Source organism: Labrenzia sp. R5_0, from assembly GCF_017743835.1.
GTDB lineage: Bacteria > Pseudomonadota > Alphaproteobacteria > Rhizobiales > Stappiaceae > Roseibium > Roseibium algicola.
Genome location: NZ_JAGHRK010000002.1, coordinates 1,083,801 through 1,141,471 on the forward strand (window position 1 = coordinate 1,083,801; position 57,671 = coordinate 1,141,471).

Below are 57,671 nucleotides of genomic sequence, written 5' to 3' on the forward strand. Positions count from 1 at the left end.
GCTGAAACAACAGCCAGCAGCCCGTAAAGCGGATGCAGGGCAAACAGCACAATCAGGAACAGCGGCACCCACATGGCTTCCAGCGGTGCGCTGATGGCGTTGCTGGTTATGAAGGTGCGGAGGTCGTTCAGGTCCCGCAGCACTTCGGAGGCCATACCGCCCCCCTTCTCCAGCGAGGATTTCACGCCCGCCTCGATTGCCGTCAGGTTGAGACGCCGAACCAGTTCGCTCCCCATCACCTGGAAAATCTGGCTGCGGATAAATTCCAGAATCGCAAAAAGCATCAGCCCGCCACAGGCGATGATCAGCAACATTGTCAGGGTATCGAGGCTCTGACTGTTCAGAACCCGGTCATGAACCTGCAGCATGAACAGCGGAACGATCATCTGCAGCAGCGTGATGAACCCACTCAGAAGCGCCGCTGCGGCGAGACCGGTTGCAAAGGTGACTCGAGCCTCTCTTATGAGACGGAACGGATCGATTGCGTCCGGTGTTGTCTTTTCAACCATTCAAGATTCTCCGAAGCCTCAACCGATAGGTGTGTTCGCACGTGCGAAAAAAAGAGCGATTGCCCAGAAAACGACACATCTTTTCCATAGGAATGACGAAAGCATATAGACTAACTTGGGGTATCTAGTGCCTTTAATTATGGCAATCGATTGGCAAAGAGAAGAAATGCAAAAACAAAACTAATAAATGCATCAATGTGCATAGACAGGGAGCAGAATAGCGATGAAATTATTTCGAATTTAGTTCGAATGTAGGTGGGAGTTTGGGGCAAATGCACAAAGTCTTAGAAGACGCAACAAGGGACATGAATGGGCACGTTTCGCGGACTGAACCTATGGTTGAAGAATCCATCAATCATTCAGCATACGGGGAAAGGGAAAGGATCGCGGCTCCGGCGTCGCAAGCGAACCATTTCGAACTCGTAAGAGTCATCGAACGAATGTATCGGCGCTACCTTGACCGCCTCCGCGTCGATCTGATCCGAATAGGCGCGGACGACATCTCTCCCGCCCATGCCATGTTGCTTTTCACCATCGGTGACGACGACCTGTCCGTGCGGGATCTGATGGACCGCGGTCACTATCTCGGATCGAATGCGTCCTACAGCCTCAAGCAACTTGTCCAGTCCGGCTACGTCGACCGAACGGCTTCGGCACGGGACCGGCGCTCAGCCCGTATCCGCTTGACCGACAAGGGAAAGATGCTTTGCAGAGCCGTGAAGGCAGCCGACGAGGTCAATCAGGACCAGATCGTGCGATCCGAGCAGGACCTGAAGGCTCTTGAGGAAACATTCGCACTGCTGCGCAAGCTTGAGGTCCTTTGGGCAACGGACCTTCAACAATCCCCCTTGCGTCTGGACGGCACCCGTTTCTGATCGAAGGTTTGGCACATGCATATCGTGTTCGTGCACCGGCATGGGCCCGGGCAGTTCGTTCATCTTGCCCGGCGTCTGATCGCCGATGGCTGGACTGCCACGCTCATATGCGAATCCCTGGACCGGCCGGTGCCGGGCCTGCGTGTGCTGCGCTATGCCGGTGACACCCGGCAGGCGGCCAGCGCAGGTGGACGGCCTTCCGTTCCCTACATCGAGGCAGGCCGCAAGGTTGCCGATATCCTGCACAAGCTGGACCTGAACGGCCACAAGCCCGACATTGTTATGGGACATATCGGTTGGGGCGGCATGATGTTCGTCAAGGATGCCCTGCCGGATGTACCTGCCATCGGTTTCTGCGAATATTACTTCCAGCCGCAGGGCGGAGATGTCGGGTTTGCACCTTCCGACGAGATGTCGCTGCAGCAGCGCCAGACCATGAGGCTCCGCAACGCCATCCAGCTGTCCACTCTGGACCAGCTCGATGCCGGCATCAGCCCGACGGCCTGGCAGAAGAGCCGCTATCCCGCAGAATACCGGTCAAAGATCCTCGTGCAGCATGAAGGTATCGACACGACCCGGGCTCGCCCCGACCCGATGGCCGGATTTCGCCTGCCGGACGGCAGACACCTGACCGCGGGCGATCCGGTGGTCACCTTCGCGGCACGTGACCTGGAACCCTACCGCGGCTTTCCGCAATTCATGCAGGCAGCAGCACTGGTCGCCCGCGAAAATCCGGAAGCCAGGTTCGTTGTTGCCGGTGGCGACGGCGTCAGCTACGGACGCGCACCGTCTCGTGGCGACACATGGCGCAACCGGCTTCTTCAGGAAACCGGCCTTCCACCTGATCGGATCCACTTTCTGGGACAGATCCCGCACAAGGATCTCCTGAGCCTGTTTCAGGTCTCTGCCGCCCATGTCTACCTGACCTACCCGTTCGTGCTGTCCTGGTCATTTCTCGAAGCCATGGCCTGCGAGGCACCTGTCATCGCGTCCAAAACCGCTCCGGTTCAGGAAGTCGTTCGAGACGGGGTCAACGGCAGGCTCGTCGATTTCTGGGACACGAAGGCAATCGCTGCCGAAGTTTGTTCGACGTTGCAGTCTCCGGCAGACCGGCAGGCCATGCGCCGGGCGGCACGCCGGACCGTTGTCGCCAGATACGAGTTGTCAGCCTGCGTCCTGCGCCTGCAGGCGCTCTTGAGCAAGCTGCCGAACCGTTCGGCGCAACGGCAGCCCCGCCTTGGACCAGTCGTCGAAAGGCGCAACGTGGTGACGGAGTGGAACCGGGTATGAAGGGAATTGTTCTTGCCGGCGGCGCCGGGTCCCGCCTGTTTCCCATGACGCTGGCAAGCTCGAAGCAGCTTCTGCCCGTCTACGACAAACCGATGATCTACTACCCGCTGACCACGCTGATGCTTGCCGGCATTCGAGACATTCTGATCATCTGCACACCGCGGGACCTGAGCGCGTTCCAGCGCGTCCTCGGCAAGGGAAACCGCTGGGGTTTGAACCTGTCCTACGCTGTCCAGAAGCACCCTGCAGGCATCGCCCAGGCATTCCTGATCGCGGAAGACTTTCTGGGCGGGGAACCGTCGGCCCTCATTCTGGGTGACAACATTTTCCATGGCACTGGCCTGTCGGAAAAAATGCTGGCGGCCCGGCGAAACGAGACCGGCGCAACCATATTCGCCTATCAGGTTCATGATCCCGAACGATATGGCGTTGTCGGCTTCGACAGCGCTGGCAAGGCTGCCTCAATCGTTGAAAAACCGGTTGCCCCGCAATCGGACTGGGCGGTGACCGGCCTCTATTTCTACGATGCCAGGGTTGTCGACATCGCCCGGACCCTCACCCCATCCGCCCGCGGCGAACTTGAAATCACCGACATCAACAGGGCCTATCTGGAAAGCGGTGACCTCAGCGTCCAGATGCTGGGCCGGGGCTATGCCTGGCTGGATGCAGGAACGCCGGAATCGCTCCTGGAAGCAGCCTGCTTCATCCAGACACTGGAATCCCGCCAACGCCTGAAGATTGCCTGTCCTGAAGAGGTCGCATTCTACCAGGGCTGGATCTCAAGAGGTGATCTCGAAGCCCTGGCGAGCGAAATTTCAGGCACGACCTACGGCCGTTACCTGAACTGGATCGCCAGGGAAGCGGCAAAAGCGCAATATGAACCGGCAAGCGCCCTGGCCTCGTGAGAAGCGTCAGAAGCGCGCCGTGATAGAGGCCTGCAGATTGAGGTCCCCGGCTTCCGTTTCTCCTGCGTCCTGCAGGGCAACGCCCGCGATCAGGTTTGCCGTCAGATTGTCTCCAAGAGCATAGTCGAAGCCGGCGCCGACACCGGACAGTGTCGCATTGTCGTCTGTGGCGTGATCGATCCCGAAGCCGATATCGGCAAACAGATAGGCCGACAGACTGTCGTTTGTCAGTGATTGCGGCCAGCTTTCAGGCAAGTTGCCGGCAAGCGGCGAGAAGGACGGCAGACGCAATTCGTTCCGCCAGATAACACCGCTGTCCACGCTGGCATCATCGTAGTTATACCCGCGCACAGCATACCGCCCACCAAGCGAGATCCGCTCCGTATCCGGCAGCACCTGCCCGGCGAGCGTACCCGAGAGGGCGCTTACCCAGAAGAACCTGTTCGGAAGAGACGTTGTCCGGCTGATGTCTGCCGCAAGATACGCATAGTCAACCGACTGAACACGCCCATTGGTAAAGGTCTGCCAGGTGGTTGCCGCATTTCCCTGAAGAACACCTCCCGGATTGGCCTTCACCCTGACATCCACTGCCGTGCGGCCAAGACGGTCATCGAACGAATTGCTCCAGCCTAGCACCATCTGGAACAGATCCGCGGCACCATCGGCAACCGCGACGCCATTGAAGAAGGTTGTCCGCTCCAGACGTTTCAGCTCGACGCCCGTGTAGATATCCCCCCAATAGCGCCCCGGCAGGAGATTCGAGACGGCAGACCTGTAGATGATCGGCAATTCATAGGTGGTGTTTTCAAAGTCGAAAAAACGGTTCGGCGTCTCGCGTGACGCAACCAATGCCGGTGCGATTTCAAGACTTTGCCGGGCCCACGTCGAAATGGTGAGCCTGCCTGCATGGGACACATAGGAGGGGTAGTCGCCTTCACGCGGAATGACAATTCCCGGATCGCTCCAGATGTCGTCGCTGGCGGTCATCTGGTAGGAAAGCCAGGGGCCGCCCGGAAAGGGAAGACGCGCATTGCCACCCAGAAAATACCGGTCGCGCCCTGTGTCCTGCGACCCGGAATTGGACCACCCCGCAAACACCTGCCAGGGCCTGCCTTCATCGATCGTGACTTCGAGGTCGCTAAGCGCAGCATCCTCGCCCGGGCGAAAGACCCCACTCGCCCGCCTGTAGGGGGAGCGGTTCAACCAGCCGAGATCCTCTTCCAGTGCGCGCGCATCAATGCGCCCACCGGGGTTGATCCGCAGCCTTGCGCGGATCTCCTCGGCGTCGCGCTCGTCGAGCCCCTGAACCGTCACGTTGCCCGACTTGAACTCGATCACCCTGACCTGCAGCACCCCGCCGGTTATTTCCTGCGGTGGCAGGGTCACGGATACGAACGGATAGCCCGCATCCTTGTAAACGCGGGCTATGGCAGCCTGGATTTCCCCCGCAAGGGCGAGGGAAAGCGGCTTGCCGAGATACTCCGACAGTACGGCATCCAGTGCGGCCTGATCGAAAGCAGCCGCCGGACCACCGATGCCCGTTGGAGCCCGGCCTGCCACATCGTCGGACTGGCCGATCAGATAAACGCCGGCCAGGTCAACGCCGAGTGGTGACCTGTCGGTGGCACCGAAGTCCTGGGGGGCGACGTCCAGCGAGACCGGCTCTCCGGGTTCGGCAGCAGGCAGGTTTCTCTCAAGAGCCTGCTGGGCGAATGAACCTTCGGAAACGAGCGCAAGACCGGCCACCAGGGCCGCAGTTATCGTATGTGTTGTCATGCCGGACTACTCTGCCGCCGCACTGAGCCAGCGACCGAACGAGCGGTTGCAGGGGTGAACGGCACCTTCGCCGCCGACGACGCCCGGCTCGCAGGCAGAGGGGTTGTTTTCAAGTGCCTCGTCGGCATCCGGGTTCTGCAACCGGTTGCGCTCCAGCACCTGCTGGCGGGGATCGGTGGAGGACTGTCCGCTGCCGGAAGAACCAGACGTTTCGGAAGGGCTTGTGATCGTCAACGTGCCATCGACGCTGACAATGTCGTAGCCGAACTGATGCGAATAGAAGCTGTTCCCAATGGCATAACTTCCGGCCGCGGTTGCCGTGACGGCGGCACCGCCATCGAAACTTCCGAGGAGGCTCGCTCCGGCAGACGACAAGGCATAGGTGAACCCGCCGGAATAGACCGTTCCGTCATATACTTTCGACTTGTCGTCACCCGTTACCGTAATTGCGGTCAGGAAACCTCGCAGGAGCGGAGTTGTCTGCCCCTCGTAGATGCGCCAGGTGTTCGCCGTGCCACCCTGGTCGTCAATTCCAAAACCGGCTGAAACGAACGTGTCGAGCTGCTGCATGGCACTGCTGGTCACACCGGAAGCATTGGTGACCGAACCGCCAAGCTGATTGCCGACTGCATTGTTCAGCCCGGTAGTCTGTGTATCCCAGACACTGTTGGTGAGCGTGATCGTCCCTGCGTCCATTGTGCCGACCAGGCCGCCGCCGTTCACGCTTGCGGAGACGGCACCGGTTGCGTAGGAACGGGTAACGGACGCCCCGTCAAGCATCCGCCCGACAAGGCCGCCGATCTCATTGCTGCCAGACACGTCCCCGGTGGCGTAGCTGTCGGAAATGCTGCTGACCGTCAGGCCAACGAGCCCGCCGGCAGTGCTGCCGGTGTGGATCACGTCGCCAGTCGCAAAGGACCTTGTGATTGGCGCTCCGAGGGAGTGGGCAACCAGCCCACCGAGACGCGTCGCGATGCTGTCGGAACTTTGCACCGTTCCGGTCGCATAGGAGAGATCGACCGAACCCGAATCAATGGAGCCGATGAGACCGCCTGCGCCATATGGTGTGGTGGTACCACCCGTGTTATCGGCAAGGAGCGTGACAGTTCCGCTGGCATGAGATCTGGAAACGTCAACATTCGACGCCCGGCCCATCAGTCCACCGATGTCATAACGGCCACTGACGTTGCCGGAAGCGGACGAACGGGTAACCTGCGATGCATCAGAAGTCTGGCCATCACCGATAAGGCCACCGGCAGCATAGGCCGTGGTGGTGACATCCGCCGAGGAATGTGTGTCGGTAACGGAATACTCCGACGCCATTCGTCCGGCAACGCCGCCGACATTACCTGCACCTGTCACCGTGCCGCCAACCGAAACATCCGATACAGAGACCTTGCCACCAACGGCGTTGCCGATCAGCCCGCCAACACCGATCCCTCCCGCGATGTTGACGTTCGTCAGTTTGAGATCATGAATGGAGATATCCTGACCATCGGCTCTAACGACGCCAAACAACCCGATCGTGTTGAAGTTACCTGTCGAGGTCAGGCCATCGATCGTATGGCCGCCACCGTCGAAATTGCCGCGAAGGCTTGTCGACGCAAAGCCGGAACCACCGTTCCATGCCGCTGTTCCCGACGCGTCGATATCCCGGGTCAGCACATAGTTTACCGGTGTGGTTCCGGAACCCGACTGTATGCCCTGAAGACTGTAGACATCGAAGATCTGGTACGGGTTGGCCTGCGATCCATCACCACCAAGCGCACGCACAAAATGACCGCCCTGAATATCGAAATCCCGGGCATAAAAGTCCGGCAAACTGCTGCCGACCTGCAGCCAGGCGGTATCGGACTGGAAATCGTCGACATGGATATCACCCGTCGCCGTTGAAGTGACATTCGTTGCGCTGCTCGTCTGGTCCACACGCAGCTTGCCGTTCGCCGCGGTGACGGAGCCGTTGATCTTGATGGAGGCGCTGCTGGCGTCGGCGTAGAGAGAAAGCTGGTTGCTGTCAGACCACGCGACATCGCCGTTCACTGTCAGGTCACCGTCATGGGCCCACAGGATGGTGTTGCTGTCGCCGACCGAAAATGTACCATTCGTTGCAACAGTCAGGTTGCCACCGGCGTAAAGATTGTTGTCGAGATTGAAGTTGGACGTCGCATTCAAATTGAAGTCGAGACTGTTGCCATTCTGGTCGGTTCGCACAACCGCCGACGTGTTGCGCAGGAAGTTGAGATCGGTGTCGCTGAACGCGCCGATGGTCGTGTCCAGAGCGGTGACCACGTCCGTCGTGGCCGCTGCACCGGTATTGACGTTGAAGGCATTGCCCCAGATATCGGCTCCGGAGACGCCGGTCGACGTTACTGTGTCGGCGAAAGTCGCCGCTTTGGTGCTTTCACCGTCCAGATAGGCCAGTGCCCCGGCGGAATTGAGCGACCCGGCCGTGGTCAGGATGTAATAATACCCGTTTGCCCCGGTCACAGCACTGCCGACAAGATTGCCGCCGGAAAGCGCGCTGACATTTGCCCCGGATTGGGCTGTCGTGCCCGCATCACTGTAGACGATGCCTGAGACCGCCTCGGGTGTGGCGGCATACTCCCACTTGAAATAAGGAAAAAGTCCGCTGCCAGTGCCCCAGATGCTGCTGTCCAGCGTAAAGCTGCCCAGCGTCAGGGATCCCTGCATCTGAGAAGTCGTCAGGCCGCTCGTGTTGGTCACGGTAGCGGTATAGGGAGCCGAGTAACCGATCACCTCGGTTTGTCCGGTCGTTTCAGTATCCCAGGCCGAGTCGGTTATCGAAACGCTTGAGTCGGAGACTTCAGCGACCAATGCGGCTGCATACCCTTCAGCCTCTACAAGACCCGTAACAAAGGAGTTCTGAATAACCGTGTTCCTGTCGGCCGTACCGATGAGCCCTCCAGCCGCGGCACCGTTTGTGCCGAGCACTTGGCCCGCAAAATACGAGTTCGAGATCGTCAGATCTTCTGCGTACCCAACCAGTCCACCAGCCTCCCGAAAGCTCCCTGACGAGGTGACTGTCGCCGTCGAATAGGAATTTTCGATCCTGTTGTCGTTGTCGTCTGTGGTGCCGACAAGACCACCGACCTGCCCTCCGGTTATCGATCCTGTCGAGCTGGAATTCGAGATTGTCAGCCCTTCACCCATGATCGCGACGAGGCCGCCGGTGGCGCTGCCCCCATCCGTCGTCGTGACGGAAACATCCGCATGAACATTGGTCATGGTCGACTGGTCGATGTTGCCGAAATACCTGGCCACGACGCCTGCGCCCCAGGAATTCGTCTGAACGGTTCCACTGACAGTCACATTCGACATGTTGTGACCGTGATAGTTTCCACCACCTGTGTCGCCGACCAGAATTGCCGTCTGGTTGTCGCCGGTAACAGACGCGTTCGTGAGTGTAAGGTCCTTTATCTCAAGGTCACGTCCGGAAGTGAAATAGTTGTCTTGCCAATAGCTTATGAGTGCGACATTACCTTCGGAAGGCCGGTTGATATAGAGGCCGTCTATCGTATGTCCCTTGCCATCCAGGCTTCCGGAAAAGGAAACAGGGTCAAAGCCAGCACCGTTATTCCAAGATGATGTCGTCGACGCGTCGATATCGTTCGCAAGCTCATAGTAAAGGCTGATATCGCCGGACCCGCCACCACGCCTGTCATGGGTCGTTATCCCTTGCAGGCCATAAACGTCAAATAGCGCATAAGGGTTGGAAAAAGTGCCATCGCCACCCTGCGCCCGGATGAAAGTGCCGAATCCAACACTCAGTGCGTTCGTGGCAAAGTCTGGCAGGCCCGTGCCGACCTGATCCCAGACACCCCTTGTGAGAGCGAAATTGTCGACATCGACCGCGCCGGCCGCTCCCGTCGAGATCGTGCCGACAGCAGCCGTCCCGCTGTTACCGTAAGCCAGCAGGGTCAGCCCACCGTTCTGGCCGTCGATGGCCGCATTGATCGCGATGTCGTTATAGGCGTTGAGCGTGAGTGTGTTTGTGCTCGTCCAGGTGATGCCGGAATTGATGGTGATGTTGCCGTCGCCCGCACTCTGGTTGCCCGGACCGCTTGCCGACGAGTTGGTGGTCTGCAGGCTGACGTTGTTGCTGGCGAGGTTGGAAGAGATCGTTGCCGCCGCCGCCGCATCGACCGTCAGGTCAACCGGGTCGATCAGCCAGAGGCCGGTCTGACCGCCTTCAGCCGAGGTGTCGACCGCAATTCCGGAAAAATCGATCGTGTTTCGGGCAGACGTTTCGACAAAGCCGCCTTCGCCGCCCACGCCACCCCTGGCGCTCAACGATCCGGAAACACTTGCCGTGTCCTCGGCAAACACCACGATTTCACCACCCTTGACGCCGCTTTCTTCCGCCGAGGCGTCGAGCGTACCGGTGATCGTGATTTCTCCGCCCGTCACCGTGATGGCGCCACCCTCGGTCGCCGGCTTTACACCCGGAACCGGAACGTTCTCCGCCAGTCTGCGCGACTTGAGCTTGCCACTGACCTGGACCTTGCCCGTATTGCCCGCCGTCAGGAATATCCGGCCACCGGAAGTGCTGACACCGGTTGCCTTGACGACACCATCCGTGTTTCCAGCCAGCGCAAAGACATTGCCGCCATTCGCGCGGATTTCAGCGTTGGCTGCCGAGATGGTTCCGGAATTGAGTGCTTCGGTATCGGCTCCGCCAAGCTTGACCGACAACAGGCCGTCTGCATCGGCGACGTCTTTCATCAGGACTTCGTAGCCAGCGGCAAGGGCTGCGGTCCCGTTGGGCGCTTCAAGCGTGCCACTGTTTTCAACGCGGCGCGCAATCAGTGCAATGTCACCCTGCGCAGACCGGATAGTGCCCGCATTTACGACTTCGGCACCGCTCGTGCCGGAAAAGGTCAGGCCGCCACCATTCAGAAAATCGCTGTCGGTAACGTCCTGCGTCGAAGCGACAAACGAACCACCCGTCGACACAAGCCCGCCGCTGCCAACGGCAACTCCGGCGGGATTGACGAGAAACACGCTGCCCGTCGCGCTGAGGTTGCCATCGATACGGCTCGGCACATTGCCCGTGACCCGATTGAGCGTCGCACCGGCGCCATTGTCGAAATGAACCTGATTGCCGGACCCGATGGAAAAGCTGCCCCAGTTCACGATACCGGCATCGCTGGATTGCTTCACATCAACCCTTGAACCACCTTGCGTAATGGTTCCGTTGCCATGCGTGAAACTGCCCCCTTGCGGCAGGGCATCGCCTGAAAAGGCTGCGGTGGGGACAAGGGCTGTCGTCAGCAGCAGAAATGCGGCAAGGGAGGCTGTCCGGTTTGAGCCGGATGGAATGGCAGGCTCAACCGTTGCGCTTGAAACGCCGGTGCTTCGGGTCCTGGACGCCATTTGTATTAATACTCCCGCTGTTGCGTCGTCTTGTGCCCACGACGGTCAACATTGGTGTAAATACAGATGGCGAGTGATCGAATTCCACCTACCAATACTAATCAATTCTGACAGATTCTGACGAGACTTGCTTCCTTTGGGTGACACCTGCCTGAAATCGAAGCTGCCGCAATCAAGGCCTCGAAACTGTTACTTGAACAGGCAGGCCGCTTCCGTCATCACAAGCGCATGCTCGATCTCAAGACCATGTTGCTGCTGGAATTCGCGACAACCGCTTTCATGTCAGTTGCCTGGCTTCTCGTCTGGTTCGTCTGGCGCCAGATCTATGAACTGAAGGTCATCGCGGCCGGTTTCTTCGCCATCGCGATTGGATTGTTTCTCTATTTGCAGCGCGGTCCGGACCCATCGCTCATTCGCGTCGTAACGGACAACATGGTGATCAAGTTTGGCCTGGTCCTGTGGGCCGACGGCCTGGCGCGCTTCCTGGGACAACCCCGTTTTGTCGGTATCAGCGCGTTCTGTCTCGCGGCACAGCTCCTGTTCTGGATCTTCGCCGTTATCTATGACCCGACAGACCTCGGCCTGCGCATTCATGCCTCCACTGCCTTCACGGTGGTGATGATGGCACTGATGATCCGGACGCTTTACCGCGACCGCTCCCAACCCCCTTTCCTGCGCTGGATCATGATCTTCCTGCTTGGGGAATATTCCGCCGCAAGTCTGCTGCAGAGCGCACTCGTCTACATTCAGCCATCGACCGTTGCCAATCCGGTGATGACCAACATCAACACATGGTACTTCTTCCAGGGACACATCTTCATTGTCGGCTTTTTCTTCTGTCTGATCTTCATGGTGGGCATGCGCCTGTCCATGGATTTGCGCGACCGCAACGCCGCGCTTGCGCGCGAAGTAACATTGCGACGGCGTCTGGAGGGAGAACTGTCCGCCAGTCTGGAAGGGGAAAAGGCCGCCCGTCAGGACCAGCGCCAGTTGATGCGCATGGTCAGCCATGAGTTTCGCACTCCCCTGGCCGCAATCCGCTACGCTAGCGACATGCTCACCCTGATGCTGGAACGACCGCAGCAGGCTGTCGCCCAACGTCTGAAAAGCATCGACGAGGCCGTTTCCCGCATGACGATGCTGATCGATCGTTTTCTTGCAAGCGAGCGGCAGGATGAAGGTGTGCTGAAGATCGAGCAGGTGGATTTCCCGGCCCTTTATGAGGACGTTCAGCGGCACTTCGACCATGCCGGCCTTGGCGAACGCCTCAGGCTTCATCCCGTTGCGCCGATGCCGGCATACCGGGGAGATACCGAGATGCTCCGCACGGTGATCGTCAATCTGGTCGACAACGCGCTCAAATACTCACCAAAGGACGCCGAGGTCGAGATCACGATAGGGGCCCACAACGGTGATATCGTTCTGGAAGTGAAGGACCGCGGGATTGGCATTCCGGATCGGGACCTTGCGCAGATCGGCAATCGTTTTTACAGGGCCTCGAACACGGGCGGAACCGGAGGCAGCGGGCTCGGCCTGCATTCCTGCCGGCAGCTCGTCGGCTATCACCAGGGACATCTGGATTTGAGTGCAAGACAAGGCGGCGGCACGATTGCCAGAGTTTTCCTGCCGCTTCCCGGATTTGCGCGAGCGGACTCTGAGACCATGCAGGAGGAGGAACCGGCATGAACAGGATTTTGATAGTGGAGGACGAAAGTGCTCTTCGCGCCGACTTGTTGGATTATATGCGTCTCAACGGCTTTCAGGTCAGCGGCGCGGGCGGCGCGGCCGAAATGTGGACCGCGCTGGATGACGCCGACCGACCGGATGTCGTGATCCTGGATGTCTCGCTGCCGGATGGAAACGGCTTCGACCTTGCAGGTGACCTGAGGGCGAAAATCAATTGCGGCATCATCATGCTGACCGCACACGGTGACAGCGAAAGCCGTGTCCGCGGGTTCGACAGCGGCGCGGACATCTATCTCGTCAAGCACACCAGCCTCAGGGAAATACTGGCTGCGGTGCAGAGCCTCATACGCAGACTGTCCGGTGCTTCATCAGAAGGCAACAGCACGGCTGAATGGGTGCTGGACAATGTCTCCTGGAAGCTTCTGCCACCGGACGGCGACGCCATAAAGTTGACCGCAACCGAAAGGATCTTTCTGGAAGCCCTGGTCTCCAATTCCGGCGCTCCTTGCGCCCGGGACGATCTTTCCCGGCTTCTTTCCAATCGCCAGACCCAATTCGACAACCGGCATCTGGATGCCGTCGTCAGCCGCCTCAGGCGCAAGATCCAGGATCAGACCGGGGTGGAATCGCCCATCAAGTCTGTCTATGGCGTCGGATATTCCTTTAGCGCCGCCTGCAAGATGGACAGCTAGCCCGGTTTGTCTCGCTCAGGTTGCCGAGCACACGGCGGAACCCGAAGGGTCTGGCACCATCGCCTTGCATATTTCCGTCGACGCTCGGAATTCTGATATAAGGTGCCTCAAAATGAGGCAATCCGGGATGTCAGGCGCAATCAGTTTTCAGAAAATATCCGTCATGCTGGCCGTCATTGCAATGTCCTGCCTGGCGACACTCCTGCTGTTGACTGCCGCAAACGCGCGGGATCTTCGTGTCCTGACGTCCTTTCCGGACTATTTCACGAAGCCCTTCGTCGATGCGTTTTCGAAGAAGTACCCGGCGATCAACGTTACTGTCCTGAACAAGAACACGGTCGCCTCGGTCGAGGAAATCCTGCTGGACAACCCGCGCGGCTTCGACCTGTTCTGGTCGTCATCGCCGGAGGCCTTTTCCCTTCTCGAGAAATTTGGCCGCCTGCGGGAACGCTCACAGGACAGCAGCCAGACCTTTGTCGATTTCGCCTATTCCGGTGTCGGCTGGTGCTGGATGGAAGACTTTGAAGGCAGGCCGCCCACAAGCTGGAACGATCTGCTGGACGCACGCTTTCAGGACAGGCTGGCCATGTCCCACCCTGCCCGGTCAGGGTCCACGCACATGCTGCTGGAAGTCATCCTTCAGGACCGCGGCTGGGATCGGGGCTGGCAGTATATCTTCGGCCTGTCCCAGAACCTCAAGACCATCACCGCCCGCAGTTTCAGTGTCATAGAAGGGCTCAAGCGCGGCCGCTTCGATGTCGGCCTGTCGATTGATTTTCTCGCGCTGACGGAAGCCGACGACGGCGTCCGCTTTCAATATGGTCAACCGGTCATGATGGCCCCTGCCCGGATTTCCGTTCTCAACCACGGTTCCGCCCATGAGGAGGCGGGCCTGTTCATCGATTTCATGTTGAGCACACCGGCGCAGGAACTGCTGACACAGCCCGACATCCGCAGGATTCCGGTGGACACTTCTGTACGCGAACAATCCCTGAACCAGTTCCCCAGGGAAGTGCAGGCTGCGCTGAAATTCAGCTGGTCCACCTATGACCCCAATCTTGCCGAAACCCGGTATCAGGCCGTCAACGACCTGTTCGACATCTTCATCACCAGAAATCTGGTTCAGCGCAGAAACCTGTTGCGGCGCCTGGAAACTTTGAGCCGTCAGGCGCCTCCCGATCTCGTCCCTTCGCTGATCAAGATTAAGAAGAAGCTCAACCAGCTTCCCGTGTCCGAGATCGATGCCGTACGCTCGGAACGCTACCGGGACGCACAGGAGGAAGGCGCGAACTCGCTTGTCGGAACCGGCGAAGAATGGAGCCTTGCCACCTGGCGCGTTGCCGCCAGGGAGCAACTGGCGGAAGTCGATGCCATGCTGACAGGGCTCGAGGCAAGCATCCGGAATGGTCTGGCTGTCAATGACTGAGACGGCAAACCGCGGGCGCGGCACGATATGGTTTCGATTGCTGCTGTCCATCCTCACGATTGCCGCGATCACCTGGATCATCCTGGCCATCGGCGTAGTCTTCTTCACTCAGGCACGCAGCGATTTTGGCGAGATCACCGAAAAGAGCATTCCGGAAATCGCCTTGGCATCCGAACTTTCCGAATATGCGACGCGGCTGGCCGTCATCGCGACCGAGATTGCCGCGCAGACCCGGGAACGCGAACCGGAAGCCATGCGCGAGGATGTGGAAGCCGCAAGCCAGGGCATTTCGGGCCTTCTGGAAACAAACATCCTGAGCGACACGAAAAACACCGCGAAGATAATCGAGGCGAAGGAAACCTTGAGCGACAAGCTCGGCTCCTTCCTGCAGGTCTCCCGGGATCTGCAGGCAATCAACAGGTCGCTGGAACACTACCAGGTGGAACTGCGCTGGCTGCAGATCGATATCCAGACCGAAGTCGCTGCCCGCATTCAGGACCTGTCCTTCAACATCGACAGCCTGTCGTCCGAAATGGTCCGCTCGCAGTCGCGCACCGACCGGGTCGCGGCTGCCGCGATCATCCGGCAGGAAACCCTTCTTCGCGAACAGATGCAGACAATCGGGTCAAGCACGGCGACGGCGATTACCTTCCTGCTGCAGGCGCTTTATGTCGACACGGCGGAAAAACTCGCACAGCTCGAAGATCTGAATTTCGACGCGCTTGAAAACCTCCAGGGCATGCTGGCGGAGGTCCCGCAAAAGGCCGACACCGAAACGCTGGTGTCCTCGCTGGAGCGGTTGCAGGCCTTCGCCTATGACGAAACGGGGGTCTTTGCAGGTTCGCGTGACCGGATCGAGTTGCAGCAACAGGCACTTGGCGACCTCAGCACCGCACAGGCCGCCGTCGCAGATCTTCAGGCAGCCCTGGTCGAACTCGGCAGGGAGCGCCGTCTTGCCGCCCTCACCTTTACCAATCAGGCAGCCGAACGGCTGCGCATTGCCTCTCTGCTGCTGGCCGTCGCAACTGTCATCTGCGGCGTCATCTGCGCCGGCATTCTGCTGTTTTATGTCCGCAACCAGATCGTTGCCCGACTGCACCGGCTGGCAGAAGCCCTGATCGAGATCGCTCAGGGCAATCTCTCCACGCCGATCCCCACCCGCGGCAACGACGAAATCGCCCGAATGGGGGCAGCGACGGAGATATTCAGATCCTCCGTGGTTGAACTGAACAGAACCCACGAAAACCTGCAAAAGGAAATCGTCGAGCGCAAACGTGCCTTCGACCAGTTGAAGCAGACCCAGCGCGAACTTGTTCAGGCCGGCAAGCTGGCGGCTCTCGGCCAGATGTCTGCTGGTATCAGTCACGAACTGAACCAGCCGCTCGCGGCCATGAAACATCACCTGCACAATCTTCGACTGCTGCTTGCCAAAGGCAAGAGCGAAGCGGTCGAAGCCAAGGTCGACGTCGTTGAAAACCTTGCCGAGCGGATGTCGCGCGTCATCAAGCACCTGAACGGCATTGCCCGCCGTTCGGACTACGCGGTCAAGGACCTGACGCTGGATCAGGCACTGGAACCTGTCGTATCGCTGTTCGAGCGGCGCCTGGAGGAAAGCAGCGTCGCGCTCAAGGTCTCCGACGCTGCCGGCAAGCTAACCCTCCGCGCGGATCCCGTGTTGCTGGAACAGGTCCTGATCAACGTCATCGGCAACTCGGTCGACGCCATCGACATGAAAGCGGCAGGCGGCGGTGAAATCCGCATCGAGGCAGAGCAAACCGGCGGTGACGCGACCATCCTGATCGCCGACAACGGCATCGGCCTTCAGGGGCAATCGGCAACGCAGCTGACCGACCCGTTCGTGACCACCAAGGAAGTCGGCAAGGGTCTCGGTCTTGGATTGACCATCTCCTTCAACATCATGCAGGACATGGACGGGCATCTGGAACTTGCGGAAAACGACCAGGGTGGCGTAACCGTTCAGCTGAGGCTGCCATGCGCGGCACAGAACAAGGTGGGGCAGCTTGAGCACTCGGTTTGAAACGGGCGAAATCGTTCTGGTCGACGATGATGCGGATCTGCTGGAAGCAATGCAGGAAACGCTCGAGCTCGCCGGGTTCAGCGTGCGTTGCTACGCCAACGCCAATGTGATTGCCGAACAGATCCAGCCCAACTGGAACGGCATCGTCATCAGCGATATTCGCATGCCCGGCAGAACCGGCATGGAGTTTCTTCGCCTGATCCAGGAAAATGCCCCCCAGGTGCCCTTCATCGTCATTACGGCACACGGCGACGTGAAGACCGCGATCCAGGCGATGAAGCACAACGCCTATGACTTCATCGAGAAATCCACCGAACCGCAACACCTGATCGACACGGCCCGCCGGGCACTTGAAAAGCGCAGGCTGCAACTCGAAAACCTGGCGCTGCGGCGCAAGGTTCAGCGCATCCGCGATCCTCAGGGTGAGTTAATCGGCAGTTCGCAGGTCATGGCTGACCTGCGGTCGACGATTTCGCGCATCGGCCCACTGAATGTCGATGTGCTTCTGCACGGCGAAACCGGCACCGGCAAGGACCTGACCGCACGCTGTCTGCATCAACTGTCCCCGCGCGCGCCGGGACCGCTTGTGACGATCAACTGCGGTGCCGTCACGGAGATGGACATCGACCGCGAACTGTTCGGCTTCGAAACCGAAAACGGCTCCTTCCCGGGGCGGATCGAACGGGCGCAGGGCGGAACACTCTATCTGGATGAACTTGATTCCATGCCCAATGCGCTGCAGACGCGGTTTCTGCGTGTACTGGAAGAGCGCAAGATCACCAGGCTGGGCGGCAGCGATGCCGTCCCGGTCGATATCCGCGTCATCGCCGGCGTGAAGACCAATCCTGCCGTCCTCGTTCACGATGGCCGCCTGCGGGGCGATCTCTATCACCGGATGAATGTGGCAACCCTGTCCCTCCCGCCGGTGCGTGAACGCGGCGGGGATGTCATCGAACTGATGGAACACCTTCTGGATCAGGCCTCGGAAAACCACGGCCTGCCGCTTCCGAAACTGTCACAGCGCCAGAAAAAGCAGTTCCTCACCTATGACTGGCCCGGCAATGTTCGCGAAATTCGCAACATCGCTGCACGGCTTGTCATCGGCCTGGAGGCTGACCTGCAGATAGGCAGCGGCCAGCCAATTGAGGTCTCCACAGGCTATGAGGCGGCCATGACCGCCTTCGAAACCGAGCTCTTGCAGAACGCTCTGCTTCAGACCGGTGGCCGAAAGGCAGAAGCCGCCGAACTGCTCGGCATCCCGCGCAAAAGACTTTACCTGCGCCTGAAAAGCTGCGGCCTTGCGGAGGAAGACGGGTCATGATCGACACGTTGAACGTGTCAGTTTTGACACAAAAATATCAATAAATTCAATAATTTGACTCGAAAATTTCGCCAGTGATAGCGTTTCCTCGCTGAACGAACAAGGGGCTGGATCACCCCCTTGCGTCAGAATGGAGGAGACATAATCCAATGAGGAAATTACTGGGCCTGACGGCACTGGGACTGCTGGTGTCTGCCGGCGTGGCGAATGCTGCCGACAAGGTGGTCGTCGTGACATCCTTTCCGAAGGAACTGACCGATGCATTCGAAGCCGCCTTTGCTGCATCCAACCTGGACTACGAGCTGGAGATCCTGAGCAAGGGAACATCCGCAGCCGTCAAATACATTCAGGAAACCGCCGGAAACAACACGTCCGACCTGATGTGGGCATCCGCCCCCGATGCATTCGAAGTGCTCAAGGGCAACGACCTGCTTGCCAAGGTCGAAATCAACGCCGAAGGCATTCCGGAAAAGATCGGCACGTACCCGATCAATGATCCCGACGGCTTCTATTACGGTTTTGCCGCATCCGGTTACGGCATCATGTGGAACACCCGCTACCTGCAGGCCAACGAGCTGGCACCGGCAAAGGAATGGGAAGACCTGGCCAAGCCGGAATATTTCGGTCATGTCGGCATGTCCGCACCGTCCCGCTCCGGCACCACGCACCTGACGGTCGAAACGCTTCTGCAGGGCGCCGGCTGGGAAAAGGGCTGGGCCGACTGGAAGTGGATTTCCGGTAACATGAACACGGTCACCGAGCGCAGCTTCGGTGTGCCGGATGGCGTCAACTCGGGCAACTTCGGCCTCGGCGTCGTTATCGACTTCTTCGGCTTCTCGTCCCGCGCGTCCGGCTTCCCGGTCGACTTCGCCTATCCGTCGGTCACTGCCGTTGTACCTGCCAACATCGGTGTCGTGAAAAACGCTCCGAACCCGGAAGGTGCAAAGGCGTTCATCGAGTTCGTGCTGTCGCCGGAAGGCCAGCAGGTCCTGTTCGATCCGGCCATCATGCGTCTGCCGGTCAACCCGGCCGCTTACGCGACCGCACCGGACGGCATTCCGAACCCGTTCGAAGGCGACGATGTGAAGGCATCGGTCAACTTCGACGCCGACCGCTCGGAAAAGCGCTACAACGTCGTCAATTCCCTGTTCGACGTCATGGTCACCTACCGTCTGACCGAGCTGCGTGAAGCCGTCAGGGCAGTGCAGCTTGCCGAGATTGCGCTTGCCGACAAGGACAATGCGGAAGCCAAGGCACTGATCGCCGAAGCACGCGCACTCATCGACGCTACCCCCATCACCGAGGAAGAAAGTCTCGACCCCTCCTTCGCCGCCGTCTTCCAGCAGAAACGCAAGAAGGAAAGCGACGTCATCGAGGGCCGCCAGGCGGAAGTCGAGCAGCAGTGGGATGCCTTCGTGGTCGAGAACTACGCAAAGGCCAAGGCTCTGGCGGAAAAAGCCGCCAGCCTCTGACGGAAAACCAAAAACAACATCACGTCGAACTTGCCGCACCGCCCGGAACAGGGAAGGTGCGGCCTCTTCCCCGGAGTTCATAGCCGATGACTACGAGCAATGCAGCGACTGCGCCTGCAAGGCAGTGGCGCATATTTCCCGAGCTGTCCGGCACCGCAATTGCGGGCGTCGCGATCGCCATCTTCCTGCTGGCGTTTCTCATCCTTCCCGTCTTGAAGGTGACCTATGTCGCCTTTCAGGATCCCCACACAGGAGCCCTGACACTCCAGAATTTCGGCGATTTCTTCCGCTCGTCGCTGTTCCGCAGTTCCTTCGTGAACTCCTTCTACGTCTCGGCGATGTCCGTGGTCGTGGCAACGGTTATCGCCCTGCCGCTGGCCTATATCACCACCCGTTTCAACTTCGGTGGAAGCGCGCTGATCCAGAGCATCGGCGTCATCCCGCTGATCATGCCGCCCTTCGTCGGCGCCATCGCGATGCAGCTCCTGTTCGGCCGCAACGGCACGGTCAACCTTCTGCTGTCGCAATACCTTGGCTTCAAGATCCCGTTCATGGAAGGCCTGAACGGCGTCATCTTCGTCCAGTCCCTGCACTATTTCCCGTTCATCCTGATCAACCTGTCGGCGTCGCTCCGCAACATCGACAAGGCAATGGAAGAATCGGCGCAGAACCTCGGCTGCACGGGCTTGCGCCTGTTCCGCCGGATCGTATTCCCGCTCGCCATGCCCGGTTACATTGCCGGCGCCGCGCTGGTGTTCATCAAGGTCTTTGACGATCTCGGCACCCCGTTGCTGCTCAACGTCAACAACATGCTGGCCCCCCAGGCCTATCTGCGCATTTCCTCCGTCGGCATCAGCGATCCGATGGGCTACGTCATTTCCTTCATCCTGGTGGCCTTCTCGGTCTTTTCGCTGTGGGCATCCTTCCTGTTCATGCGGGGCAAGGATTACGCCACGGTTCAAAAGGGCGGTGGCGGCCTTGCGCGGCGCGACCTGTCGCGCGGCGAGAAGATCGTTGCCTATGGCGTCGTCGTCTTCATCCTGCTTCTGGTTCTGTCGCCGCATTTCGGTCTGACGCTGCTTGCGTTCGGCACGATCTGGTCGTTCAGCCCGCTGCCGGACGGCTACACGCTGGCCAACTTCGCCACCGTGTTCGAACAGTCCCTGCAATATGTGGTCAACACATTGATCTACGCAGGCCTTGCCGCCGGCTTCGACATCATCCTGGGAACGGCAATCGCCTACATCGTGCTGCGAACCGGCATCAAGGGCCGCAAGATGCTCGACTACATGGCGACCGCCGCGCTTGCCGTACCCGGCGTCGTGCTCGGCATCGGCTACCTGCGCCTGTTCCACAGCTTCGAGGTGCCGGTCATCGGCAAGCCGCTGGCGTCCTGGTGGGTCATCATCGTGATCGCCCTGACCGTGCGCCGCCTGCCCTATGCGCTCAGGGCCTGCATGGCCGCGCTTCAACAGGTCAGCCTGTCGCTTGAGGAAGCAGCGGAAAACCTCGGCGCCTCCAAGGGCCGCTCCATCCGCAGGATCGTCGTTCCGCTGATGGCCGGGGGGATCCTCGCCGGTTTCGTCACCAGCTTTGCCACTGCCGCAGTCGAACTGTCGGCAACCATCATGCTGGTCTCCACCAGCGACGACGCTCCGCTCTCCTACGGGATCTACCTCTACATGCAAAGTCCGTCCGGCCGGGGTGCCGGCGCGGCACTCGGCATCCTCGCCGTCGTGATCGTCGGCCTGGGGACGTACCTGTCGAACCGCATCATCGAGAAGGACCGGGCTCGCAAGGCCGAAGTCCGCGCATCCCACTGAGCGTTCAATTTCGAGGAAACACTTCCAATGACCAGAAAAGCAGTCGAAATACGGATCGAGGACCTGCATCTCTCCTTCGGCACCACCGAAGTCCTGCGCGGCGTCAACATGACCATCGAACCGGGTGAATTCTACGCCTTCCTTGGCCCGTCGGGCTCCGGCAAATCCACCCTCCTGCGTGCCATTGCAGGCTTCGGTCCGACGCCCAGAGGACGCATTCTCATCGGAGGCCGCGACATTGCCAAGCTTCCGCCCTGGAAACGCAATGTCGGCATGGTGTTCCAGTCCTATGCCCTGTGGCCTCACATGTCGGTTCGTGCCAACGTCGCCTTCGGCCTTGAGGAGCGGAAAGTCGCGCGCAAGGACATCGGTACCCGTGTGGAATCGGCGCTGGAACTCGTCGGCCTCCTGCATCTCGCCGACCGCATGCCTTCCCAGCTTTCCGGCGGCCAGCAACAGCGCGTGGCTCTTGCCCGTACCGTCGTCGTCGAGCCGGATGTCCTGTTGCTCGACGAGCCGCTGTCGAACCTTGACGCCAGCCTGCGCATCCAGATGCGCCGGGAACTTTTGTCCCTTCAAAGGAAGCTGGGCCTGACGACCATCTTCGTCACCCACGACCAGGAAGAGGCCAACACCACCGCCGACCGGATGGCCGTGCTCGACGGCGGTGTCATCCAGCAGATGGGCACGCCGCAGGAGCTCTACGACACGCCGGCAAATCTGTTCGTGGCAAAATTCCTGGGAACCGCAAACATCATCGACGGCACACTTCAGCGTGGCGACGGCGGAAATACCTTCAAGATTGCCTCCGGCGAAGTGCTTCATCTCGGTGCAGGCAGCCCCGACGGTTCTTCGCTCGTGCTGCGGCCGCAGAACATCGAAATCGTCACCGACCAGAACCACCCGGACCTGATTACGGGCAAGGTCAAGCACCGGGAATTTCTCGGCAGCCAGACGCGCTACCTGGTGGAAGCAGCAGGCAGTGAGCTGATCATCGATCAGAAACATGTGGGCGGTGTCGACTGGTACGAACCCGGCATGGAAGTGAAGATGAGCGTCAACACCCGGAACGCCGTGTTGCTCTGACGTTTTTCGGCATCAGGCCTGCACGGGATCGTGCCGGCCTCCTGCCCGGTGCAGGTGTCTTCACGCCATTCAGATCCGGTGCCCGGCCTAACCTCCTCTCACCCTTCTCCCTGCGGGCGGCCGCCACTGCCGGCTGGGAGGAGCTGAAAGCCCAAGGTTCGGGCGTCGGGGCCCGTGAGCGTCTGTTCACGGGCCATCTTTCGCAGAAACACTTGCCAATATGACGCAAGGTCAAGTTTTTGATATCGGAATCGCGATACAGGTCTCGCAGCGCGAAGAAAATCGCAACACCTTTCAAGCAATTCAGCGGATCAAGGAAGGTTCCGATAATCGGTGGTATTAGTCAACTTTGGCTAGGCACTTGCCTCACCGATAAAACTGACCTGGTCATAAATAGTTTGGTAACAACTACCACCTAGCTTTCCCGGATTACTCCTGTGGCGGCATGGAGTTCAGTGAACCACTGAAACTCGATTCATGGGGGAAACATGAGAGCCGCCGGCAATCTTCCGATATCGATGAAACTCGCCATCTGCATGGCTGTTTCCGTTCTGCTTACAATGTCCGTTGCGGTCGTCGGCTATGTCGCGACCCGCCAGATGGGCGGGGCAATTCAAACCTCCCAGACAACGGGCTCTGCCCTGATGTCCATGGCCCAGCTTAACCGCCTGAAAGCGCGTTACGTCGAATCCGGCGATCCGGATGACGTCTCCGTGGTGAAGGACAGCATGACCGACATCTCCGCGACGCTGTCCGTTCTGCAAGCAGGCGGAGAAGACGTTGCCTCGGCGACCGGCAACATTGCGGCATTCTCGACTGCTTTCGACACCCTGGTTGCCTCCGAGGAAGAAATCGAACGCAAACGCCTGCAGATGACGACATCCCTGGAAAACCTGATGGCGATCGGCCACAGCGTTGCCCAGGCGGCAGCGAAACGCGAACAGAAACTGGTCAACGAGCTGCAATCCTTGAGAACAAGCGGGGAAGCAGCCAGTGAACTCGCGCAGGCAGCAACACTTGCCAGCGCCCATTCCATGCAACTCAAGCTGGATCTGGAGACCCTGTTTCGACATCCGGACGCGGCTCACATGAAGGCGGTCAGCAAATCCTTCGGCAAGTACTATCTCCTGATCCGCAAGCTGACGTCCTCCGCAACCGTGTCGGAAAACCTGCAGCCCGCGCGTGACCTTGCCGAAGGCGCCAACGCCATGCGCGCCCTGCTCTCTGCTGTACAGAAGGATCCGTCCCAGGCCCTGTCCGGGAGAGACGCTCTGACCAAGGGCTTTGACAGCCTTGCCGGACTGACCGATGCCGTGCGCAATGACCTTGGCCGCGCCTTCAAGAGGGCCCACGGCGACATGCTGGCGATCGAGGGACTTGCCCGATCCGCTGTTGCCGAAGCCAAGGCCGGCGACGACTTTGCTGCCGAAGCCCGGGTGTTGTCAGATGCGTTCTGGCAGTTCCAGGTCAACCGGTCGGATCTTACGCGCAAGGCGGTGCTCGACAGTATCGCGGCCCTGCAGATGCAACAGGAGCAGGTGTTGTCCACCATGCTGACGGGAGCCGATGCGGTTGCAGCGCGCACCGCAATCGAAACCCTGGGCAGCGCCTTTGCGAAACTGTCTTCGGCCATGGCAGATTTTCGGGTTGCGCTTGCTGCTGCCGACACTGCCGAGACAAAGTTTGCCGAAGGCATTTCCGCGCTCAACGCAAGGCTGGAAACCAGTGCCGCCAGTACGGAAGCAAGGTCGACACTCATCCTGTTGGCGGTGTCCGCGATCGGGCTGGTATTCGGCATTGCGGCGGCAGTTGCACTCTGGTTCACCGTTGCCCGCCCCGTGTCCGTTCTGACAGCTGCAACCCGTCGCCTGGCTGACGGCGAAGTCGATGTCACGATCGACGGTGCGGTCACGCGCGACGAGGTTGGGCAGCTCCGTCAGGCACTCCTGATTTTCCGTGACAGCCTGCTGGAAAACCGCCGCCTCGGCGAAGAACGGTTGCAAAGCCAGTTGGCCAGTGAGGAGCGCCAACAGCATATAGACAGGCTGGTGGCCGGGTTCCGCAATGACATTCAGGACGTCCTGAAGAGCCTGTCCGAAAATGCCGGACAGATGCAGGACACTGCCCAGTCGATGACGGTGATTGCCGAAACGGCATCTTCCCTCACCGGCAACGCCACCGGTTCCTCGAACGAAGCCTCCGGCAACGTTCAGGCCGTCGCGGCTGCCACCGACGAGATGGCTGCCTCGATTGCCGAGATCGCCCGGCAGGTGGAAACGTCGAGCCAGATCGTCAGCAACGCCGCGGACAACGCCAACCGGACCAGCAGCAAGATCACCGGCCTTGCGGAAACCGCACAAAGCATCGAAGGCGTTGTTTCCCTGATCTCCGAGATCGCCGAACAAACCAACCTGCTGGCACTCAACGCCACCATCGAGGCGGCTCGTGCCGGGGAAGCCGGCAAGGGCTTTGCCGTTGTGGCGGCAGAGGTCAAGTCGCTGGCAACCCAGACCGCAAGAGCGACAAACGAAATCGCCTCGCAGATTGCGGCCATGCAGGCGTCCGCATCGGAAACGGTTACGGCCATCGGCGAGATCGTCGCGATCATGCAGGACGTCTCGGAGTGTACCAGCGCGATTGCCGCTCCTGTCGAGCAGCAGGGCTACGCAACCAACGAAATCGCGCGGAATGCCGCCCTCGCCTCCAATCGAACCATGGCGGTCGTCGAAGACATGTCCAGCGTTTCGGACGCGATCGGCGACACCCGGAAATCCGCAAGCGATGTTCTGAATGCCTCCGACAACCTGAACCAGCAGACAGCACGCATTCGGTCGACCGTGACGACATTCCTCAACGAAGTGGCGGCCGCCTGAGATCAAACGCCTGCCGGGCGGGAGAACCGACTGCTGCCCGCCCAGTTTCACCCCCGTAAAACCGGTTCGACCCGAACGGACCGCCAACATGACACTTAAAAAGACAATCCGATGACCCATCCGAAAATCATCTTCATGCGCCACGGCGAAACAGAATGGAACCTGATCGGCCGTGCGCAAGGCCGGCTGGATTCTCCCCTGACCGCAAAGGGACGCGAGCAGGCGACCCTCTTGGGAAAGATCCTCGCCCGCGAACTGGTATCAGCCGAAGGTTACGACCAGATGGTCAGCCCCTTGGGCCGAACCCTGGAAACCTCGCAGTACCTGCAGCAGAACTTCGACTTTTCGCCGGTTGAAACCGACCTGCTCGTTGAAATCGATGTCGGCGGCCTGAGCGGCCTGACAAGGCCCGAGATGTTCGAGAAGTATCCCGAACACATGAACGGCAAGCCCGGCAATACCTGGTATTTTGGCGCGCCGGGTGGCGAGACACTGCAGCAGATGCGTGAGCGCGCCGGAGCCTGGCTTGCAGGCCTGACGGGACCGACAATCGCAGTGGCCCATGGCCAGATCGGCAAGGTTATTCGGGGTATCGTTCTTGGCCTCGATGACACCGGGATCCTCAGCCTCAAGGAACCACAGGGCGTTGTTCATGTGCTTGAAAACGGACAGGAAACGGTCTGGAGCTAAAGACTGCGGGCGTGCCCCCGTTCTGCACGCCCAGCACCTTCCCCCGCTACAAATACAAGACCAAAACCGGAAGACAGGACGATCCCGTCACTTTGGCAATGGTCTTCCTCCATTGACGCTGTGGACAGGAAACCGGTGCTGCAGCTATACAAAGGAGAGTAATCAGCAAGAACTCCTTTATTTCATTCACTTAGCGGGGGCTACAAGTGAACTATTTGCTGCCAGCACATATTATTCGATTGAGCGTCATTTTGACGGCCATCGTATTTATTCAAATAATTTTAAGTACAGGATCCGCCTTTGCGGGTAAGCGCGTCGCGCTCATCATCGGCAATTCGAATTACGAGCATATCCAGTCGCTGAAAAACCCTGAAAACGATGCCCTTCTCATGGCAAAAACCTTGGGCGATGCCGGTTTCGAAGTGAGGCAGCTCATCGACGGCAACTACAGGGATATGAAGCGGGAACTTCTCGAGTTTGGTCGCACCTTGCGGGATTCGTCGATCGAAGCAGGCCTGATCTACTACGCCGGGCACGGTGTGCAGGTACGCGGGGAGAATTATCTTATCCCGGTGAACGCCCTTCTGGCGGATGAGGACGAGGTCGATCTTGAGGGCATCAACGTCAACGACTTCCTCAAGGTGATGAACTCGTCCAGCAGTCCGGTGAACATCGTCGTACTGGATGCCTGTCGCAACAATCCCTTCAAAGGCTCTTTCCGCTCGGCCACCCGTGGCCTCGCCCCCATCGATGCACCCATGGGCACCCTGATCGCCTATGCGACGTCGCCCGGGCAGGTCGCGATGGACGGTTCCGCCGGAAATTCTCCCTACACGGCCGCCCTCAGCCGCGCCATCGAAACCAGCCCCGGCGAGCCGATTGAATCCGTCTTCAAGCAGGCCCGGCGCGATGTTCTGGCCGAAACCGCCGACCGGCAGGTGCCTTGGGAAGTCAGCTCGATCACCGGTGATTTCTACTTTTATGAAGACGGTCCGCTGCCAGACGATACCGCCGGAGAAGCCGGCAGCCAGGGCAGCCTCGACGTCGCCTACTGGACCGCCATTCGCGACAATCCTTCCATCTCGGAACTGCGCGCCTATCTCGCCCAGTTTCCAAACGGCCTTTTCGCAGGTGTCGCCGCCAACCGACTGAAGGACTTCGAAGACAAGCCGCAGGTCCAGGCAAGTCTTGCACCGAGCGAAGCCGAGCAACCGATAAACGGAGCTCCGGTCCCGTCCGACCCGAAGGAACTGACGAGGGCCGTCCAGGTGGAACTCAACAGGCTTGGCTGCGACGCAGGTTCGCCAGACGGTGTCTGGGGCCCGAAAAGTGGCCGCGCGCTCGACACCTTGAGGAACGAAGCCAAGCTTCAGCTTGCGTCCTTGTCTCCCAACGCGGCTGTCCTGAAGAAACTTCGGCAGCTCGACGGCAGGATATGTCCGCTGACCTGTTCCGCCCGCTACGTATTGAAGAACAACGAGTGTGTTCTGAAAACCTGCCCGGCCGGACAACTGCTCTCTTCAGCAGGGCAGTGTTACACGAAGTCGAAACCCAGTCCCCAGTCCTCCTCATCCGGAGGCAACTGCTTCACGTTCAACGGCCAGCAATATTGTGACTGACCTGGCAGAGCGGCACACGTGCTCGAGTTTCAGATGATCGGGGCAAGATGGGGTTGATAAAAACTCTGGCAGCCAGCCTGCTTCTTGCGGCCGGCTTTGCAGGAAACGCAAGCGCGGACGACATGTCCGGCAAGACCATAACGATCGACATCACCATGCCGATCTGCGGTTTTGCCGACGGCACACAGTCCTGCGTCTGGGAACACAGCGCGTGGTTCTATCTCGCCGCCATCTTCTTCGCCGGGAACGACGACCTGTTCTATTCCTTTTCGTTTCACTCGAACTTCGAAACGGAAGGCGTCCGGATACCAACCGGCACGGGATCAGGTGAGAGGGTCAATAAAACCAAATCTGGCGACCCCATCGTCCATTTCGTGGATGTTGAGCGGCTCTCCGCAAACCGTCTTCATGCAGTCCACACCATGGAAATGGTTGAAGACGGATACATCCGGAAAAACGCATTCACGCTGGAAATGAACGGCAAGGAGTGCCGGATCCTGGAGTTCAGGCAGGAGCACTTCTCCAACACCCAGCTCAAGTACGCCTATGGAAAGCCGACCTCGCTCATTTGCAAGGTTCAGGACGGTCCGCAAACCGATGTCTATGGAAAGTGACGGCATGGACAGCGCACCGGCAAACCCGCAACCACAGCTCGAATCAAATCCATCAACACTGAATTTCAAGATCCTCCAGATGGAGGGCATTTTCCCGGAAGGAGACTTATTGTGAAGAAGATTTTGTTCCTGGCATTGACGACCTCAATGCTGGGTATGGCCGGTTGCCAGTCGACGGCACCGGAAGGCGCCTCCCCGGCCCAGAGTTCCAAATCAGCTCCCGCGACCTTCGATCTCGGCAGCAAGAAGATTTTCCTGAGCTCGAATATCAAGATCGAGCAGAAGGACTATTATTCCAACACCAACAAGGGTTCGTTCACCGAAACCAACAACCGCACAGGCACCACGGCCGTTCTGATCCGCCAGAACGGCGACAATCTGCTGGTCGCCGATCCGGACAACCAGGCGGGAACCGTGTTTGTGAACGGTAAAAGCGTCAAGACCTCCGGCAGCATCTCCGGCAAGGGCAGGACCAACTGCGTCAAGCTGGAAATCGAGGAAGGCTACAAGCGGAATATCTGTTCGCGCTACACCTACAGCAACGGCATCGTCGAAATTTCCGAAGAGGAAAAGGACCCAGCCGAGGACCGCACCACAAAGCGGACCTACAAGTTCGCCTATGACGGCAACAGCTGCCGCTTCATCAGTTTCTCGGAGTTCTCGAACGCCAAGAACGGCTATTGTGACGGACCCTGCCTTGGCTACTACGGCGGCAAGACCAAGTGGCGCTACACAATCAACAGCACATCGACTTCAGGCAACTGCAGCATTCGCTGATTGGACCTGACGCGTTGCCCCGGGCCGCCGCTTTCCAGCTTACGTTTCCCCGGGGCAACCATCCTCACCTGACGGATATGATGGCCGGAGCGCAACGCGGCGAACGCCTATCATTTGCCGCCACTCCCTTCCGGCGTGGCGCGCTTGCCGGACACTTCACCACGCACCCGAAACCCTGACATTTCCCTGATAATTCGCGACCGTTTTCGTACCGTGCCGCGTTCTCGAAACACGACCAGCCTGTCGCAATCACAAGCCAGCTTTTCCTGACGATTTGAACCACCGTGTCGTGGCGCTTATGCCGCCATGACGCAATTACGCTATTTTGCCTGTCGATCAGTCGCGATACTGCCGCCACGAAACGGAAATCCGGTGCAGTCGCACGGACCGGACGCAGGCGGACTGCGCTCCGGTCGATGAAAAAGGAATGAGACATGTCAGCATTTCCTGACAAGGCACAGATCGTCATCGTCGGTCTCGGCGGTATCGTCGGCGCGTCGATCGCGCATCACCTCATCGAACGCGGCTGGACCGATATTGTCGGCATCGACAAGTCCGGCATTCCGACCGACATCGGTTCGACGGCCCATGCGTCCGACTTCTGCTACACCACCAGCCACGACTACCTGTCCGTCTGGACCACCCAGTACTCCATCGACTTCTTCGACAAGATGGGTCACTACGCCCGCGTCGGTGGTCTGGAAGTCGCGCGCACCGGCGACGACACCTGGATGGAGGAAATCAAGCGCAAGGTGACCTCGGGCAAGGCCTTCGGCACCAATGTGCGCCTCGTGACCCCGGCCGAGATCAAGGAAAAGTTTCCGCTGATCGAAGAGGACATGGTCCAGGGCGGGATGTGGGACCCGGATGCAGGTCTCGTCATCCCGCGCTCGCAGACGGTTGCAGGCAAGCTCGTTGATGAAGGCGAGAAGACCGGCAAGCTGAAAGCCTTTGCCAATACCCCGGCCCAGTCCCTTATCGTCGAGGACGGCCACATCAAGGGCGTCAAGACCCACCGCGGCACGATCATGGCTGACCATGTCATCGTCTGCGCCGGTCTGTGGGGCCGCCTGATTGCCGAGATGGTTGGCGAAGACCTGCCGGTAATGCCTGTCGACCATCCGCTGACTTTCTTCGGCCCGTACAACGAATTCGAAGGCACCGGCAAGGACATCGGCTATCCGCTGCTGCGCGACCAGGGCAACTCCGCCTACATGCGCGACACGGGCGATCCCAAGACGGCCGAAGGCGGCCAGATCGAGTGGGGGTACTACGAACCGACCCATCCGCGCATGTGCCACCCGCGCGATCTCCTTGAGAAGGATCAGGCCCGCCTGTCCCCCTCCCAGCGAGATCTGGAAATGGAACAGGTCATGGAGCCGCTCGAGCGCGCCATGGAGCTGACCCCGATCCTGGGTGAGATCGGCTACAACGAAGGCCATTCCTTCAACGGCCTCCTGCAGGTTTCCGCGGCCGGCGGCCCCTCCTGCGGTGAAAGTCAGAAAGTCCGCGGCCTGTGGTACTGCGTTGCGATCTGGGTCAAGGACGGACCTGGCTACGGCAAGCTGCTGGCTGACTGGATCACCGATGGCCGGACTGAAATCGACCATGCGTCCATCGACTATTCGCGCTTCTATTCCCACCAGCTGACCGAGAAATACATCGAGGACCGCTGCTACGAAGCTGCGCAGAAGATCTATTTCCCGGCGATCCACCCGCGTGAGCCTTACCTGACGAGCCGCAGCGTCAAGCGGTCCCCGTTCTACGACCGCGAGGTTGAACTCGGCGGCCACTTCATGGAACTGGGCGGCTGGGAACGCGCGCATGGGTATGCCGCCAACGAGCATCTGCTGGAAAAATACGGCGACCGGGTTCCGGTTCGTGAAAACGAATGGGACAACCGCCATTTCTGGCGCGTCTCCAACGCCGAGCAGCTCGAACTCAGCGAGAACTGCGGCATCATCAACCTGTCGCACTTCTACATGTTCGACGTCGAAGGCCCGGACCATGTGGAACTGCTGGAGTGGCTGTGTGCCGCGAAGATCGGCGGCGATGCCAACATCGGCAAGGGTATCTACACCCACTTCCTCGATGACGAAGGCAACGTGCGTGCCGACCTCACGGTCTTCCGCATGGCAGACCGCTGCCGCATCGTCGACGGTGCAGACGCCGGCCCGCGCGACTATCACTATGTGAAGCGCATCGCCGAGGACAAAGGCTTCGACGTCACGGTGACAGACGTCAGCGAGCAGTACACCACCATCGGCATCTGGGGCCCGAACGCCCGTGAGAACCTGAAGAAAGTGGTTGCCGATCCGGCAGCACTCGATCCGGAAAACTTCCCGTTTGCGGGCATCCGCCAGATCGAAATCGCCGGCAAGTCCGTCATGGCCTTGCGCCTGTCCTATGTCGGTGAACAGGGCTGGGAACTGCACATGAAGTACGAAGACGGCCTGGCCGTCTGGGACGCTCTGCGGTCCACGGGTGTCATCGCGGTCGGCGTCGAAACCTACGCCAACTCGCGCCGCATGGAAAAATCCCTGCGCCTGCAGAACGCCGATCTTCTGACCCAGTACAACCTCCTGGAGGCTGATCTGGCCCGCCCGAAGGTCAAGGAAGCGGATTTCCGCGGCAAGGCAAAGCACGTCGAGTACCGGGAGCGCGACAAGCAGCCGGCCATGCTGTGCACGCTGGTGATGCTTGAAAACACAGATGCAAGCGGTGTCAAACGTTACCCGGTCGGCGCGATGCCGGTGCAGGATCCGGACACGGGCAAGACGCTGGTCGACAGCCTGGGCCGTATTTCCTACACGACCTCGGTCGCCTATGGCCCGACCATCGGCAAGAACATCGCTCTTGCCTACCTGCCGCAGGAGTACTGCCAGGTCGGCCGCAAGCTGAATGTCGAGTATTTCTCGGAAACCTACCCGGTCGAGGTCGCCGGTGTCGGCTACCAGCCACTCTACGATCCGGAAAACCAGAAACCACGGTCCTGATGACCAAGGCCCGTGACAGGCAACGACTTGCCACGGGCTGACCTCAGATCACAAGAACAAGCTAAAGCCCCATCTCACGACCCCAAAAAGCGCCGCTCGCCGGCGCTTTTTCCTTTCGTGGCACCCACGGCGGCCTTAACCGCCCCGCATGACAATCCCTTCTTCGACCCATCTGTCGAAAACGCCAAGCGCAGCATCCGCAAACGCCTTGTCGTTGATATGCGCCGAAACCTCGGTCGTCGCGATACGGCCCGGGAAGACTGTCCTGACTTCGTCGATGAAGGCCGCCAGCCCCTCCGGATCGTGGGCTTCCTCGCCCTCCTTGTCCCAGGCCTCGATGCCGCCAAGCGGCAACAGGAAATGGGTCGGCCCCTTGGCTGCCTCCAGTCGGTCGGCGAGTGCATTCGCCCACTGACGGCGCTCCTGCGGGTTGAAGACGGAGCTCTTGATCAGACGATTGTGCTCGTGAAACGGCCTGTCGGCATATTGCGCCGGGATTTCCTGCCAGCCGGCAAAATCCACCAGATCAAGCGCGCCCGGCGCCACGATCTGCGGCGTGCCCAGCCTGCCTGCATTCTGCAGCCGGTCCGGCCCGCTGCTGACCAGCGACCCTGCCAGGAGATTGCCGAATTCCTGCAGGCAGAAATCCATGACGCAGCAGAAGGCCCCCTCCCGCACCAGGCTTTCGAAGGCCATGCCGCCCATGCCGGTGGAATGGAAGACAGCGACTTCGTACCCCCGGTCTTCGAGTGCCGGTTTCAGAAGCTTCATATAGGACAGGCAACTGGAGCCAAGCGATGTCATGCCGACCAGCGGCTTTGAGCGATCCGGCATCTGCGCGGCCCTGGCGGCACCTAGCACGGCGCCCGCGGCCTGCGCCAGCGACGACTTGCAGATTTCGTTGAGGCCATAAAGGCCACCGGCCCACAGGATCATCTGGATATCTGGCGCCAGCCGTTCCGGCGGGATCAGAGACGAGAAGCTGACCGTAGACACGATGAATTTCGGTACGCCCATCGGCAGCGCCTGGGCACAATCGAGTGCCAGGTCCGTCCCCATCGTTCCGCCAAGCGCGATCATGCCGTCGATGCGGCCTTGCGCATAAAGGTCGGCGACAAGCTTTGCCGCACCCTGCGCCATCACCTGAAAAGCCTTGTTCTCGTCGCCTTGTGCAATCACGTCCTCAATGGACATGCCGCCTGCCCTGGCGACCTCATGCTTGGAAATGCCGGTCGGCCTGGCCGGATCGCCCAGTACGCTGACATCCATCGTCAGCACCTCGCCACCCTGATCGCGTATGGTCTGCTCTATGAATTCCAGTTCGGCATTCTTGGTGTCGTAGGTCCCGATGGACAGGATTGTCTTGGTCATGGATATCCTCAGAGCTGGATCCAGGCTGTCTTCAGGTCGACATACTTGTCGAGCGCGTGCAGCGACTTGTCGTGGCCGTTGCCGGACTGCTTCATCCCCCCGAGCGGGACGGTCATGTCCGAGCCGCCATAGGTGTTCACATGGATGACACCGGAGCGGACTCCGGAAATCATCCGATGCGCCCGGCCGAGATCGGACGTCCAGATACCGGCGGCGAGACCATATTCGGTGCCGTTGGCGATCCGGATGGCCTCTTCCTCGTCCTTGAAGGCGGTTACGGCCAGTACGGGCCCGAACACTTCCTTCCTGGCAATCGTATCGCCCGGCTTGACCCCGCTCATGACGGTCGGAGCCATGTAGTATCCGCCGGTCTCGGTCAGGATCCGCTCACCCCCGGTGCGGCGCTCGGCACCTTCGGCTTCCGCGGTCTCCACGAATTTCAAGTCGGCTTCCAGCTGGGTCAGCGAGTGAACCGCGCCGATCTGGCTGGAAAGATCCAGCGGATCACCCACCTTGAGAGCTTCCGCTTCCCGGCAGATCGCGACAACGAAATCGTCGTGAATGTCCTCCTGCACCAGGAGGCGCGAACCGGCGACACAGACCTGGCCGGAATTGCGGAAGATCCCCGCCGCCGACACCTTGGCAGCTTTCGCCAGATCAGCCGTATCATTGAAGACGATGTTGGGGGACTTGCCGCCCAGCTCCAGATAACAGCGCTTCAGGTTGGATCTGGCGGAATATTCAAGAAGCCGCCGCCCTGTCGCACCGGAACCGGTGAAGACCAGGATGTCGACGTCCATGGAGAGGGCCAGGGCTTCGCCGACAACGGCGCCGGGGCCGGTCACGACGTTGAAGACACCGTCCGGAACTCCTGCCTCGGACGCCAGTTCGGCAATCCTGAGCAGGCTGAGCGAGGCTGTTTCCGCCGGTTTCAGCACGATGGAGTTCCCCATGGCGAGCGCGGGAGCAATCTTCCAGGCGCCGATCATCAGCGGGAAGTTCCAGGGAACGATGGCCCCCACGACACCGACCGGTGCCCGGTGGACAAGCCCCAGCACATTGTCTGCCGTCGGCGCGATCTCGCCATAGATCTTGTCGAGTGCTTCTGCGTAGTACCGGAAGGTCCCGGCCGCGGACAAAGCCTCGGCCTTGAAGGCCATGTTGATCTCGGTGCCGTTGTCGCGCACGCCGAGAACCGCAAGCTCAAGCGCTTTCGCCTCGATCAGATCCGCCAGCTTCAACAATACCTTCTTGCGGTGGGCCGGGGCGGTTTTCGACCAGCGGCCATCCTCGAACGCCTTGCGCGCGCCTTCAACCGCAAGTCCCACATCGGCGGCCGTTCCGCTTGCGATCCTTGTCAGCGGTTTTCCGTCGATGGGGGAAAGCACCTCCAGCGTCGCCCCCTCTCGGGACGCGGCAAAGGCGCCGTTTACAAAATGCCCCTGCTCTGCAACGGGCTGGTTGCGCAAAACGTCGATTGCGGCCTGGTCAAGCATCTTGGTTCCTACCCTTGCTGGGTTGAGGTTTCGGAAGTGTCCTCTTCCCGATCCCCTCGCGCCTTTTGCTCGCGAATGACCGTACGTACGTGCAGGACGAGAATGAGAATGATCGCTGTGAAGAGGATTGCGGCGATCGGCCTGTCGATGAAATCGAGCGGGGAATTCACCCGCGCCATGGCGCTGCGAAGTTTCACCTCCATGATCCCGCCAAGCACCATGCCGAGGATGATCGGCACAATGGGCAGGTTGAGACGCTTCAGCACCAGGCCGAAGACGCCGAAGCCGGCGGCAATCGCGCAGTCGGTCACCGAGTTGCGCAGCGAGAACACGCCAACAAAGGACAGCGTCATGATCATCACACCCAGGAAACGCGTCGGGATCTGAATGATCTTGAGCAGCAGCCCCGTGGAGGACAGGAGGAAGATCAGGACGATGATATTCAGGAGGATCAGCGCCAGATAGAGCGCGACCACAAAGTCGAGTTGCCCCTGGAACAGCTGTGGCCCCGGGATGACGTTATGAACATAGAACACTGACAGCATCATTGCCGTCAGCGCTTCTCCCGGAATGCCGAGAGCAAGCAAAGGGATCATCGCCGCACCGGGAACCGCATTGTTGGCGGCTTCCGAAGCGATCAGCCCTTCCGGTGATCCCTTGCCGAAAAGGTCCGGGTCCTTCGAGGATTTCTGCGCATAGGTGTAGGACAGGAACTGGGCAGTGAATTCACCCACGCCGGGGATCATGCCCATGAGAACACCGAAGCCGGATGAAACGGTCGCCACCCGTTTGAACGCGAACAGCTCCTTGAGCCCGGCAAAGAGGTTGCCCTCGACCTTGGCCGATCCGGGTTGATGTTCCTTGTCGACCAGCAGCAGCAACGCTTGCGAGATCGCAAAGAGACCGAGCACCACCACGATGAGATCGACACCGGAGGTGAGCCAGCTCTGGTCGAAGGTGAAGCGCTTGGTGTATTTGGCAGGCTCCAGGCCGATGGTGCTCAGGAAGATGCCGAAACAGGCCAGCATGCCGGCTGCGAAAACCTGTCCGCGATGCGCCACCACCACCAGGATGATGCCCATCAGCGCGGCCAGGAAGATCTCGCGGCTGCCGAAATGCGGCGCGATCATCGCCAGAACCGGCGAGAGGACGATCAGGCACAGGATCGAAAACATGCCGCCGAAGAAAGAAGCCGAATAGGCGAGCGACAGCGCCCGATGCCCCTGCCCCTTCTTGGTCATGGGGTAGCCGTCATAGGTGGTCAGCGCATTGACCGCCGTACCCGGTGTGTTGATCAGCACCGCCGGAATGGCACCGCCATACATGGATGAGCCATAGACGCCGAGCAGCAGGGTCAAGCCGACGATAGGCTCGAAGGAAAAGGTTGCCGGCAGCAGGATTGCGATGGCGACGGCAGCTCCGACACCAGGAATTGCGCCGATGATGACACCACCGATGGAGCCGATCACCAGGGCCGCAAGAACGTCCCATTGGGCAAGCATGGACAGGCTGGAGAGGATCAGTTCCATTCTCGCCTCACAGATAGGTCAGGGCAAAGGCGCGGATGCCGTCAGGCAGCGCCTCGTAGATGTGGCCTGCGGGAACCTTGACCTGCAAAAACGCGCGGAAGATCACCACCACAGAAATGCTGAAGGCAACCGCGGCACCCAGGTTGAGAGGCGTTGCCTCGCCAATCCGGACACACAGAAACAAGGTGAAGGCGAGTGTCGCCGGCAGGTAGCCGATTTGCGGCACCAGGAGCACGTAGATCAGGAAATAGGCCACGAACTCGAACGACTTCAGCCAGAAGCCGACCTCGCGCCATCGACCCGGAATGCGCTTGGAGCAAAGCGAGCCTATGAAATGCAGGCTGGCGAACAGCACCATGCCGCCGATAGCGACTGTGGGCCAGAACCTTGGCTGTGCAAACCACTTGGTCCGCTTGGCCCAGACCGTCTCACCCGGGATCTGCGACAGAAGAAATAGGGAAAATGCCAGGAACAGGATTGCAAACACGATGTCGCCGGGCCGGCGATAGCGTTTGAACAGTTCCTGCAGCGTCTTGATGCGCGCCAAGCCGAACCCTCCTTGGAACCCGAAAGCAACCGGCCGGCGCGAGATGCGCCGGCCGAAATAGTCGCCTTATTGTTCGATCAGCTCGGAGATTTTCTGAAGCGCCGCCGCATCAGCCTCGATCTGCTGTTCGGACTGAACCGGGTCCTGCCAGTAGATCAGGACGCCGGTCTGGCCGATCAGCTCGAGCGCCTGCGGCGACTTGAGCGCAGCTTGCGCAGCTTCGGAAATCTTGATCCGCGCATCTTCGGGAACATCCTTGTGAACGAACAGCCCGTTCCACAGCGCAACCGACAGATCCGGGTTGATTTCCTGCATGGTCTGCACGTTCGGCGTCAGGGACGTCCGTTCCTTGCCGATGCTGGCCAGGATCTTGACCTCGCCGAGGCATGGCTGGATCTGCTGCAGTGTCGTGTTGATGACGTCGACATCGCCGGAGGCCAGCGTGTTGCAGTTCAGCTCGTCAAAAGCCGCTTCGCTGGCAAAGTCGAAGCCGGAGGTCTTGGCGGCAGCGAAGGTGATCTGGGTGGGCGGCAGGAACGAACCGAAATGGCCGAGAGCGATCTCGTTTTCCTTGGCGTAATCAGCCAGCTCCGCCCACGTGGCGTAGGGCGCGTCTGCGCCAGCGGCAATCACGAACGGATAGGTCATGAAAATGCCGATCGGCTCGAACGGGTTCGGCGAAAGTTCGGGAATTCCGATCTGCGGACCACCAATCGGCACGTCGGTCACGAAAGAGCCGACCGTATAACCGTCGGCAGGCGCCGTCGCGACTTCCACTGCACCAGGGAACGGACCACCGCCGCCACCCGGCTTGTTCACGACCGCTGCCGGCACGCCGTACATTTCCTGGAACTTGTCCGCGATCAGACGGGTCAGCACGTCTTCCAGGTCGCCCGGAGGCCACGGAACGATGAACGATACAGGCTTTTCCGGATATTCAGCCAGAGCGGCCGTTGCCGACATCAATGTCGCGGCCGTCAGGGCGATCACTTGCTTCTTCATTTCAACAGTCCCTTTTCTGGTCAGGTGACAGCCGGACTTTGCGCCGGTCTTGGTCATTTTTTATTTGCTTTGTTAATTATTGTGATCTTAAATAATGAGATGTCAACCTTCAATCGAAGCGCTGACGCTTTTGTTTACCTCGCAAAACGGTTCAAATAACAAACCATCGGTTTAAAAATATATTGTTTCAAATGAAACTACATGTCAACATCGTCCCGTCAAATGCCGGAGCTTCAATCCGGCGCCTGCGGGAAAGGAACTGCTGAAGCATGGGCACGATCACAAAAGCGCTGAGCCTGCTGAACCACTTTTCCGCCAGCCGTTCGGAAATCGGCCTGACCGAGTTCCGCAACCTTTCGGGCCAGGACAAGGCAACGGTTCACCGGCATCTGACCGAACTGACAGCCAACGGTTTTCTGGAGCAGAACCCGGGCACCAAAGGCTATCGCCTGGGGCCGGCCATCCTGCGTCTTGCGGCAGTCCGCGAACGACTGTTCCCGGCAAGAAGGCTTGTTGCTCCACTGGTGGAACAGTTGGCTGGAGAACTCGGGGAGCTGGTTCATGTCTCCTTGCGGGAAGGCAATCACCTGTCACCGCTCTATCATCATGACGCACTCATTCACGGCACGCGGGTCTATTTCGACGAAGCTGAATTGTTGCCGCTACACGCAACTGCCTCCGGTCTCGCCATGCTGGCCTTCGGTCCGATCGATCTGCTGCAGAAGCTTCTGAAGACGAAGCTCAAACCCTCCACCGGCTACACGATCACCGATACCGAGCTTTTGAAACAGACAGTCGAACAGGCTCGAAACGACGGTATTGCCTTTATCGACCAGGGATTTGAAGAGCACGTCTCTTCCTTTGCCTCGCCGATCTTCGGCGACTTGCCAGAGGCAGTCGGCACCATAGCCGTTGCCGCCCCTACCGTTCGCATGACCGATGAGTTGAAAGCAAAAATCCGAATTTCCCTGCCGATCGCGGCGACGGAAGTCACTGAAAAACTCGGCGGCGTTGTCCCGGTCGATTTGAGAAGGATCTGGCGCGATGCCGCATGACACGAAGGCTCTGGTGCTCGATTTCGGCGGGGTTGTCACTCGCACGATGTTCGAGACCCACGACCTGACCGAACAGGCCCTCGGGCTCGCCCCCGGCAGCCTGACCTGGCGCGGCCCGTTTGATCCGGCAACCGACAGTCTTTGGCAGGCAATGCAGCGGGACGAGATTTCCGAACGCGACTACTGGCACCGGCGCACGCAGGAAATTGCCGAATTGACCGGGAACGAGTGGACGGAAATGGCCCAGTTCGTGAAGGCTGCGCGCGGCGCTGATCCCGATGCCGTCATGCGCCCGGAAGCCCTGGCCGCAATCGACATTGCCCGGCAGGCAGGCTGCAAGCTTGCGATCCTGTCCAATGAGCTGGACCTTTTCTACGGTGCAGACTTCAGGAAAAAGCTCGCTTTTCTGGATGATTTCGACGTCATCGTCGATGCCACCTACACCAGGATCCTGAAGCCGGATCCGCGTGCATATCAGCTATGCCTGGACGAACTCGGCCTGCCCGCGTCCGCCTGCGTCTTTGTCGACGATCAGCTGCGCAACATTCGCGGCGCGGAGACGGCCGGTCTGCAGACGGTTCACTTCGACGTTCTTTCCCCCCGATCTTCCTATGACCAGGCACTTTCGTTGCTCGGCCTGCCAAGTTTACTCCAAGGAGACATGACATGAAGGATTCCAACTTCCTGAAGGAAAACAACGCCCGCCATGTCTGGCATCCGATGGCTCATCCGGCCGACAGCCAGACCAATCTGCCGACGATCCTGACAGGTGGTCGCGATGTTTTCATCACCGATGTCGACGGGCACGAGGTTCTTGATGCCGTCGGCGGGCTGTGGAACGTCAACCTCGGCTACTCCTGCGAACCGGTGAAACAGGCAATCTCCGACCAGCTGAACGCCCTGCCCTATTATTCGATTTTCCGTGGCACCTCGAACGACAAGGTCATCGAGCTTTCCTACGAACTGGCCGATTTCTTCGCCCCGGACGGGCTGACGCGCGCCTTCTTCACTTCCGGCGGCTCGGATTCGGTCGAAGTCGCCCTCAAGCTCGCCCGCCAGTATCACCGCATTCGCGGCGAAGCCGGCCGCACCAAGTTTCTCAGCCTGAAGAAAGGCTATCACGGCACCCATTTCGGCGGCGCCAGCGTCAATGGCAACGGCAAGTTCCGCAACGCTTACGAGCCCCTGCTGCCGGGCTGCTTCCACATTCCGGCTCCCTACACCTACCGCAATCCGTTCAACGAGAGCGATCCGGCGAAACTTGCCCAGCTCTGTGCAGCCGCCCTCGAAGACGAGATCGCCTTCCAGGGAGCCGGCACCATTGCCGCCTTCATCATGGAGCCCGTCCTCGGCGCCGGCGGTGTCATGCCTCCCCATCCGAGCTTCATGCCGATGGTGCGCGAGATCTGTGACCGCAACGGCATCCTGCTGATCTCCGACGAGGTCATCACCGCCTTCGGTCGCACCGGCAGCGAGAGCGGTGCACGCCACTGGGGCGTCCAGCCGGACTTCATGTGCACGGCAAAAGCCATCACAAACGGCTATTTCCCGTTCGGCGCGGTGATGATCGCCGGGCATGTGGCCGAAGTCTTTGAAAAGGACACCAGCGGGATCGCGTCCATCGATACCGGCTACACCTATTCCGGCCACCCTGTCGGCGCGGCAGCCGCGCTGGCTGCCCTCGCAGAGATCCGACGTTTGAAGGTCCATGAAAACGCCGCCGCACGCGGCAAGGAACTTCTTGGTGGCCTGAAGGGTCTCCAGGAACGTTTCGAGGTGATCGGCGACGTGCGCGGCGAAGGACTGATGTGCGCCATCGAACTCGTCTCCGACCGCGCCAGCAAGAAACCTTCGGCAAAGGATGTCCCGCTGAAGCTGCAGCAGGCCGCCTACGAGGACGGCGTCATGATCCGGGTCTCCGGAAACAATGCCATCTTCTCGCCGCCGCTGATCGTGAACTCGGACAACGTGACGAAAATCCTGTCGGCGGTCGAGACCGGACTGAAAGCCGTTTCCGGCTAATCCCTCGGAAGCATTTCCGTAACACGCAAGCCTCAACGGCTGGCACCACCACGTTCCCCTGAAGCCCTCTCAAGACCTCGAGGGCTTCGGATCCTCTACAGGCCACTTGCCATCAGAAACCAGCACGCGGCGCGCAAACAGCCAAAGGGATTTGCGCGCCCTGGCTCTTCTGTTTGTCCCAACAGCAAGCCGCCCCCCAATTTGAGGTCGAATTTCCCTAACGTTTTCAACCGCTGCGCGACATTTCTGGCCGCCGCGTATCAAGTTTCGAAAAATTCGATCACAAATTCAGGCAGGCAAAACGCTCAATTCTCGAGCCTGAACTCAAATTAGCCAAGTCCGCCTAATTTGTCGGCAATCTGAATAGTTAAATCAAACAAGACAAAATTTTATCTCAAACAGATTTCACCAGGAATTTCGCGACATCGCCTCGGGACATTTCGACGCAAACATTAAAAATCGAAAAACACGACAAATGCTGCAGCGCAGCAATACACGCAAGCACACCACCTTGACTTGCATTTTCCAAATTCAACGAAAACCATCTCCTGAACACAACCCGATGATCTTAATGTATTCATCGATATATCTCATTTAATACTGAAGCATATTCTATAATTATCTTAGAGTTATAAATTAACCAAGACTGTAGTTGCTTTAAAATTGATGCAATTGCACTAGAGCAACGGCATGAAGTTTCCGGTATAAAAGGTTTAATAATTTATTAACCCCCTAAGAAACCAATCGATCGATTTAGATAAATTTCAATTTCAGAGAATGAATCGAGCCAGAACTTAGATCGTCACCACGAATAAAATCCATTTCTACCTGGGAGCAAAAAATGTATTTTGCAGGAAGGGACTTTAACGAAAGTGTTTTATACGGTGGCCAGACAAAAGAACGCCGCAACCGAAGCAATTTAGACTTTCCTTATGCACTAGCCAAACGCTTTGAATTTCTTCTCTTCAGCATCTTTGTTCTGGATGCAAGAAGGAAGAAGATCGAGATTTGCTATACAATTGATGACAGTCGTCAAGCCTGGGAAGCCGAACATCTTCTTGGGAACGAAATAGACACGTTCTCCCAAGTAAAAGCCAACTCCTGCACCCCCGTTACACACGACACCGAGATCCTGCATTGCACCGCAACAACACCCGATGGTTTGTCGCGCGATACAACCCTTGAAACCAACCGTGCGGCTGTTCTCATGGTCGAATTGGGAATGGGTTTGCAGCTCTTTCTTGCCGCCCACGTTCCAGTCGGCTTTTCAGACAGTCTTTTCCAAGGTGTTGTTGCTTACGCGGATGACATCTTCGGCGGCTTCGAGGCTTATGCCGAGGATCTCGTTTACGGGCGAAACCGCACCGAACTGACAAGCGCGCAATACTGGATCAAACACATCAAGTCGCCAGCGCTTGTGTTCTTCGGCAATGGCTCAGTCCTTGTCAAAAACCTGGCGATGGAAAAGGTCCTGCAGAAAGGCGGCGATCTTCGCCTCATCGACGGCAGGATCCAGGCACCGTTGAGCCTGGCACCGTTCTTTGCCCGCAACTCTCGCGACTTGCCGGTCGATGCCCCGGCAAACACCGGATCAACTCGGCAGGAACAGGCACGCGTCATGAGCATTGCCGGTGGCCCCCGCTACTTCGTGGAAGTCATCCCGTCCCAGGTGTCCGACGAGGAAACCCGGGATCCCGTCAGATCCTATTTCCGCAAGAAGGTCCTGATCACCGCGGACACCACCTCCAACGAGGTAAGCGCCGAGACGATCAAAGCCGCGACCGGGGTCACGCATCAACAGGCGCGCATCATCAAGAAAATAATAGACGGCAAAACCGTAAGACAAGCCGCCGAGGAAATCGGGATCAGCTACAACACCGCAAGAAATCACCTTGCGATGGCACAGCAAAGAACCGCAACAAGCTCACAAATAGAGCTCGTTAACTCGGTGACGAAAGCAATTCAAATAGCACCAGACCAATAACGTACAAAGTACAGGAACTTAGGCTATGCTGAACTTACTTTTATACGTATTCGCGACGATAGCGACCATCGCTACATTTTTCATCGTCACGCTGCCGCTTTCGGTTGAAGTTCAACTCTTTCTCGGCCTCTTCGTTCTGGTTGCCATGCAATTCACGAAGGTCTTGCCGGGCACTCTGGGACGCGTCACGTTTCTGACCCTCGGAGGGGTGCTCGTCGGCCGTTACGTATACTGGCGCGTGACACAGACGGTTCCGCCGATCGAGAACTTTTACGATTTCGTTCCCGGCGTCCTGCTGCTTGTTGCAGAGCTCTTCTGCATCTTGATGTTCTTCCTGTCGGCGCTCATCGTCTCCGACCGTTATGAGCGTCCCCGCAAGGTGCAGAACTCCGACGCCGATGCTCCGACCGTCGACGTGTTCATTCCCAGCTACAACGAGGATCCGGGCCTCGTCGCCTGCACCATCGCCGCCGCCAAGAACATGGACTATCCGAAGGACAAGTTCCGTGTGTTCCTCCTGGACGATGGCGCCACGCTTCAGAAGCTGAATTCCACGGACCAGAAGGCCGCCCTTGCCGCCTATGAGCGCAGCCAGGAATTCAAGCGGATCTGCGAAGATCTCGGTGCGACATATCTTGCTCGTGAACGCAACGAACATGCCAAGGCCGGAAACCTCAACTACGGCCTGTCGCGGTCGGAAGGTGATCTCGTGGTGGTCTTCGACGCCGATCACGCACCGTCACGGGAGTTCCTGCGCGAAACCGTCGCCTACTTCAAGGACCCTGAACTGTTCCTGGTTCAGACACCGCACTTCTTCCTCAATCCGGATCCGATCGAGCGCAATCTGCGCACCTACAACATCATGCCCTCGGAGAACGACATGTTCTACGGCATGATCCAGAAGGGCCTCGACAAATGGGACGCCACCTTCTTCTGCGGTTCCGGCGCCGTCCTGCGGCGTGCAGCCCTCAATGAAGTCGGCGGTTTCTCGGGCGTCTCGATCACGGAAGACTGCGAAACCGCTCTCGAGCTGCATTCGCGCGGCTGGAAGAGCGCCTATGTCGATCGTCCGATGATCGCCGGCCTGCAGCCTGACACTCTCGCCTCGTTCATCGGCCAGCGGTCCCGCTGGTGCCGGGGCATGCTGCAGATCCTGATGCTCAAGAACCCGATGTTCAAGCCGGGCCTGAGCTTCATGCAGCGCGTCGCCTACATGTCCAGCGCCATGTTCTGGCTGTTCCCGTTCCCGCGGCTGGTGTTCCTGCTGGCGCCGTTGATGTTCATCCTCTTCAACATGAAGATCTACATCGCCTCGCCGCAGGAATTCCTGGCCTACACGATGACCTACATCCTTGCGGTGGTGACGATCCAGTCCGGCCTCTATGGCAAGCTCAGGTGGCCCTGGATCTCCGAACTCTACGAGTACATCCAGTCAATCTACCTGTTCCCTGCGATCTTCTCCGTGCTGATGAACCCGCGTGCGCCGAAGTTCAACGTCACGACCAAGGGTGAAACACTCGAAGAAGAACAGCTGTCGGTCATCGCATGGCCCTACATCATCGTCTTCGCGGTCATGCTCCTCACGACCGGCGTGCTGGCCTGGCGCCTGCAGAACGACACCGGCCAGACTGCCCTGCTTGGTGTTGTCGGCATCTGGCATGTCTTCAACCTGGTCATTGCCGGTGCAGCCCTTGGCGCCATCCTGGAACGGAAGGAAGTCAGAACCGCACCGCGTATCCGGGTCCATCGCAAGGCGACGCTCCGCCTTCGTGACGAGACCATCCCCGTCAATCTGGTGGAATCCAACACCAACGGCCTGCTCCTTCAGCTTGAAAGAGCACCAGCTTGGGGGAACGTGCTCGGCGACAACGGCCACCTGACATTCCATCCCCGTCAATCTCTGGACCGGTCCGCCGATGCGACGCCGGAACCTGACGCCGCGCTTGCCGAAGCAGGCATCAACATTCGTGTCGCCTCCCAGCGGGCCGGCTCGAAGGGAATTCTGATCGGCGCCGCCTATCTCGACACCGTCGCAACGCGAGCGATCGTTTCCAGCGACGTGATGTTTGCCGACCTGACAATACCGAGAGCCCTGCACAACAGGAAGCTGACGGGATCCTCGGTGGTCGCGGGCATGATGCGCCTGACCAGATGGGCACTTTACTACGGCATTCGCGTCCCGGTCCTCGGCCTCATGACAGCCCTGCGGTCCGGCCTGAAACGCAAGCCGGCACCTGTCGAGCAGGACCTGCCTGAATCCGTCCTCGCACCTGCAGAATGAGGATTGAAGCAATGAAAACTCCGTATCACCTCAAAGCCGCAACCTGCCTCAAGGCGGCGCTTGTCGCCTCAACCTTGATTGCTCTGCCTGTTTCGGCAGTTGCCCAGCAGCTCGACGTATCGGTGCTCGACGCCAAGACCGAAGACCGCAGCACAATCCGCCGCCTGACGGCAACCGCCGACCAGCTCCGGATGGAAGGCGAACAAGCAGAAATCCGGCTGGCCGTCTACGCTCCCCGGGACGAGGTCCTTCTCTATCGCAAGCTTCAGGTGGACTACCTGACCGCGGTCTCGACCGCCCCGGAACATTCCAGCATGAGCATCATGGTCAACGGTCAGCCCGTTGGCGACATTGAACTCAACGCAGGCGCTCAAAGCTCGATGCGCAGCTTCGATCTCCCTCCCGGACTGATGGTCGAGGGGTTCAACGAAATCCGGTTCATCGCGAAACACAAGCACCGCGTGGACTGCACGATCCCCGCCACCTATGAACTGTGGACGGTGCTGAACCCGGCAAACACGGGTATCGTGTTCGATCCGGGCCCGGACAACTCACCGAAGGTGTCGGCCAGCCTTGAACTGCTGCGCGCGGTCCCGAACGACAAGAGCGGCGCCACCAACATGCGCCTGCTGCAACTTGGTACGGCGAGCGCCGGGAATCTGGACCGGGCCCTGGCAGTTGCACAGACTGTCGCCGCTTTCGGGAAATATCATAACCCGGACATCCAGATCAGGAACGAGCCTGGCAACGATGCCGGCCTGGATATCATTGTCGGCACTCGGGCCGAGCTTTCGCACGCAGGCTTTGCCGTTGGCGACACCGGTTCGGAAATCCCCGGCCTTGCTATCGTCCACCGACCGGATACGGGCAGGGTTTCCCTGTTTCTCGCGGCAGAGAACCGCCCGGCTCTGGACAAGTCCATCGAAGCCTTCAAACAGGCCCTGCAGGCCAAGCCGATGCTGGGAAGCCGCCGGGGTATTGCCGCCTTCGAAAACAAGTTCGGTTACGAGATCGAACCCGGCGAAACGGTTTCCCTGGCAAAGATCGGCGTCAGCAGCAAACGCTTTGACGGCCGGCTTCTCCGGCAGGACTTCTCGATCCGCCTGCCGGACGACTATTTCGTCGGAGACTATGGCAAGGCCAAGCTCAGCCTGAACATCGATGCGCTGGCAAACCTGTCCAATGCCAACCGGCTGCAGGTCTTCGCCAATGGTGCCGCACTTGCGTCTGCGGAACTGACGCGTGACGGCATTTCTTCCCGCAATCCACTCGATATCCCGCTTGGCGGCTTCTCGCCCGGCTTCAACGACCTGCGCATCGAAGTGTCTTCCCTGACAGAAGATGATGCCACCTGCGATGTCGCGACCGGCCTCAATGGCGACCGGCTGTCGCTTGATGCGGACACTTCGACAATCGAGTTCGATGCACTTGCCAGAATGCGCGTGACACCGAGCCTGTCTCCTTCCGACCTTCTGCCGAAAAATCCTGCAGAAAACCGGCCGACCACCATTCAGGTGCTTGCCGACGACCCGAAAAGCCTGGAGGCCGCTGCTCAGCTTGCCGTGGCAACGGCAGCAATCACACAGCAGGTCCGGCCGATCGCCATCACGACGGCCTCCGCCTCGGTCGGCAATCAGCCGGGGCTGATTGTTGCCCCGGTCAATCGCCTGTCGGGCATGGCCAAGGAAGCCTATCTGGACACGCTCGACCCGGAAAGAACGCAAGGCTCGCGCAGTCAGGTGGGTCGCTTTTTCGGGCTGAAGTCTGTTGACGAAAACGACACCAGCCTGATGGCAAGCATCCAGCGATACGCCGGATCCGCCTGGCGCAGCGTCGGCTTCAAGCTCAATTCCGAAGTTCCGTCCGACCGCAGCTTCGCGCTGCAGGGCAACAGCATCCTGATCGCACAGCGCACCAAGACGCTGACATCCAAGGAAAGCTGGGTTGCCTTCATGGGAGCCCCGGTCAAGCAGGACACCTGGACCGTCGTGACCGGCCTGACGAGTGACGACATCAAGGCCAGCACGGAAACGATGCTGCGCGAAGGCAGGCTTGCGTGGCTCACCGGCGACACGTCGCTCTATAACGCGACCACCAACCGGTTTGCGTCCGAACGCCTGTCCGATCCGAACTACTTTGCCTCGCTGGCAAACCCGTCCGAGTTCAGGAACAGCCGGCTCGTCGTGGCAGGATTGATCTCGCACAACATGCTCGACTTCGTCGTGTTCATGCTGGCGTTCTGCCTGATCCTCGGCTTCAGCTACTACGTCTCCCTCAAACGGTCCGGACGCTGACATGCTGAGGCTTTGCATGACAACCGGCATGGCACTTTTCCTGTCGCTTGCCCCCGCTCACGCCGAACCGGTGTTCGGCGCCAGCGCGCGCAGCAAGGAAGCCGTGTCGCTCTGGCTGGGGTCGGCGTGGCGGGACTATACGAGCCGCCACATGACCCCGGAAGGAGCCGTCATCGACGATGCCAATGAAGGCATCAGTCACAGCGAAGGCCAGGGTTACGGCATGGTTCTGGCCGTCGCGGTGGATGACCGCGAGACCTTCAAGCTGATCCGCGACTACACCTACGAGAACATGCAGGTGCGCAAGGATCACCTGTTTGCCTGGAAGGTGCTGCACACGCCGGAAGGTCCCAATGTCGCCGACACCAACAACGCGACGGACGGGGACCTGCTGATCGCCTGGGCGCTGATCGAGGCCTACAAGAGCTGGGGAGATCCTGAAGACCTTGCCTCGGCGAAGGTCGTTCTGGCGGATATCGCCGCAACGCTCCTTCAGCAAACCGCCCTCGGACCGGTTCTTGTTCCCGGCAGCGAAGGGTTCGTCTCCGGCGATCATCAGACCGTCACGGTCAATCCGTCCTACTGGGTCTATCCGGCCCTGGAAACCATTGCCGAGTTCGATACGTCCGCGAACTGGGGCGAGGTTGCGGTTGTCGGAGAGGACGTCCTGGACCTTTCCCAGAGGGCTCCAAGCTACCTGCCACCGGATTGGGTCGATATCGGCGGCCTCAAGCTGGTTCCTTCCGATAAGTTCACACCTGAATTCGGCTACAATGCCATCCGGGTTCCGCTCTATCTCGCGCTCTCCAGAAATGCCCTGCGCGTGAAAAAGGCGGCGGATTTTTCAACGCTACGCGGCTTTGCCGATCCCCGCGGCCCATCGGTTACGCAGATCGTCACGGGCGAGCCGAAGAGTGTCATGGGTGGTATCGGTTTTCGCGCAATTGCTGCCCTGACCAGATGTATGGACAAGGCCGAGCCATTCCCGTCCGAACTGCTGCAGATCGGCACAGACGACTATTACTCCACAACACTTCAGATCTTCACGATTCTCGCAATTGCAGAGAGGTATCCGCAATGTCTTTCACCAGAATGGTAATTGCCTCCTTCGCGCTGGCGTTTGCGACCAACGGTTCCCTGGCGCAGTCCGCTCCGTGGGAAGCCGCGCCGCAACAACAACTGCCCGGCGGCTCTCCGTTTGTCCTGCAGGCACCTGAAACCGGTGTTTTGCCGGTGCAGCAGGCCAATGTTTCGCCTTTCGCGCTTTCGGTCACCCAGCCAGGGGCGGCACAGTCCGCCGCCCCGGCAGCCCCCGCGGCTGCCAAGGTCGATGAAACGGCCCTGCGCTACTACGCACAAAATGGCGAGATCGGCCGTGTGTCTGCGGAAATCAAGCGGCTGAAATCTCTTCATCCGGACTGGCAACCGCCGGAAAACATCTACGACCGCAACCGGATCGAGGTGAACGAACAACCGCTCTGGGATCTCTTCGCCACCGGCCGGACCCAGGAGCTCTACGCCAAGATCCGAGAATACATAAATCTCTACCCGGGCTATGAGCCTTCAGCCGAATTGCGCCGACAGATCATCAATGCCGAAGCGCGAAAGACCCTCATTCAGGCGTCCGAACTGGGCAACGCCCAGGAGGTCATCAAGATCGCGGTGAAGAACTCCGATCTCCTGACCTGCCAGGAAATCGATATTATCTGGCGGACAGCCAGGGCCCTCAACGAGACCGGTCAGGACGTCAAGGCGCTCGAAGCCTACAAGTACATCCTTGCCAACTGCGCCAATGAGGACGAGCGCAAGGCCACCGTGCAAAAGGCTGCCGAAGTGCTGCCGCGCAACGCGGTGGAACAGCTTGTCGCTTACGGCAGAACCGGATTGGACGGTCGCTCGGAATTCAACGAAATCTACCTGGACCTGTTGCGTGGTGAAGTTGGCGAAGGCGCCACCGATCCCGCCATGCTGGTCGACAAATCGGATCTGGACGCGCTCGCCAATTCGGCTGCAAAACTCCAGAACCCGAACGATGCCGAACTTCTGGGCTGGTATTACTATTCCCGCGAAGAGTTCAAGACCGCCACCAAATGGTTCCAGACAGCCTACAAGCTTCGCCCCTCGCCAAAGGCCATCGAAGGCATGGTTGTTTCCATGAAGGAAGATGGCGAATACGAGGAAGCCGAGGAACTTGCCTACAAGAACCGGCGCAAGGATCCGCTCATCCTCAAGGCATATCTGGAAGTCGTTTCGATCCAGCTTCTGGAAGGCTACGGCACCGAGATGGATTTCAAGCGCCTGTCGAGATTTGCGAACGTCGTCCAGGATGCGCAATCGCCGATTGCCGCCCAGGTGTTCGGCTGGCACTTCTACAACATGCTTGAACTCGATGAAGCTGAAATCTGGTTTGCCAAGTCGATGGAGTTCCAGCCGAACGAATCCGCGGCCGTCGGCCAGATCGTGGTTGCTCAGCGCAAGAAGCAGAAAGCCCGCGAACGACAGTTGATCGCGCAATGGTCAACCAAATTCCCGGCGATCAAGACCCTCGGCGGCGCACAGCTTGCGTCCGCTTCCGAAGAACGCAGCCGCTCCTCTGGCGGATCGCGCTCCTCCGGGTCTTCCTACCTGCGCTCTGCCGAACAGGAGATCAGCACCGGAGATTATGCAGGCGCTCTGCCGTACCTTGAAAGAAACGCAATGAGCGGACGCGAAAGCCGCAAGGCAAAACTGCTTCGGGCCTGGGCGCTGTATCACACGGGCCGGTCGAAAGAGGCGCACAAGCTCTTCGCGGAAGCCGACAAGGCGGGATCCACGACCGAAACCCGCCAGGGCAAGTGGTTCTCCGAAAAGAAGATGTACCGCTACAACTAAAACAACTGGTCTCTTCCCGCACGAGACCAGAAGCCCGGGCTCCTTTCCAGCTACGCAAGCAGAAGGGAGCCCGGGCCGTTTCCGGCCCATAGCCGGCATCCGGTGCCGGGCCTTCAGCGCGAAAACCGGCCTCAATCCGAAATCCGGCCCTGCCCCAGACTTAGTCCCAGACCTCTTACAGCTTCTGGAAATCCTCCAGAATGTCGAGCAGCTGTGCCAGTTTCTCCTTGCCGATGACCTCTTCTATACGCGCCGCGATTGCCTTGGCGTCATCGAGCTTATCCTCGATGATTGCCTGTCCGGCCGGCGTAATCGCCACCGTTTGCTTGCGCCGATCCTTCTCGTCCGCCTGACGGGTCACCAACCCCTTTTCCAGAAGCGTCTGAACGATCCTGGTCTGGCTGGGGAGCAGCAGACAGGCCCGCTCTGCCAGGGTCGAGGCATCCTGTGGACCGAATTCTTCCAGCACCCGCAGGATGCGCCACTGCTGTTCGGTGATGCCGCAGTCGGAGAGCATCTCGCGGATCGGGCCCATCACCTTCTCGCGCGCCCGGATCAGCGCAATCGGGATGGAGCGTCTTGTGGACGGCAGCGCCGGGCCGTCAGCGGGTTCAGTGTCGTCGATCATGCAAGGTCCATAGCGAATTGGCAGATTATTAGACACAAAAAGTTTGACAGTTTCGATCTCATATATTTAACATAGCAAATATTGCACTGTTAAGGAAATCCCATGCCGCACATATCGCTGGAATATTCCGCCAATCTGGAACAGCGGGCCGACATAAAGGCCCTGTGCGAGCATCTGCGTGCGCAGGCCGCGACCATCGATGCCCTTCCCATGCCCGGTCTGCGGGTGCGGGCCATCCGGTGCGACCACTATGCAATCGCCGACGGCGACCCGAAACATGCCTTCATCGACATTTCCGTACGCCTTCGCGCCGGACGGCCGGACGACGTCAAGCGCGACGCAGCGGAGCGTCTGTTCAAGGCCGCAAAGGCTTTCCTGGAACCGGTCCTGGCCACCAGTTCGCTCGCGCTATCGCTTGAGATGCGCGACATCGACCCGGACCTTTCGCCCAAGACGGGCACCATTCGCGACCATTTGGGGACTGTCTGACCCATGTCTGACCTTCAGAACAACATCGAAAAACTTGAGACCCACCTCGCAAGGTTCCGGGAGACCGGCGTGCTGAACCAGATCGGCGGCAAGGCCTGCCCCGCAGCCTCCGGCGCGACATTCGAAACCACCTCCCCGGTGGACGACAGCCTGATCTGCAAGGTTGCCAGGGGGGATGCTGCCGATATCGATGCTGCGGCCAGGGCCGCCAAGGAGGCCTTTCCGGCATGGCGCGATTTGGCCGCGACGGAGCGCAAGAAAATCCTTCACAAGATTGCCGACGGCATTGTCGCCCGCGCCGAAGAAATCGCCTTTTGCGAATGCTGGGATACCGGTCAGGCCCTGCGTTTCATGTCGAAGGCCGCCCTGCGCGGCGCCGAGAACTTCCGCTTCTTCGCTGACAAGGCGCCAGGTGCCCGTGACGGTCAGGCCCTGCCATCACCGACCCTCATGAACGTCACGACCCGTCTTCCGATCGGACCGGTCGGCGTGATCACGCCTTGGAACACGCCTTTCATGCTGTCGACCTGGAAGATCGCGCCAGCGCTCGCTGCAGGCTGCACCGTGGTCCACAAGCCGGCGGAATTTTCTCCAGTCACTGCACGCATCCTGATGGAAATAGCAGAAGAAGCCGGCCTGCCGAAAGGTGTCTGGAACCTTGTCAACGGCCTCGGCGAAGAAGCCGGCAAGGCCCTGACAGAACATCCTGACATCAAGGCCATCGCCTTCGTCGGCGAGAGCCGCACCGGATCCATGATCATGCGACAGGGGGCGGAAACCCTGAAGCGGGTGCATTTCGAGCTCGGCGGCAAGAACCCCGTGATCGTTTTCGACGATGCTGATCTCGACCGGGCGCTGGATGCAGCAATCTTCATGATCTATTCGCTCAACGGAGAGCGCTGCACCTCGTCCTCGCGCCTTCTGGTGCAGGACACGATTGCCGAGGAATTCGAGGCAAGGCTCATCGAGCGGGTGAACAACATCAGGGTCGGTCATCCCCTCGACCCAAAGACCGAAATCGGCCCGCTGATCCACAAGACCCATTTCGACAAGGTGACCGGCTACTTCGAAACCGCCCGCCAGGACGGTGCAACGATTGCCGCTGGCGGCAGCCGCGTCGGGACGGAAGGCTGCTTCGTGCGTCCTACCCTCTTCACCGGTGCGAACAACGCCATGAAGATCGCCCAGGAAGAAATCTTCGGCCCGGTCCTGACCTCCATCCGCTTCGGGTCGGAAGAAGAAGCACTTCGGATCGCCAATGACATTCCCTACGGCCTGACCGGCTACGTCTGGACCAACGACCTGACGCGGGCGCTGAGGTTCACCAACGCTCTGGAAGCGGGCATGATCTGGGTGAACTCGGAAAACGTCCGCCACCTGCCCACCCCCTTCGGCGGCGTCAAGGCCAGCGGCATCGGCCGCGACGGCGGCGACTGGTCGTTCGAATTCTACATGGAGCAGAAACACATCGGCTTTGCGACCGGCCAGCACGCCATCCCGCGCCTTGGTGCGTGAGGAATGTGAACGACATAAGATCGCAGTAACGGGAGGAGACTATGGGAGAAATCGTTCTCGCGGCCAAGGTCACGCATGTGCCGACCATGCTGATGTCGGAACAGCCCGGACCTGTGGAGGGCAAGCGTCAGCCGGCTATCAACGGTCATTACGAAATCGCGCGCCGGGCAAAAGCGCTCGGCGCGACGACGGCGATCGTCTGCGACACGCATTGGGTGATCAACGCAGGCTTTCACATCAATGCCAACAATCGGTTCGAAGGCCTGTTCACCTCGAACGAATTTCCGCATTTCATCCAGAACCTGCCTTACGTCTACGAGGGCAACCCGGAGATGGGCGATGCCATCGCAAGAGAGGCAACCGAGCGCGGCGCTTTCACGCTCGCCCATCATCTCGACAGCCTGGAACTTGAATACGGCACGCTGGTGCCGATGCGGTTCATGAGCCGGGAACACGACATGAAGGTCGTCTCGGTCGCCGCCTGGTGCACGGTGCACGGCCATGACGAGAGCCGCATCGTCGGCGAAGCGATCCGGGCGGCAGTCGAAGCCAGTGACGAGAAGGTGCTGCTGCTTGCCTCAGGCTCCCTGTCTCACAAGATATGGGCCAACAAGGACTACGCCGCCAACAACGGCACTTTCACCATCTCGTCCGAGTTCAACCGGCAGGTCGATCTGCATGTCCTCGACATGTGGCAAAGGGGCGATCATGCCACCTTCCTGAAGATGCTGCCGGAATATGCCGACCATTGCTGCGGCGAAGGCTCCATGCACGACACCGCCATGCTCTACGGCGCGCTCGGCTGGGACAGCTACACTGCCGAATGCGAGGTCGTGACCGACTATTTCCCCAGTTCCGGCACCGGACAGACCAACGTCATCTTCCCGGTCCAATAGGTTTATCGCAGGAGCCTTCCATGCCCATTCCGGCCCCCAATCTCTATCCGCCCTTCAACATCATCCGGCTCAGCCATGTGGAACTGGGCGTCACGGATCTGGCCAAGAGCCGGGCCTTCTATGTCGACACGCTCGGGCTTCAGGTCACGGACGAATCCGATGAGGCGATCTATCTGCGCGCCATGGAAGAACGCGGCCACCATTGCCTTGTCCTGCGCAAATCGGCAGATGCCGCTGCCCGTGATCTCGGCTTCAAGGTGTTCGACGAGGAAAACCTCGACAAGGCCGCACACTTCTTCAAGGGCAAGGGGTTGCCGGTGGACTGGGTCGAGCGGCCCTATCAGTCGCGCACATTCCGGACCCGCGATCCGCACGGCATTCCGCTGGAGTTCTACGCCAAGATGGACCGCCTGCCGCCGATCCATCAGAAATACGCGCTTTACAAGGGCGTGAAGCCGCTCCGCATCGACCACTTCAACTGCTTCTCGCCGGACGTCGATGCTTCCGTTGCCTTCTACAACGAGCTTGGCTTCCGGGTGACCGAATACACGGAAGACGAGGCAACTGGCCGTCTGTGGGCCGCCTGGACCCACCGCAAGGGCGGCGTCCACGACATTGCCTTCACCAACGGCAAGGGCCCGCGCCTCCACCACACGGCGTTCTGGGTGCCGACCCCGCTCAATATCATCGACCTGCTCGACCTGATGGCAACCACTGGCTGGGTATCCAATATCGAGCGCGGCCCGGGCCGACACGGCATTTCCAACGCCTTCTTTCTCTACATTCGAGATCCGGACGGCCACCGGATCGAGATCTACTGTTCGGATTACCAGACGGTCGATCCGGATCTGGAACCGATCAGGTGGGACCTGAAGGATCCGCAGCGGCAGACCCTTTGGGGCGCACCGGCTCCCAAGAGCTGGTTCGAGGAAGGATCCCTGTTCGAAGGAACCGAAGTTCAAGCCCCCAGCCTTGCCGCACAACCGATTGTTGCGCCATAGGTGAAACAGACAATGGTTGGAAGAATGCGATGAACTGGACTGACTTTGCCGGCTGGGGCCGGAGGGTGGCCGACTGGGCCGCAGACTATCACCAGACCCTGCGGCAGCGGCCTGTCCGCGCCCAGGTGAAGCCGGGCGAAATCCTCAACGCCCTCCCCGAGGCACCTCCCGAACTTGCCGAGGAGATGGAGAAGATCTTCGCGGACTTCGAGAAGATCGTGCTGCCGGGCATGACCCATTGGCAGCACCCGCGCTTCTTTGCCTATTTCCCCGCCAATGCGTCCCCACCGTCAATGCTGGCGGAATATCTCGTTACCGCCATGGCGGCGCAGTGCATGCTATGGCAGACCTCTCCGGCGGCAACCGAGATGGAAACCAGGATGATGGACTGGCTGCGCCAGGCCGTCGGTCTGCCCGGGTCCTTTTCCGGAGTGATCCAGGACAGCGCCTCCACCGCAACTCTGGCCGCCGTCCTGACCATGCGCGAGCGCGCCCTTTCGTGGGATGGCAACAAGGCCGGCCTCAGCGGGCAACCGCGCCTTCGGGTCTATTCCTCCAATGAGGTCCACACCTCCATCGACAGGGCAATCTGGATCTCCGGCATCGGCCAGGACAATCTGGTGCGTATCCCCGTTCTGGGCCCACGTCGCTCCATGGATCCGGACGCGCTGCGTGCGGCCATCGAAGCCGATCTTGCGGCTGGTTTCCGGCCAGCCGGCATCATCGCCTGCACCGGTGGCACCGGCGTTGGCGCGTCGGATGATGTTGGAGCGGTCGTCACGGTCGCGAAGGACTTCGGCCTCTATGTGCATCTTGATGCGGCCTGGGCAGGCGCGGCGATGATCGTCCCCGAGTACCGCGAGCTCTGGGAAGGCGTCGACGGCGTCGATTCCATGGTCTTCAATCCGCACAAATGGCTTGGAGCCCAGTTCGATTGTTCCGCCCATTTCGTTCGCGACCCGGAAGACCTTGTGCGTACTTTGGCGATCCGGCCGGAATATCTGAAGACCCACGGCCACGACGGGATCGTCAACTATTCCGAATGGTCCGTTCCGCTTGGCCGCCGTTTCCGGGCCTTGAAACTCTGGTTCCTGATGCGCTCCTACGGTTTGGAAGGCCTGCGAGGGCGCCTGCGCAACCATGTCGACTGGTCAACCGCTCTTGCCGAGCGTTTGCGCGCAGAACCGGATTTTGAAATCACCTCCGAGCCCGTCCTTTCCCTGTTCAGCTTTCGCTTTGCCCCTGAAGGTGCAAGGGACCTCGACACGCTCAACCAGCGCCTCGTCGATACCATCAACGACGATGGCCGGATCTACCTGACCCAGACCCTGCTGGATGGTGCCAAGGTGGTCCGCTTCCAGGTCGGGCAGTTCGACTGCACACAGGAAGACGTCGCCTTTGCCTTCGACGTCATTATCGAAATTGCCAGAAACATGGAGACCGCATGACCCGGCTCGCAACCTACAGCGCCGACGGACAGGAATTTTACGGAGCCGTCACTGATACCGGCATGATTGCCCTGTCGCCGGACTTTCCGCAGTGGCCGACGCTTTACGACGCCATTCGCGCCGGCGGTCTGCAGGTCCTTGTCACTGCCGCAAAGGAGAAACCGGTTACGCATTCCGAGTTCACTTATGAAATGGTGCTGCCGAACGCGCCGCGGATCCTGTGTGTTGGCGTCAACTTTCCCGACCGCAATGCGGAGTACAAGGACGGCAGCACCCAACCGAAATACATGTCCTTGTTCCCCCGCTTTGCCAGCGGGTTCACCGGCCACGACCGTCCGCTGATCCGGCCGCCCGAAAACCACACGCTCGATTACGAGGGCGAAGTGGCCATCGTCATCGGCAAGACCGGCCGACGCATCAAGGCGGAAGATGCCTACGACCATATCTGCGCCCTGACCCTGTGCAACGAAGGCACCATCCGCGACTGGGTCCGGCACGCGAAATTCAACGTCACCCAGGGCAAGAACTGGGACTGCTCCGGTTCTATCGGTCCCTGGCTCGTGCCTTTCGAAAAGGCGGAGCAACTGGATGAGGCCCGCATTCAGACCCGCGTCAACGGAGAGCTGCGCCAGGACGATTACCTGAAGCGCATGACATTCCCGATCCGTGAGGAAATCGCCTACATCTCGACTTTCATGACACTTCAGCCCGGCGACATCATCGTCACCGGCACGCCGACAGGTGCCGGCGCCCGGTTCGACCCTCCCCGCTATCTGAAACCCGGTGACGTGGTCGAGATCGGGGTCGATGGCATCGGCATCTTGCGGAACGGGGTGGAGGATGAAAAATGAGCCTGAGCGAAGCAGACATCTCCAAAGCCGCAAATGATCTCCTGAACGCGGAAAAGACGCTCGAGCAGATCGGTCTTCTCACCCTGCGCCATCCGAACCTCGACATGGACGGGGCCTATGCAATCCAGAAAGAACTTGCCCGGGCGAAGCTTGCCGAAGGCCGCAAGACCATCGGCTGGAAGATCGGCCTGACGTCGAAAGCCATGCAGGACGCGCTCAAGATCGACATTCCGGACAGCGGCGTCCTCTTCGACGACATGCTGTTTGAAACCGGCGCCACTGTCCCCAGGGGCCGGTTCATCCAGCCGCGCATCGAAGCGGAAATTGCCTTTGTCATGAAGGCCTCTCTCGGTGGCGCCAACGTCACGCGCGAGGATGTACTTGCGGCGACGGATCACGTGTGCCCGAGCCTGGAGATTCTCGATACGCGCATCCAGCGCGTCGATCCGGAGACGGGACAGGTTCGCAAGATCTTCGACACCATTGCCGATAACGCCGCCAATGCCGGCCTTGTTCTGGGCAACGAAAA

The 57,671-nt window shown here is 59.6% G+C and carries 41 protein-coding genes (2 of these 41 cut by a window edge); 32 read left to right on the forward strand and 9 right to left on the reverse strand.

Features of this window, described 5'->3' with window-relative positions:
• Positions 1-509 carry the 5' portion of a type I secretion system permease/ATPase gene (locus J7447_RS13865; protein ID WP_023003322.1) on the reverse strand. The gene continues 1,240 nt to the left of window position 1, outside the view, so only the first 509 of its 1,749 coding nucleotides appear in the window; its start codon is at positions 507-509; the stop codon falls past the left edge of the window.
• Positions 510-949: 440 nt separating this feature from the next.
• On the opposite strand from J7447_RS13865, the gene J7447_RS13870 reads away from it, so the two are divergent.
• Genes J7447_RS13870 through rfbA form a run of 3 tightly spaced genes read left to right on the forward strand, consistent with a single transcriptional unit; the run spans position 950 to position 3,579 of the window.
• On the forward strand, positions 950-1,384 hold the full coding sequence (locus J7447_RS13870; RefSeq protein ID WP_228148025.1) for a MarR family transcriptional regulator: 435 nt from the start codon (positions 950-952) through the stop codon (positions 1,382-1,384).
• A gap of 15 nt (positions 1,385-1,399) precedes the next feature.
• Complete coding sequence (locus J7447_RS13875; RefSeq protein WP_209169871.1) at positions 1,400-2,674, forward strand: glycosyltransferase; 1,275 nt, start codon at positions 1,400-1,402, stop codon at positions 2,672-2,674.
• Positions 2,671-3,579, forward strand: coding sequence for a glucose-1-phosphate thymidylyltransferase RfbA (rfbA, locus tag J7447_RS13880; RefSeq protein ID WP_075282398.1), 909 nt, complete (start codon positions 2,671-2,673; stop codon positions 3,577-3,579). Before J7447_RS13875 ends, rfbA begins: the two co-directional genes overlap by 4 nt.
• Positions 3,580-3,585: 6 nt before the next feature.
• On the opposite strand, the gene J7447_RS13885 is transcribed toward rfbA, so the two are convergent.
• Together J7447_RS13885 and J7447_RS13890 are read right to left on the reverse strand one after the other, a co-directional pair.
• Positions 3,586-5,355: a ShlB/FhaC/HecB family hemolysin secretion/activation protein gene (locus J7447_RS13885; RefSeq protein WP_209169872.1), complete on the reverse strand. Its 1,770-nt coding sequence runs from the start codon at positions 5,353-5,355 to the stop codon at positions 3,586-3,588.
• A 6-nt stretch (positions 5,356-5,361) separates the two neighbouring features.
• Positions 5,362-10,749, reverse strand: a complete 5,388-nt coding sequence (locus J7447_RS13890; RefSeq protein WP_209169873.1) for a filamentous hemagglutinin N-terminal domain-containing protein — start codon at positions 10,747-10,749, stop codon at positions 5,362-5,364.
• Between the two features lie 228 nt (positions 10,750-10,977).
• Between J7447_RS13890 and J7447_RS13895 the strand changes: the two genes are divergently transcribed.
• The 14 genes from J7447_RS13895 (at position 10,978) to J7447_RS13960 (ending at position 31,862) form a co-directional block, all read left to right on the forward strand.
• Complete coding sequence (locus J7447_RS13895) at positions 10,978-12,435, forward strand: HAMP domain-containing sensor histidine kinase (RefSeq protein ID WP_075282372.1); 1,458 nt, start codon at positions 10,978-10,980, stop codon at positions 12,433-12,435.
• Positions 12,432-13,127: a response regulator transcription factor gene (locus J7447_RS13900; RefSeq protein ID WP_152505720.1), complete on the forward strand. Its 696-nt coding sequence runs from the start codon at positions 12,432-12,434 to the stop codon at positions 13,125-13,127. Before J7447_RS13895 ends, J7447_RS13900 begins: the two co-directional genes overlap by 4 nt.
• Before the next feature lie 127 nt (positions 13,128-13,254).
• Complete coding sequence (locus tag J7447_RS13905) at positions 13,255-14,553, forward strand: ABC transporter substrate-binding protein (protein WP_209169874.1); 1,299 nt, start codon at positions 13,255-13,257, stop codon at positions 14,551-14,553.
• Entirely contained in the window at positions 14,546-16,591 is a 2,046-nt protein-coding gene (locus tag J7447_RS13910; RefSeq protein WP_209169875.1) for an ATP-binding protein, read from the forward strand. The genes J7447_RS13905 and J7447_RS13910 overlap by 8 nt, the downstream gene beginning before the upstream one ends.
• Positions 16,575-17,912: a sigma-54 dependent transcriptional regulator gene (locus J7447_RS13915; protein WP_209169876.1), complete on the forward strand. Its 1,338-nt coding sequence runs from the start codon at positions 16,575-16,577 to the stop codon at positions 17,910-17,912. Before J7447_RS13910 ends, J7447_RS13915 begins: the two co-directional genes overlap by 17 nt.
• A gap of 149 nt (positions 17,913-18,061) precedes the next feature.
• Complete coding sequence (locus J7447_RS13920) at positions 18,062-19,384, forward strand: extracellular solute-binding protein (protein WP_055656022.1); 1,323 nt, start codon at positions 18,062-18,064, stop codon at positions 19,382-19,384.
• 86 nt (positions 19,385-19,470) lie between these two features.
• Positions 19,471-21,207 carry an iron ABC transporter permease gene (locus J7447_RS13925; protein ID WP_055656025.1) on the forward strand — a complete coding sequence of 579 codons (1,737 nt, stop codon included), beginning with the start codon at positions 19,471-19,473 and terminating at the stop codon, positions 21,205-21,207.
• 27 nt (positions 21,208-21,234) lie between these two features.
• The gene (locus J7447_RS13930) at positions 21,235-22,293 is read left to right on the forward strand and encodes an ABC transporter ATP-binding protein (protein ID WP_023003308.1); all 1,059 of its coding nucleotides are present in this window, start codon (positions 21,235-21,237) and stop codon (positions 22,291-22,293) included.
• A 488-nt stretch (positions 22,294-22,781) separates the two neighbouring features.
• Entirely contained in the window at positions 22,782-25,166 is a 2,385-nt protein-coding gene (locus J7447_RS13935; protein WP_209169877.1) for a methyl-accepting chemotaxis protein, read from the forward strand.
• Positions 25,167-25,277: 111 nt separating this feature from the next.
• Positions 25,278-25,856, forward strand: coding sequence for a histidine phosphatase family protein (locus J7447_RS13940; RefSeq protein ID WP_023003301.1), 579 nt, complete (start codon positions 25,278-25,280; stop codon positions 25,854-25,856).
• A 206-nt stretch (positions 25,857-26,062) separates the two neighbouring features.
• Positions 26,063-27,475, forward strand: coding sequence for a caspase domain-containing protein (locus J7447_RS13945; RefSeq protein WP_353653795.1), 1,413 nt, complete (start codon positions 26,063-26,065; stop codon positions 27,473-27,475).
• 47 nt (positions 27,476-27,522) lie between these two features.
• Positions 27,523-28,089 (forward strand): hypothetical protein, encoded by a 567-nt coding sequence (locus tag J7447_RS13950; protein ID WP_023003297.1) that lies wholly within the window; start codon positions 27,523-27,525, stop codon positions 28,087-28,089.
• Positions 28,090-28,200: 111 nt separating this feature from the next.
• The gene (locus J7447_RS13955) at positions 28,201-28,866 is read left to right on the forward strand and encodes a hypothetical protein (RefSeq protein ID WP_055656035.1); all 666 of its coding nucleotides are present in this window, start codon (positions 28,201-28,203) and stop codon (positions 28,864-28,866) included.
• A gap of 434 nt (positions 28,867-29,300) precedes the next feature.
• Positions 29,301-31,862 carry an FAD-dependent oxidoreductase gene (locus tag J7447_RS13960; RefSeq protein WP_023003292.1) on the forward strand — a complete coding sequence of 854 codons (2,562 nt, stop codon included), beginning with the start codon at positions 29,301-29,303 and terminating at the stop codon, positions 31,860-31,862.
• Positions 31,863-31,997: 135 nt separating this feature from the next.
• Here the strand turns inward: J7447_RS13960 and J7447_RS13965 are convergent, their stop codons facing one another.
• The 5 genes from J7447_RS13965 to J7447_RS13985 form a co-directional block, all read right to left on the reverse strand.
• On the reverse strand, positions 31,998-33,233 hold the full coding sequence (locus J7447_RS13965) for a Tm-1-like ATP-binding domain-containing protein (RefSeq protein ID WP_209169879.1): 1,236 nt from the start codon (positions 33,231-33,233) through the stop codon (positions 31,998-32,000).
• A gap of 8 nt (positions 33,234-33,241) precedes the next feature.
• Positions 33,242-34,729: an aldehyde dehydrogenase gene (locus tag J7447_RS13970; RefSeq protein WP_209169880.1), complete on the reverse strand. Its 1,488-nt coding sequence runs from the start codon at positions 34,727-34,729 to the stop codon at positions 33,242-33,244.
• 8 nt (positions 34,730-34,737) lie between these two features.
• Positions 34,738-36,258 (reverse strand): tripartite tricarboxylate transporter permease, encoded by a 1,521-nt coding sequence (locus J7447_RS13975; protein WP_209169881.1) that lies wholly within the window; start codon positions 36,256-36,258, stop codon positions 34,738-34,740.
• 7 nt (positions 36,259-36,265) lie between these two features.
• The gene (locus tag J7447_RS13980) at positions 36,266-36,805 is read right to left on the reverse strand and encodes a tripartite tricarboxylate transporter TctB family protein (protein WP_055656045.1); all 540 of its coding nucleotides are present in this window, start codon (positions 36,803-36,805) and stop codon (positions 36,266-36,268) included.
• Between the two features lie 66 nt (positions 36,806-36,871).
• Positions 36,872-37,807: a tripartite tricarboxylate transporter substrate binding protein gene (locus tag J7447_RS13985; RefSeq protein WP_031270417.1), complete on the reverse strand. Its 936-nt coding sequence runs from the start codon at positions 37,805-37,807 to the stop codon at positions 36,872-36,874.
• Positions 37,808-38,076: 269 nt separating this feature from the next.
• On the opposite strand from J7447_RS13985, the gene J7447_RS13990 reads away from it, so the two are divergent.
• From J7447_RS13990 to J7447_RS14025, 8 genes are all read left to right on the forward strand, one after another.
• Positions 38,077-38,862, forward strand: coding sequence for an IclR family transcriptional regulator (locus tag J7447_RS13990; protein ID WP_209169882.1), 786 nt, complete (start codon positions 38,077-38,079; stop codon positions 38,860-38,862).
• A complete protein-coding gene (locus J7447_RS13995; protein ID WP_209169883.1) occupies positions 38,852-39,532 on the forward strand; it encodes an HAD-IA family hydrolase in 681 nt (226 codons plus the stop codon). Before J7447_RS13990 ends, J7447_RS13995 begins: the two co-directional genes overlap by 11 nt.
• Positions 39,529-40,884: an aminotransferase class III-fold pyridoxal phosphate-dependent enzyme gene (locus J7447_RS14000; RefSeq protein WP_209169884.1), complete on the forward strand. Its 1,356-nt coding sequence runs from the start codon at positions 39,529-39,531 to the stop codon at positions 40,882-40,884. Before J7447_RS13995 ends, J7447_RS14000 begins: the two co-directional genes overlap by 4 nt.
• A gap of 841 nt (positions 40,885-41,725) precedes the next feature.
• The gene (locus tag J7447_RS14005; protein WP_209169885.1) at positions 41,726-42,868 is read left to right on the forward strand and encodes a LuxR C-terminal-related transcriptional regulator; all 1,143 of its coding nucleotides are present in this window, start codon (positions 41,726-41,728) and stop codon (positions 42,866-42,868) included.
• Between the two features lie 25 nt (positions 42,869-42,893).
• Positions 42,894-45,149: a UDP-forming cellulose synthase catalytic subunit gene (gene bcsA, locus J7447_RS14010; protein ID WP_209169886.1), complete on the forward strand. Its 2,256-nt coding sequence runs from the start codon at positions 42,894-42,896 to the stop codon at positions 45,147-45,149.
• 11 nt (positions 45,150-45,160) lie between these two features.
• Complete coding sequence (locus J7447_RS14015; protein ID WP_209169887.1) at positions 45,161-47,443, forward strand: cellulose biosynthesis cyclic di-GMP-binding regulatory protein BcsB; 2,283 nt, start codon at positions 45,161-45,163, stop codon at positions 47,441-47,443.
• Position 47,444: 1 nt separating this feature from the next.
• Positions 47,445-48,542 (forward strand): glycosyl hydrolase family 8, encoded by a 1,098-nt coding sequence (locus tag J7447_RS14020; protein ID WP_209169888.1) that lies wholly within the window; start codon positions 47,445-47,447, stop codon positions 48,540-48,542.
• Entirely contained in the window at positions 48,521-50,314 is a 1,794-nt protein-coding gene (locus tag J7447_RS14025) for a hypothetical protein (RefSeq protein WP_145903543.1), read from the forward strand. The genes J7447_RS14020 and J7447_RS14025 overlap by 22 nt, the downstream gene beginning before the upstream one ends.
• Before the next feature lie 175 nt (positions 50,315-50,489).
• Here J7447_RS14025 and hpaR read toward each other — a convergent pair whose 3' ends face one another.
• Entirely contained in the window at positions 50,490-50,942 is a 453-nt protein-coding gene (gene hpaR / locus J7447_RS14030) for a homoprotocatechuate degradation operon regulator HpaR (RefSeq protein WP_152505705.1), read from the reverse strand.
• A 102-nt stretch (positions 50,943-51,044) separates the two neighbouring features.
• Between hpaR and J7447_RS14035 the strand changes: the two genes are divergently transcribed.
• The 7 genes in view from J7447_RS14035 to hpaH are tightly spaced (at most 41 nt apart) and all read left to right on the forward strand, a layout consistent with a single transcriptional unit that may run on beyond the window.
• On the forward strand, positions 51,045-51,431 hold the full coding sequence (locus J7447_RS14035) for a 5-carboxymethyl-2-hydroxymuconate Delta-isomerase (RefSeq protein ID WP_023003266.1): 387 nt from the start codon (positions 51,045-51,047) through the stop codon (positions 51,429-51,431).
• 3 nt (positions 51,432-51,434) lie between these two features.
• Positions 51,435-52,946, forward strand: a complete 1,512-nt coding sequence (gene hpaE / locus J7447_RS14040) for a 5-carboxymethyl-2-hydroxymuconate semialdehyde dehydrogenase (protein ID WP_209169892.1) — start codon at positions 51,435-51,437, stop codon at positions 52,944-52,946.
• 41 nt (positions 52,947-52,987) lie between these two features.
• Positions 52,988-53,842: a 3,4-dihydroxyphenylacetate 2,3-dioxygenase gene (gene hpaD, locus J7447_RS14045; RefSeq protein ID WP_209169893.1), complete on the forward strand. Its 855-nt coding sequence runs from the start codon at positions 52,988-52,990 to the stop codon at positions 53,840-53,842.
• A gap of 20 nt (positions 53,843-53,862) precedes the next feature.
• Entirely contained in the window at positions 53,863-54,843 is a 981-nt protein-coding gene (gene hpaD / locus J7447_RS14050; protein ID WP_023003263.1) for a 3,4-dihydroxyphenylacetate 2,3-dioxygenase, read from the forward strand.
• 29 nt (positions 54,844-54,872) lie between these two features.
• Positions 54,873-56,291, forward strand: a complete 1,419-nt coding sequence (locus J7447_RS14055; RefSeq protein ID WP_209169895.1) for a pyridoxal-dependent decarboxylase — start codon at positions 54,873-54,875, stop codon at positions 56,289-56,291.
• Positions 56,288-57,142, forward strand: a complete 855-nt coding sequence (locus J7447_RS14060) for a fumarylacetoacetate hydrolase family protein (RefSeq protein ID WP_209169897.1) — start codon at positions 56,288-56,290, stop codon at positions 57,140-57,142. The genes J7447_RS14055 and J7447_RS14060 overlap by 4 nt, the downstream gene beginning before the upstream one ends.
• On the forward strand, positions 57,139-57,671 hold the 5' portion of the coding sequence (gene hpaH, locus J7447_RS14065) for a 2-oxo-hept-4-ene-1,7-dioate hydratase (RefSeq protein WP_209169899.1). Its footprint extends 274 nt past the window's final position; the window shows 533 of its 807 coding nt (coding positions 1-533); it begins with the start codon at positions 57,139-57,141; its stop codon lies beyond the right edge, outside the window. The genes J7447_RS14060 and hpaH overlap by 4 nt, the downstream gene beginning before the upstream one ends.

What these genes read in the sequence shown, in the direction of transcription:
- J7447_RS13870 (WP_228148025.1), top strand. Translation starts at nt 950, where the DNA reads ATGTATCGGCGCTACCTTGACCGCCTCCGCGTCGATCTGATCCGAATA.
- J7447_RS13875 (WP_209169871.1), top strand. Translation starts at nt 1,400, where the DNA reads ATGCATATCGTGTTCGTGCACCGGCATGGGCCCGGGCAGTTCGTTCAT.
- rfbA (WP_075282398.1), top strand. Translation starts at nt 2,671, where the DNA reads ATGAAGGGAATTGTTCTTGCCGGCGGCGCCGGGTCCCGCCTGTTTCCC.
- J7447_RS13885 (WP_209169872.1), bottom strand. Translation starts at nt 5,355, where the DNA reads ATGACAACACATACGATAACTGCGGCCCTGGTGGCCGGTCTTGCGCTC.
- J7447_RS13890 (WP_209169873.1), bottom strand. Translation starts at nt 10,749, where the DNA reads ATGGCGTCCAGGACCCGAAGCACCGGCGTTTCAAGCGCAACGGTTGAG.
- J7447_RS13895 (WP_075282372.1), top strand. Translation starts at nt 10,978, where the DNA reads ATGCTCGATCTCAAGACCATGTTGCTGCTGGAATTCGCGACAACCGCT.
- J7447_RS13900 (WP_152505720.1), top strand. Translation starts at nt 12,432, where the DNA reads ATGAACAGGATTTTGATAGTGGAGGACGAAAGTGCTCTTCGCGCCGAC.
- J7447_RS13905 (WP_209169874.1), top strand. Translation starts at nt 13,255, where the DNA reads ATGTCAGGCGCAATCAGTTTTCAGAAAATATCCGTCATGCTGGCCGTC.
- J7447_RS13910 (WP_209169875.1), top strand. Translation starts at nt 14,546, where the DNA reads ATGACTGAGACGGCAAACCGCGGGCGCGGCACGATATGGTTTCGATTG.
- J7447_RS13920 (WP_055656022.1), top strand. Translation starts at nt 18,062, where the DNA reads ATGAGGAAATTACTGGGCCTGACGGCACTGGGACTGCTGGTGTCTGCC.
- J7447_RS13925 (WP_055656025.1), top strand. Translation starts at nt 19,471, where the DNA reads ATGACTACGAGCAATGCAGCGACTGCGCCTGCAAGGCAGTGGCGCATA.
- J7447_RS13930 (WP_023003308.1), top strand. Translation starts at nt 21,235, where the DNA reads ATGACCAGAAAAGCAGTCGAAATACGGATCGAGGACCTGCATCTCTCC.
- J7447_RS13935 (WP_209169877.1), top strand. Translation starts at nt 22,782, where the DNA reads ATGAGAGCCGCCGGCAATCTTCCGATATCGATGAAACTCGCCATCTGC.
- J7447_RS13940 (WP_023003301.1), top strand. Translation starts at nt 25,278, where the DNA reads ATGACCCATCCGAAAATCATCTTCATGCGCCACGGCGAAACAGAATGG.
- J7447_RS13950 (WP_023003297.1), top strand. Translation starts at nt 27,523, where the DNA reads ATGGGGTTGATAAAAACTCTGGCAGCCAGCCTGCTTCTTGCGGCCGGC.
- J7447_RS13960 (WP_023003292.1), top strand. Translation starts at nt 29,301, where the DNA reads ATGTCAGCATTTCCTGACAAGGCACAGATCGTCATCGTCGGTCTCGGC.
- J7447_RS13965 (WP_209169879.1), bottom strand. Translation starts at nt 33,233, where the DNA reads ATGACCAAGACAATCCTGTCCATCGGGACCTACGACACCAAGAATGCC.
- J7447_RS13970 (WP_209169880.1), bottom strand. Translation starts at nt 34,729, where the DNA reads ATGCTTGACCAGGCCGCAATCGACGTTTTGCGCAACCAGCCCGTTGCA.
- J7447_RS13975 (WP_209169881.1), bottom strand. Translation starts at nt 36,258, where the DNA reads ATGGAACTGATCCTCTCCAGCCTGTCCATGCTTGCCCAATGGGACGTT.
- J7447_RS13985 (WP_031270417.1), bottom strand. Translation starts at nt 37,807, where the DNA reads ATGAAGAAGCAAGTGATCGCCCTGACGGCCGCGACATTGATGTCGGCA.
- J7447_RS13990 (WP_209169882.1), top strand. Translation starts at nt 38,077, where the DNA reads ATGGGCACGATCACAAAAGCGCTGAGCCTGCTGAACCACTTTTCCGCC.
- J7447_RS13995 (WP_209169883.1), top strand. Translation starts at nt 38,852, where the DNA reads ATGCCGCATGACACGAAGGCTCTGGTGCTCGATTTCGGCGGGGTTGTC.
- J7447_RS14000 (WP_209169884.1), top strand. Translation starts at nt 39,529, where the DNA reads ATGAAGGATTCCAACTTCCTGAAGGAAAACAACGCCCGCCATGTCTGG.
- J7447_RS14005 (WP_209169885.1), top strand. Translation starts at nt 41,726, where the DNA reads ATGTATTTTGCAGGAAGGGACTTTAACGAAAGTGTTTTATACGGTGGC.
- bcsA (WP_209169886.1), top strand. Translation starts at nt 42,894, where the DNA reads ATGCTGAACTTACTTTTATACGTATTCGCGACGATAGCGACCATCGCT.
- J7447_RS14015 (WP_209169887.1), top strand. Translation starts at nt 45,161, where the DNA reads ATGAAAACTCCGTATCACCTCAAAGCCGCAACCTGCCTCAAGGCGGCG.
- J7447_RS14020 (WP_209169888.1), top strand. Translation starts at nt 47,445, where the DNA reads ATGCTGAGGCTTTGCATGACAACCGGCATGGCACTTTTCCTGTCGCTT.
- J7447_RS14025 (WP_145903543.1), top strand. Translation starts at nt 48,521, where the DNA reads ATGTCTTTCACCAGAATGGTAATTGCCTCCTTCGCGCTGGCGTTTGCG.
- hpaR (WP_152505705.1), bottom strand. Translation starts at nt 50,942, where the DNA reads ATGATCGACGACACTGAACCCGCTGACGGCCCGGCGCTGCCGTCCACA.
- J7447_RS14035 (WP_023003266.1), top strand. Translation starts at nt 51,045, where the DNA reads ATGCCGCACATATCGCTGGAATATTCCGCCAATCTGGAACAGCGGGCC.
- hpaE (WP_209169892.1), top strand. Translation starts at nt 51,435, where the DNA reads ATGTCTGACCTTCAGAACAACATCGAAAAACTTGAGACCCACCTCGCA.
- hpaD (WP_209169893.1), top strand. Translation starts at nt 52,988, where the DNA reads ATGGGAGAAATCGTTCTCGCGGCCAAGGTCACGCATGTGCCGACCATG.
- hpaD (WP_023003263.1), top strand. Translation starts at nt 53,863, where the DNA reads ATGCCCATTCCGGCCCCCAATCTCTATCCGCCCTTCAACATCATCCGG.
- J7447_RS14055 (WP_209169895.1), top strand. Translation starts at nt 54,873, where the DNA reads ATGAACTGGACTGACTTTGCCGGCTGGGGCCGGAGGGTGGCCGACTGG.
- J7447_RS14060 (WP_209169897.1), top strand. Translation starts at nt 56,288, where the DNA reads ATGACCCGGCTCGCAACCTACAGCGCCGACGGACAGGAATTTTACGGA.